47 protein-coding genes (2 of these 47 only partly in view) are annotated in these 57671 nt (G+C 53.7%); 16 read left to right on the forward strand and 31 right to left on the reverse strand.

Going from position 1 to position 57671, the window contains the following annotated elements; translation table 11 throughout:
• From NHM04_RS04530 to lpxL, 4 genes are all read right to left on the reverse strand, one after another.
• Nucleotides 1–534, reverse strand: partial view of a phosphoribosylaminoimidazolesuccinocarboxamide synthase gene (locus NHM04_RS04530; RefSeq protein WP_254265855.1) — the beginning only. The gene continues 573 nt to the left of window position 1, outside the view; only the first 534 of its 1107 coding nucleotides appear in the window; its start codon is at nt 532–534; the stop codon falls past the left edge of the window.
• A 70-nt stretch (nt 535–604) separates the two neighbouring features.
• Complete coding sequence (locus NHM04_RS04535) at nt 605–1312, reverse strand: SDR family NAD(P)-dependent oxidoreductase (protein ID WP_254265856.1); 708 nt, start codon at nt 1310–1312, stop codon at nt 605–607.
• A 54-nt stretch (nt 1313–1366) separates the two neighbouring features.
• Nucleotides 1367–2320, reverse strand: a complete 954-nt coding sequence (gene corA, locus NHM04_RS04540; RefSeq protein WP_254265857.1) for a magnesium/cobalt transporter CorA — start codon at nt 2318–2320, stop codon at nt 1367–1369.
• A 56-nt stretch (nt 2321–2376) separates the two neighbouring features.
• The gene (gene lpxL / locus NHM04_RS04545; RefSeq protein WP_254265858.1) at nt 2377–3324 is read right to left on the reverse strand and encodes an LpxL/LpxP family Kdo(2)-lipid IV(A) lauroyl/palmitoleoyl acyltransferase; all 948 of its coding nucleotides are present in this window, start codon (nt 3322–3324) and stop codon (nt 2377–2379) included.
• Between the two features lie 114 nt (nt 3325–3438).
• On the opposite strand from lpxL, the gene NHM04_RS04550 reads away from it, so the two are divergent.
• Nucleotides 3439–3783 (forward strand): hypothetical protein, encoded by a 345-nt coding sequence (locus tag NHM04_RS04550; protein ID WP_254265859.1) that lies wholly within the window; start codon nt 3439–3441, stop codon nt 3781–3783.
• 91 nt (nt 3784–3874) lie between these two features.
• Here NHM04_RS04550 and grxD read toward each other — a convergent pair whose 3' ends face one another.
• The 4 genes from grxD to NHM04_RS04570 form a co-directional block, all read right to left on the reverse strand.
• Entirely contained in the window at nt 3875–4204 is a 330-nt protein-coding gene (grxD, locus tag NHM04_RS04555; protein ID WP_254265860.1) for a Grx4 family monothiol glutaredoxin, read from the reverse strand.
• A gap of 349 nt (nt 4205–4553) precedes the next feature.
• Complete coding sequence (locus tag NHM04_RS04560) at nt 4554–6590, reverse strand: TonB-dependent receptor domain-containing protein (protein WP_254265861.1); 2037 nt, start codon at nt 6588–6590, stop codon at nt 4554–4556.
• Entirely contained in the window at nt 6590–9043 is a 2454-nt protein-coding gene (gene hrpB, locus NHM04_RS04565) for an ATP-dependent helicase HrpB (protein ID WP_254265862.1), read from the reverse strand. The genes NHM04_RS04560 and hrpB overlap by 1 nt, the downstream gene beginning before the upstream one ends.
• 2 nt (nt 9044–9045) lie before the next feature.
• Nucleotides 9046–10626, reverse strand: coding sequence for a hydantoinase B/oxoprolinase family protein (locus tag NHM04_RS04570; RefSeq protein WP_254265863.1), 1581 nt, complete (start codon nt 10624–10626; stop codon nt 9046–9048).
• Between the two features lie 399 nt (nt 10627–11025).
• On the opposite strand from NHM04_RS04570, the gene NHM04_RS04575 reads away from it, so the two are divergent.
• The 4 genes from NHM04_RS04575 to NHM04_RS04590 all read left to right on the forward strand — a co-directional run bounded on the left by NHM04_RS04575 (nt 11026) and on the right by NHM04_RS04590 (nt 15100).
• Nucleotides 11026–12201 carry an aspartate aminotransferase family protein gene (locus NHM04_RS04575; protein ID WP_254265864.1) on the forward strand — a complete coding sequence of 392 codons (1176 nt, stop codon included), beginning with the start codon at nt 11026–11028 and terminating at the stop codon, nt 12199–12201.
• An 18-nt stretch (nt 12202–12219) separates the two neighbouring features.
• Nucleotides 12220–13155 carry an ornithine carbamoyltransferase gene (gene argF, locus NHM04_RS04580; protein ID WP_254265865.1) on the forward strand — a complete coding sequence of 312 codons (936 nt, stop codon included), beginning with the start codon at nt 12220–12222 and terminating at the stop codon, nt 13153–13155.
• 70 nt (nt 13156–13225) lie between these two features.
• A complete protein-coding gene (locus tag NHM04_RS04585; protein ID WP_254265866.1) occupies nt 13226–14242 on the forward strand; it encodes a folate-binding protein YgfZ in 1017 nt (338 codons plus the stop codon).
• Nucleotides 14243–14263: 21 nt separating this feature from the next.
• Nucleotides 14264–15100, forward strand: coding sequence for an HDOD domain-containing protein (locus NHM04_RS04590; protein ID WP_254265867.1), 837 nt, complete (start codon nt 14264–14266; stop codon nt 15098–15100).
• 66 nt (nt 15101–15166) lie between these two features.
• On the opposite strand, the gene ung is transcribed toward NHM04_RS04590, so the two are convergent.
• The 3 genes from ung to NHM04_RS04605 all read right to left on the reverse strand — a co-directional run bounded on the left by ung (nt 15167) and on the right by NHM04_RS04605 (nt 17957).
• Nucleotides 15167–15850 carry a uracil-DNA glycosylase gene (gene ung / locus NHM04_RS04595; RefSeq protein ID WP_254265868.1) on the reverse strand — a complete coding sequence of 228 codons (684 nt, stop codon included), beginning with the start codon at nt 15848–15850 and terminating at the stop codon, nt 15167–15169.
• 38 nt (nt 15851–15888) lie between these two features.
• A complete protein-coding gene (locus tag NHM04_RS04600; RefSeq protein WP_254265869.1) occupies nt 15889–17073 on the reverse strand; it encodes a type III PLP-dependent enzyme in 1185 nt (394 codons plus the stop codon).
• Nucleotides 17074–17354: 281 nt separating this feature from the next.
• Entirely contained in the window at nt 17355–17957 is a 603-nt protein-coding gene (locus NHM04_RS04605; RefSeq protein WP_254265870.1) for a peroxiredoxin, read from the reverse strand.
• A 409-nt stretch (nt 17958–18366) separates the two neighbouring features.
• On the opposite strand from NHM04_RS04605, the gene NHM04_RS04610 reads away from it, so the two are divergent.
• Nucleotides 18367–18576, forward strand: a complete 210-nt coding sequence (locus tag NHM04_RS04610; RefSeq protein ID WP_254265871.1) for a bacterioferritin-associated ferredoxin — start codon at nt 18367–18369, stop codon at nt 18574–18576.
• A 154-nt stretch (nt 18577–18730) separates the two neighbouring features.
• Nucleotides 18731–19207: a bacterioferritin gene (gene bfr / locus NHM04_RS04615; protein WP_254265872.1), complete on the forward strand. Its 477-nt coding sequence runs from the start codon at nt 18731–18733 to the stop codon at nt 19205–19207.
• Between the two features lie 118 nt (nt 19208–19325).
• Here bfr and NHM04_RS04620 read toward each other — a convergent pair whose 3' ends face one another.
• Nucleotides 19326–20093, reverse strand: coding sequence for a hypothetical protein (locus NHM04_RS04620; protein WP_254265873.1), 768 nt, complete (start codon nt 20091–20093; stop codon nt 19326–19328).
• Between the two features lie 36 nt (nt 20094–20129).
• Entirely contained in the window at nt 20130–22412 is a 2283-nt protein-coding gene (locus tag NHM04_RS04625) for a protein kinase (RefSeq protein WP_254265874.1), read from the reverse strand.
• A 238-nt stretch (nt 22413–22650) separates the two neighbouring features.
• On the opposite strand from NHM04_RS04625, the gene gcvP reads away from it, so the two are divergent.
• The gene (gene gcvP / locus NHM04_RS04630; RefSeq protein ID WP_254265875.1) at nt 22651–25551 is read left to right on the forward strand and encodes an aminomethyl-transferring glycine dehydrogenase; all 2901 of its coding nucleotides are present in this window, start codon (nt 22651–22653) and stop codon (nt 25549–25551) included.
• A gap of 26 nt (nt 25552–25577) precedes the next feature.
• Here gcvP and yghU read toward each other — a convergent pair whose 3' ends face one another.
• The 12 genes from yghU to NHM04_RS04690 form a co-directional block, all read right to left on the reverse strand.
• Nucleotides 25578–26435, reverse strand: a complete 858-nt coding sequence (gene yghU, locus NHM04_RS04635) for a glutathione-dependent disulfide-bond oxidoreductase (protein ID WP_254265876.1) — start codon at nt 26433–26435, stop codon at nt 25578–25580.
• Nucleotides 26436–26526: 91 nt separating this feature from the next.
• Complete coding sequence (locus NHM04_RS04640) at nt 26527–27228, reverse strand: hypothetical protein (protein ID WP_254265877.1); 702 nt, start codon at nt 27226–27228, stop codon at nt 26527–26529.
• A 103-nt stretch (nt 27229–27331) separates the two neighbouring features.
• Nucleotides 27332–29434 carry a glycoside hydrolase family 9 protein gene (locus NHM04_RS04645; protein ID WP_254265878.1) on the reverse strand — a complete coding sequence of 701 codons (2103 nt, stop codon included), beginning with the start codon at nt 29432–29434 and terminating at the stop codon, nt 27332–27334.
• 164 nt (nt 29435–29598) lie between these two features.
• Complete coding sequence (locus NHM04_RS04650; RefSeq protein WP_254265879.1) at nt 29599–30795, reverse strand: multidrug effflux MFS transporter; 1197 nt, start codon at nt 30793–30795, stop codon at nt 29599–29601.
• A 145-nt stretch (nt 30796–30940) separates the two neighbouring features.
• Nucleotides 30941–31804, reverse strand: coding sequence for an SDR family oxidoreductase (locus NHM04_RS04655; protein ID WP_254265880.1), 864 nt, complete (start codon nt 31802–31804; stop codon nt 30941–30943).
• Between the two features lie 12 nt (nt 31805–31816).
• Nucleotides 31817–32287 (reverse strand): hemerythrin domain-containing protein, encoded by a 471-nt coding sequence (locus NHM04_RS04660; RefSeq protein WP_254265881.1) that lies wholly within the window; start codon nt 32285–32287, stop codon nt 31817–31819.
• Nucleotides 32288–32491: 204 nt separating this feature from the next.
• Nucleotides 32492–33484 carry a cupin-like domain-containing protein gene (locus NHM04_RS04665; protein WP_254265882.1) on the reverse strand — a complete coding sequence of 331 codons (993 nt, stop codon included), beginning with the start codon at nt 33482–33484 and terminating at the stop codon, nt 32492–32494.
• Between the two features lie 168 nt (nt 33485–33652).
• A complete protein-coding gene (locus NHM04_RS04670; RefSeq protein WP_254265883.1) occupies nt 33653–36478 on the reverse strand; it encodes a TonB-dependent receptor in 2826 nt (941 codons plus the stop codon).
• Nucleotides 36479–37000: 522 nt separating this feature from the next.
• Entirely contained in the window at nt 37001–38134 is a 1134-nt protein-coding gene (locus NHM04_RS04675) for a Wadjet anti-phage system protein JetD domain-containing protein (RefSeq protein ID WP_254265884.1), read from the reverse strand.
• Nucleotides 38135–38139: 5 nt separating this feature from the next.
• Nucleotides 38140–41787 carry an ATP-binding protein gene (locus NHM04_RS04680; RefSeq protein WP_254265885.1) on the reverse strand — a complete coding sequence of 1216 codons (3648 nt, stop codon included), beginning with the start codon at nt 41785–41787 and terminating at the stop codon, nt 38140–38142.
• Nucleotides 41787–42488, reverse strand: a complete 702-nt coding sequence (locus tag NHM04_RS04685; protein ID WP_254265886.1) for a DUF4194 domain-containing protein — start codon at nt 42486–42488, stop codon at nt 41787–41789. The genes NHM04_RS04680 and NHM04_RS04685 overlap by 1 nt, the downstream gene beginning before the upstream one ends.
• On the reverse strand, nt 42485–43927 hold the full coding sequence (locus NHM04_RS04690; RefSeq protein ID WP_254265887.1) for a Wadjet anti-phage system protein JetA family protein: 1443 nt from the start codon (nt 43925–43927) through the stop codon (nt 42485–42487). The genes NHM04_RS04685 and NHM04_RS04690 overlap by 4 nt, the downstream gene beginning before the upstream one ends.
• 179 nt (nt 43928–44106) lie before the next feature.
• Here NHM04_RS04690 and NHM04_RS04695 point away from each other — a divergent pair, with 179 nt between their 5' ends.
• The 5 genes from NHM04_RS04695 to NHM04_RS04715 all read left to right on the forward strand — a co-directional run bounded on the left by NHM04_RS04695 (nt 44107) and on the right by NHM04_RS04715 (nt 47283).
• Nucleotides 44107–44640 carry a phosphate-starvation-inducible PsiE family protein gene (locus NHM04_RS04695; protein WP_254265888.1) on the forward strand — a complete coding sequence of 178 codons (534 nt, stop codon included), beginning with the start codon at nt 44107–44109 and terminating at the stop codon, nt 44638–44640.
• Nucleotides 44641–44659: 19 nt separating this feature from the next.
• Nucleotides 44660–44848: a ParD-like family protein gene (locus tag NHM04_RS04700; RefSeq protein WP_254265889.1), complete on the forward strand. Its 189-nt coding sequence runs from the start codon at nt 44660–44662 to the stop codon at nt 44846–44848.
• Nucleotides 44841–45629, forward strand: coding sequence for a type I methionyl aminopeptidase (gene map / locus NHM04_RS04705; RefSeq protein WP_254265890.1), 789 nt, complete (start codon nt 44841–44843; stop codon nt 45627–45629). Before NHM04_RS04700 ends, map begins: the two co-directional genes overlap by 8 nt.
• Nucleotides 45626–46501 carry a hypothetical protein gene (locus NHM04_RS04710; RefSeq protein ID WP_254265891.1) on the forward strand — a complete coding sequence of 292 codons (876 nt, stop codon included), beginning with the start codon at nt 45626–45628 and terminating at the stop codon, nt 46499–46501. Before map ends, NHM04_RS04710 begins: the two co-directional genes overlap by 4 nt.
• Nucleotides 46502–46794: 293 nt before the next feature.
• Complete coding sequence (locus NHM04_RS04715) at nt 46795–47283, forward strand: hypothetical protein (RefSeq protein WP_254265892.1); 489 nt, start codon at nt 46795–46797, stop codon at nt 47281–47283.
• A 76-nt stretch (nt 47284–47359) separates the two neighbouring features.
• Here the strand turns inward: NHM04_RS04715 and NHM04_RS04720 are convergent, their stop codons facing one another.
• On the reverse strand, nt 47360–49375 hold the full coding sequence (locus NHM04_RS04720) for a S9 family peptidase (protein WP_254265893.1): 2016 nt from the start codon (nt 49373–49375) through the stop codon (nt 47360–47362).
• Nucleotides 49376–49497: 122 nt separating this feature from the next.
• Here NHM04_RS04720 and NHM04_RS04725 point away from each other — a divergent pair, with 122 nt between their 5' ends.
• Both NHM04_RS04725 and NHM04_RS04730 read left to right on the forward strand, forming a co-directional pair.
• Nucleotides 49498–50754, forward strand: coding sequence for a DUF2254 domain-containing protein (locus NHM04_RS04725; RefSeq protein WP_254265894.1), 1257 nt, complete (start codon nt 49498–49500; stop codon nt 50752–50754).
• Between the two features lie 433 nt (nt 50755–51187).
• Entirely contained in the window at nt 51188–52291 is a 1104-nt protein-coding gene (locus NHM04_RS04730; RefSeq protein ID WP_254265895.1) for an alginate lyase family protein, read from the forward strand.
• A 20-nt stretch (nt 52292–52311) separates the two neighbouring features.
• Here NHM04_RS04730 and NHM04_RS04735 read toward each other — a convergent pair whose 3' ends face one another.
• A complete protein-coding gene (locus NHM04_RS04735) occupies nt 52312–53331 on the reverse strand; it encodes a LacI family DNA-binding transcriptional regulator (RefSeq protein ID WP_254265896.1) in 1020 nt (339 codons plus the stop codon).
• Between the two features lie 213 nt (nt 53332–53544).
• Here NHM04_RS04735 and fucP point away from each other — a divergent pair, with 213 nt between their 5' ends.
• Complete coding sequence (fucP, locus tag NHM04_RS04740; RefSeq protein WP_254265897.1) at nt 53545–54858, forward strand: L-fucose:H+ symporter permease; 1314 nt, start codon at nt 53545–53547, stop codon at nt 54856–54858.
• 5 nt (nt 54859–54863) lie between these two features.
• Here fucP and NHM04_RS04745 read toward each other — a convergent pair whose 3' ends face one another.
• The 4 genes in view from NHM04_RS04745 to lysS are tightly spaced (at most 28 nt apart) and all read right to left on the reverse strand, a layout consistent with a single transcriptional unit that may run on beyond the window.
• A complete protein-coding gene (locus tag NHM04_RS04745) occupies nt 54864–55808 on the reverse strand; it encodes a DUF4380 domain-containing protein (protein ID WP_254265898.1) in 945 nt (314 codons plus the stop codon).
• Nucleotides 55809–55829: 21 nt separating this feature from the next.
• Nucleotides 55830–56678: a co-chaperone YbbN gene (locus tag NHM04_RS04750; protein WP_254265899.1), complete on the reverse strand. Its 849-nt coding sequence runs from the start codon at nt 56676–56678 to the stop codon at nt 55830–55832.
• Nucleotides 56679–56706: 28 nt separating this feature from the next.
• The gene (locus NHM04_RS04755) at nt 56707–57240 is read right to left on the reverse strand and encodes a YaeQ family protein (protein WP_254265900.1); all 534 of its coding nucleotides are present in this window, start codon (nt 57238–57240) and stop codon (nt 56707–56709) included.
• Nucleotides 57241–57244: 4 nt separating this feature from the next.
• Nucleotides 57245–57671, reverse strand: the end of a protein-coding gene (gene lysS, locus NHM04_RS04760; RefSeq protein WP_254265901.1) for a lysine--tRNA ligase. Its footprint extends 1058 nt past the window's final position; only the last 427 of its 1485 coding nucleotides appear in the window; the start codon falls outside the window, past its right edge — the gene reads right to left on this strand; its stop codon occupies nt 57245–57247.

The raw sequence follows: 57671 nt of genomic DNA on the forward strand, positions 1-57671 counted from the left end.
CAACACACCTTTGGTGGAGGGAGTAATCAACAGTTCGGGTAGCTTCTGATCTTTCTGCAGACCATCGGGCAACTTTATACCGCAAAACTCGCGCTCACCCCCGGCATAAGCTCGCCACATTGAGCCGGTAATATACTGGCGGCAAATCGCTTCGATCATCACCGGCCGCGCTTTTTGCACGATCCAGACCAGTGGGTGGGGAATATCCAGAATGTGGCTGTCTGCCAGGCCCTGCTCACGAAACAGGCGAAACCAGTGATTGGAAATCGCATTGAGCGCAGCGCCTTTGCCCGGCACACCATTCATTCCGCCTTCACCGTGCCAAATACAGTCAAAAGCAGAAATACGGTCGCTAATGACCATTATGGCCAGGCTGGTATTCTCGCTGACATCATAGCCTTTCTCTGTTATCAGGCGCTTGCTGTCAGCATCGCTCAACCAGTACACCGAGCGGACCTTACCGCTGTGCACAGGCAGCTCGGTGCGAATCGGAAGATCGTTGTTTACAGCCAGAACTCTGTCGGCAAGCCCCATAGAACCACCCTATCGGCAAAGGTCGAAAAACCGGCGATATTAACACATTTAGGCCCTGCACCAAGATTATTTACCAGGGCAAACGCTCGCCGCTCCAGTGCAAAAACTCGCCATTACTCTCGGCGCCACTACTGCACAACACGGTGAACAATCGCTCTGCGGACACTTCGGGGCTGTAGAGCCGCTGGGTCGGAACTCTTTCGGTAAAAGGCGCCGAGAGAGGAGAGCGGGTGGTGCCTGGGTGCAACGCGAGAACGCAGATACCCTTGTGGCGCCGAGCCAGCTCAATCGCCGCGGTTTTCACAAGCATATTCAAAGCCGCTTTGCTGGCGCGGTAGCCGTACCAACCACCCAGATGATTATCGCCAATACTGCCCACCTGCGCACTCAAAAACGCCACTTTGGGACTATCGACACCACTTAAAATAGCGCTAAGTTGCTTGAGTAACAGCGCGGGAATTATGCTGTTGACGAAAAAGTAATGCCCCAGTGAATCGGCGCTTAGGGCTTCCAAACGCTTTTCCGGGGCCAGTTCATCCCCGTGCAAGGTTCCAATACAGGAGACCACCACCTGAGGCTTAACCTCACCCAGGCGCAGCTGATTGACGACATCAGCCAACGCAGCCTCTGTGTAATCGCACGTATAATATTGATCGTAGGCCGCTGGCGCATCACTGGCTCGCCCCACCCCCACTGTGCGGTAACCCTCCCTTGCGTAACGCTCGGCCAAAGCACAGGCGATGGCGCTATTCGCGCCAAAAATCAGCACATCAGACATAAAACCTCCGGTTGCCAGGCCTCAGCCTTGTTTCATCCGGCGGCTGCCGGACATCTACAACCAGTCTTTACGTTTGAAATACCAAAGTGGTGCAATCGCCGAGGCCAGCATAATCAAAATACCGGTGATGTAACCCCACTCCCAATGCAGGCCGGGGATAAACTCAAAGTTCATTCCGTAGAAGCTGGCCACCACGGTGGGCGGCAGGAAGATCACCGCAGCGATGGAAAAAGTCTTGATGATTTGGTTCTGTTCGATATTGATAAAGCCCTGCGTAGAGTCCATTAAAAAGTTAATCTTATCGAACAAGAACGCGGTGTGAGACATCAGGGTGTCCACGTCGCGTTTGATCTCGCGGGCGGTCTCTTGCAACTCGAAATGCTCGCGCAAATGCCGCTGCAAAAATGAAATAGAGCGCTGGGTATCCATCAGGCACAGGCGTATCTTACCGTTACTGTCTTCAAGCTTGGCGAGCCGATCTATGGCATCCTCCAAATCCGCATCGTCATCTTCCAGCACGGTATGACTAACATCTTCGAGCTTGCGGTGAATATCCTCCAGCACGTCTGCCAGATTTTCCACTTTTTGTTCGAACATGGTAATCAGCAGGTCCTGCGGGGAGTGCGCCTGCACCTGCCCACGGCGAGCACGCATACGCAACAGGCGAAAATCGGCCAGCTCGCCATCGCGCAGGGTGATTAATCGCTTGTCCTGCAAGATAAAGGCGACCGTGGTGGTACTGTGCCGCCCTTCGGTGGGCGCCAAAAACAGGGAGTGAACATGAATACCGGCCGAGTCGAGAAAGTAGCGGGCCGAGAACTCAATTTCTTCCACGTCGTCCGACTCGGGCAGCTCGGCGCGCAAAAAGGTATTAAGCTGATCGCGCTCTTCGTCGGTTGGCTCGTGGGCATCGATCCAGACGGCCTGATTCATGGCCTCGCGCACGCCCTCTGGATCAACATTTTGATCCCGCAATTTCGCGCCCTGAATTTCAAACATTCTCAGCATGCGTCACTCCCCTACTGCCAACTGTATCGTTACATAAGTGTACTGCGTTATACGTTTTATTTCTTACGTCTGGGTGAATAAGGTGAGGCCTCCCCCTCTGGACGGGTTTTGAAACGCCGATGCACCCAAAGATACTGGGTGGGATACCGTCGTACCACAGACTCGACAACCCCATTAGCCGCCGTCGCATCAGCGATGTCATCACCACTGGGAAAGTCTGCCAGCGGCTCTTTAATCTCTACATGATAAATACCTTTGTCATCGCGATAGTGCTCAAAAGGCACAACCGCCGCACGCCCCATTTGCGCCATCCTGGCCGTTGCGGTCACCGTTGCCGCCTGAACACCAAAAAAGGGGGCAAACACTGTGTTTTGCACGCCGTAGTCCTGATCAGGGGCATACCAGATACGGTGCCCCTTGCGCAGGTTTTTGACCAAAAGGCGCACATCATCGCGTGGAATGGTACTGCCGGAATAACCCTCGCGGGCACGCGCCATGGCTGCCGCCAATAGCGGGTTGCGATCAACCCGGTAGATCATGTCGCACTCAATATTGAGCCCCATAATGCGCCCGGCCACATCCAAGGTAGTGTAGTGACCTCCCAACAAGAGCACCCCTTTACCCTCGTTTTCCAGGCGATGCAGCACATCAAGCCCCTTCAGGGTATAACGATTGGCAAATTTACTGTCCGGCCCCCATAGCGCAATGGCAGTTTCCACAAAGCTTAAGCCCACATTGCGCAAAACCTCTCGCACGCGCTGTTCGACCTGCTCCTGATTTAACTCGGGAAAACACAGCTTGACGTTCACCCGGGTAATATCCCGCCGGGATTTTGCATAGCGGTAAAACAGCGCCCCCAACCACTCACCTAATTTGCGCGAGACACACCAGGGCAGATGCGCCACCAACCAAAACACCCCCAAAGCCATCCAAGTAGTCCAGTAGCGGGGATGTACGTAACCCTGAAGGCTGGTGCGCTGATCGTGTTTAACCGGGGATACCATGTGAGCTTCCGTAAATTCGCGGTGGAAAAATCCGCGAGATTATAGCAGGCGCACACTTGCGTTGTGACGAATCTGGTATGGTTGCAACTCTCAGATCGCAGATGAGGCCACACCTTGCAATCAGATACAGACCAGAGACTCGCCGAGCTGAGCGCTCGCATCGATAAAAATCACCTCGCGCTGAACAAAAAACTCGACGAACTCTACCGCCTGCGCGAAGCGTCAAGTGGCGAGCAATGGCGCCACTATGAAGAGCAAATACGGGCACTGAAAGAACAAGAAATACGTCTTTTAAAGTCAAAAAATACAGCCTGGATGGCACACTGGCTGCGCCGCGACGGCGAAGTGGAGGTTGTCGAAAGACCACACCGGAAACTGGGATTAAGCTTAATCGGCATCAGCCTGGCCGGCCTGGCAATACTGGCTTATCTGGCTTGGAAACTAAACGCGGGTACCTAACCTGTAAGGCGGCAGAGAGAGGGAAGCGAGAAGCTAGGAAAAAGAAACGGGCAGCGCCCGGAGCCGGGAGCTGCCCCAACAGGAGCATGAATCAATCAGAAGAATCTTCTGAGACGGCGGACTCAATCAACGTCTTGAGCTCACCGCTTTCGTACATCTCGGTCACGATATCGCAACCGCCTACCAACTCGCCGTTTACCCACAACTGCGGGTAAGTCGGCCAATTAGCGTACTGCTTCAATCCTTCGCGAAGATCTGGATTGGACAAGACATCCACGTAAGCGAATCTTTGTCCACACGCCATCACAGCCTGTGATGTGCGTTGCGAAAACCCGCATTGAGGGGCGTTTGGAGAGCCCTTCATGTACAAAATAACCGGATTTTCAGAAAGCTGTTGTTTGATGGTTTCCATCACGTCCATAGACAATGTATACCTCTGTGGCTTTGGAAAACCCGCCGGGATACCCCTTTAGGCTCAGATGATTCAAAGAATAAAAACCGGATAACCTAGCGGCTTACTCAGGTATTTCATTCTACCGTAACAGTGACACCTGTTCCAAATAACCTTTTTCATGTCCTCTATGGACCTCCCCACCCCCAGCCGATTACTCAAACTGTGTTACAGGGAGTTGACCCATCATACCTGATAATGTTGGACAATGGGACTCCAAATCGGCAGCAATTTGCCACTTTCGGCTAATTTTTGCGCTTTTTTACCTACAAAAATGACACTTTTATGAATACCGCACTGCTTTTTTCAAATGTCAGCGCTACCAGGTGCGGGTTAGCTCCATGCCAATATTCAACTGCCGCGGCGGTGCGGGCTCAAGGGTGCGACCACGACTCTGATTCACAATAACAGCGCCGACATATTCCTCGTCCAATAGATTATCCACCTTGACCCAGGCAGAAGCCTTAATCTGAGTAAACTGTTTCTCGCTCTGCGCGGCGATATCCCACACCAGCGAATCCGGCGCCCATTCTGTATTGTCATCACCCGTCGCAACCTTACTGCGGTAGCGGGCGGTAGCACTAAGAGTCAGCCATTGCGGTATTACTCGCCAGTCGAGCTGAGCATATAAGTTTTGCTCGGCCACCCCGGGTAAGTTGTTGCCGTCATCCGGCCCTGCCGTGTATTGCGCATCGAGCCAGGTCGCCCCCAAACGCCCCGATAACTTTTCACTCAGCGCCCACTGCCCCTGCGCCTCTAGCCCAAGACGTTCGGTATCGGCACCATTGCGGTAGGTGGTACGCCCTCCTTCTGAGCTATCCACCACCAGTTCGTCGCGACTTCGCATAGCAAAACCCACCAAGCTCGCCTCTAGCGTGGCCTCACTGTAGCGCCAACCCAACTCCACCTGCCGGTTGCGCGCACTGCGCAAATCCAGGTTTAAACCCGTGCCCTCGTTGCGATAGGCCATCTCCGTCAATGTCGGCGTTTCAAAGCCTTCGCCTGCACTGGCGAACAGCCGCCAGTCACCCTCGCCGTAGCTCAGCCCAGCACCATAAGAGGGTTCTTGATAATCCAGAGCTCCCGAATCGTCGGGGTTGCTACCCTGTACATAGTAATCGCTGACTTTAAAATCGATGTGGTTATAGCGGGCGCCGGCCTGTATGCGCCAATGCTCATTCGGCGTCCAAGTCAGGCCGGTATAAAAGTCGCGGTTTTGTACCTCGCCAAGCTCTGAGCGCTTCAACTCACCCTGCTCCCCCCGATCATTCACAAAGCCTTTACGTCTGTCGCGCATCTGTCCGAACTCCGCCCCCAGTGACCATTCCAGCGAGCCAAACTGCCGGGCGAAGCGAAGATTACTGCCGGCAAAGTCTCGCATCAGATCAATCACCGCGCCATTGTCGTTCTCACCGTCGCCGGGGAAACTCAGAAACTGCTTGATCTCGCGCTCACCCGCCCAGCCAGCCCACTGCCAACTGCCCCACTCGGCACGCTGCTTTAATGACAACGACGCCTGCCGGTGCTGGATGGTTTTGCGCGGATCAAAAATAAGCGCCACCGGGTGCACCTGGGTGGGATCTTCCTGCCACTGCTCATAAGTCAATCCCTGAGGATCCTCGGTGTCGGGGTCTTGACTGATATCCACCCGAGCCACGACCTCGATACCCGACTGACTGCGGTAAAACCACTGCCCGGTAAACTGATTTCGTTCGGCGCTGGAGTGCTCGCGAAAGCCATCGGTACTGAACTGGCTGACTTGTACCCGTGCGCTCGCGCGCTCGCCGGCCCACTCACCGCGCAGCCGATAGCGTCTTTGCCGCGCATCCCCAGCCGCGCCCAGCAAGGCGACCGAGCTCGTCTCGGGAGCACTGGTGTGAAATAAGATCGTCCCCCCCGCCGCATTGCCGTAAAGAGTCGCCAGAGGCCCCCGCATGACCTCCACTCGATCAAAGGTATCCAGCGCGATACTGGAAGTCTGGCTTTGGCCGTCGGGCATAGTGAGGGGAATATCGTCCACACGCATATTAATGCCCCTGACGCCAAAGGCCGAGCGGGCGCCGAAACCGCGCAGGCTGATGCGAGTATCCTGAGCAAAATTGGAGCGACTGTCCGCCTGCACCCCCGGCAAGCCCGCCAGCAGTTCGGCGCTGTCAAAGCGAAATCCCGGCAGCTGTTGCTCAACCCTCAATGCGTCTACCGTGGCGGCGCTATTGAGCCAGGGCTCGGCGCTGCGATTGGCGGTGACAATGACGGTTTCTTGCAACCCCCAGGGCTCTGAGTTCTCTTGGGTATTCTCGGCTTGCACGGCAGCGCTCAAGGCTGCAAACAACCAGCTCAAGTGAAAGGTACGCATTAAGACTCCAAACGCTTTTTAGTGAATCCGGTAGCGACATGCTCCAGAGGGTTTTCCGGCCAGGGATGCTTGGCATAGCGCCCGCGCATTTCTTTGCGAACTTGCGGATAAACTTCCGCCCAGAAGTAGGCCAGATCGCGGGTGATCGCCAGGGGCCTTGCGGCCGGGGAGAGCAGCTCGATGGTGAGGGGTACGGTGCATGACGGCAGAGTGAAGGTGGCGGCGCCAAAAAACTCTTGTAGCTTGCCGCTAATCACAGGCTCGGGAAGCTCTGCCCCACTCACCAAGGCTGCAGTCTCGACCTCCCCGCGATAATTAACGGCGACTTTGCGGCCGCTGGGTAGCGTCATAACCTCAGGCAAAAGTGTATCCAGCTGCGCTACCGACTCGAACCCCAGGTAAAAAGTTAACGCTTCAGCCAAAGGCAAAGCTTCAAGCTGGCTGGCGCCATCGAGAAAGGCTTGCAGCCATTGCTCCAATCGCTCGGTTAGAGCGCTCTCACTCAGGTCAGGCAGATCCAACAGACCAAAGCTCTGCGCCAACCGCGCCCGCAACAATAAAGTCAAGGCCGCTGCAGGCCAGGGAATCGACGGTAAACCCCGTTGACGCACGAATTCTACAATAGCGTAGGGCACCTGCTCGGGCGACAAAGTCTGGCGCACCTCATCCACCACCTGACCGCCCATGCGATAGCGACGCGTTTCCACCCAGCGGCGCCTGGTACCGGCGCCGGCCGGCTCAATCGCGGTTTCGATCTCAGCCAGCGAGTGTATCTGACTGTCATCGAGCGCAATATCAAGCCCCACTCCCAACAAGGTTTTGCCACGACTGCTTAGGTGCAGCACCATTGCCCAGTCAGCGCTACAGGCAAGCGATACCGTGACACCAGTGTTGAGCCGATACTGGCCGGGCGAAGTCGCACGGCCAATACGATCGGCAAATACCCTGGCCATAGTTGCCAGCAAAGCCGCCGGCAAACGGCTTACCTGCGCCTCGGGTTTGAGCTTTAAACCGAGCACTCGATTCCAACGAGCCAGCAACAGTTGCCAGCGCTTCTCCCGAGTCAGTTGGCGCTGCGCCTCTTGCAGCCACACCGACAAATCACTGCCCGGGGGCAGATCAAAATGCAGCGCCAAAGCCAGCAGCGCTAGCCAGGATTGCTCCGGCAAGTTCTGCTGCGCGTGCAATAAAATAGCGGCAATTCGAGGGTGAGTGCCAAGCTCGGCCACCCGCCGCCCCGCCGCGGTAATGTTGTTATCCTTATTCAGTAACTCCCAGCGCCGCAGTTGAGCTTGCGCGTGCTGCATAGCCAGCGGGCCCGGCGCTTCCAGCCAGGGCAATTGCGCCACCGGGGTGCCCCAGTGAGCCAGGCGCAGTGCCAGGGGTACATAATCCGTGCGGCGAATCTCCGGCAGGGTTTGCGGCGCCAGCGGCTCCGACTCGGCCCACAGGCGAATACACTGTCCTGCCTGCACCCGGCCGGCCCGACCGCGTCTTTGCTCGGCGCTGGCAGCGGAAATTCGCCGGGTTTTGAGGCGGGTAACGCCAGTGCGCTGCTCGTAATCCGGTTCCCGCGCGAGGCCAGAGTCCACCACCAAAGTGACATCGACAATAGTCAGAGAGGTTTCGGCAATATTGGTCGCCAGAATAACCCGGGGGCCGCTCGTCGGATCCAGCGCGGCCACCTGCTCGGCGCGCGCTACCCGGCTGTGCAAACTGAACACTCTCGCCGCCTTGCCCTGCTGCTCCAGCGCCTGTTGGCATCGCTCTATCTCCCGCCAGCCGGGCAAAAATACCAAGACGGTTTGAGTGTGCCAGTCGGCAATATTGGCCAGCGCACGCAGCACCTGTTGTTCCAACGACTCGGTTTGACCGCGCACTTGCTGCGCCGGGCAATAGCCGACATTTACCGGAAAGCAGCGGCCGGGACTGTAGAGTGAATGATCGACCTGGGTGCGCAGGCCTTTATCCGCGGTGGCGGACATCAGCACCAGCTTTAAGTCCTCCCGCAGCATTGCGGTTTCCTGCACCATTGCCCAGGCTGTGTCTTGATTCACCGAGCGCTCGTGAATCTCATCCAGCATCACCACCGCGACGGACTCTAACTCCGGGTCTGCCAACAGGCGCTGCAAAAATACCCCCGGCGTCATCAGTAGCAGTTGTGTACTCTCTGACTCGGCGCGATCAAAAGGCACCTGGTAGCCCACTCGCGCTCCGACTTCAGAGTCGTCAAGTTCAGCCAAACGCCCGGCCAACGCCACCGCTGACAGTACCCGGGGCTGGATTAGCCACACTTGCTGCCCGGGCGCCACCCACTCTAAAGCCCACAGAGGGGCCAAGGTTGATTTGCCCGCGCCCGGCTCGGCCTCCAGCAACAGGCTGACACCGGCGCTCAAAGCATCGATAAACTCACCGCGTAGCGGTGTTAACGGCAAATTGGGAAGCTCGGGCATGATTAATCCTGGCTGACTTCGCCGCCGCGTAAGGCAAGATCGCCCCAGCCGCCCCCACCGGCGGTGGCCAAACTCAGACAATCACCTCGGGAAACCTTTAACGCCACTTTCGCGGGCAGCGGTTTGCCGTTAAGACAGTTCTCTCCCGCCGCGCCCGGCTCGCCGCCCGCCAAGCCCCAGGGCTGATGCACGCGACGCTCGGTCAACAAAGTTACCTGCGCGGGGGCGAGGAACTCATATTCACGCAGCAGGCCATCACCACCCGGACGAGCACCGGCCCCGCCACTGCCGCGACGTATCTGATAGCGACGAATGCGCAGCGGATAATGAGTTTCCAGGCTTTCGATGGGGGTGTTCAATGTATTGGTCATATGTGTCTGCACCGCCGACCAACCGCCACCGCTCTTGCCCGCCCCCATACCGCCGCCATTAGTCTCGTAATAGTCCCAACGCGGCTGATGGGCGCTGGCCTCGGCGCCCATGGCGACATTGTTCATTGAGCCTGAGCTGGCGGCAGGAATTGTCTCCGGCAGCGCCTGTGCCAACGCGCCCAGAACAGCGTCCACCATGCGGGTCGAGGTTTCCACATTGCCCGCCGCCACAGCGGCCGGACGACGGGCATTCACCAAGCTGCCCTGGCGGGCCTTAAGCCGAATGGGACGGAAGGTTCCGGCACAGGCCGGGGTCTGCTCGGGCATCAAACAGCGCAGCGCGTAAAATACTGCCGCAGCAGCCACTGCGAGCGGGCAGTTGATATTGCCTGCAACCTGCTCGCTGGTGCCGTTAAAATCCGCTTCCAGCTGTCCATTGGCCACGGTCAAGACCACATTGATGGCAATGTCCTGATGGCCCAGACCGTCATCATCCATGTAATCGCAGAACTTATAGCAACCGGCGGGAATTACACGCAGCGCCTCGCGCGCCAGGCGCTCAGCGTAATCGTTCAACTCGGCAAGTGCGGCTCGGTATTCCTCTAACCCCATCGCCGCAACCTGATCGGCGAGACGTTCGCATCCCAGGCGGCAGGCGCTGATCTGCGCGGCAAAATCACCGCGCGCCTGAATGGTATGAGTGGATTGGGTATCGGTACCACAGAGTCTGGCCAGCACCGGCTCGACGACTTTACCGGCGCGCACGATATGCGTCGGGGCGATTACCTCTCCCTCTTCCTCGAGCCTGCGAGAGATAGGCATGGACCCCGGAGAAGTCGCGCCAATGTTGGCGTGGTGAGCGCGGTTTGCGGCAAAACCGATTAGGTGTCCGGCATGCCAAACGGGTGCTATCACCGTCACATCCGGTAGATGAGTCCCCCCTAAATACGGGTCGTTCACCACCAGCATATCGCCCTCGCGCCACTCGATGCCGCTCACAATATCCGCCATGGCGTAAGCCATACTGCCCAAGTGGACAGGAATATGAGCGGCCTGGGCAGCGAGCTGGCCGTCGGCGTCAAACAGGGCGCAGGAAAAGTCCAGCCGATCTTTGATATTGGGAGAGAAAGCCGAGCACTTCAGCACTGCGCCCATCTCATCGCATACCGCAGCCATGCGACTGGCAAACACACTCAGTTCTATCGCGTTCATTACGCCCCCACACTTTAACGGCAACCGGATCAAAGGCGGCATCTTACCAGCCAGCGAATGGGCCGTCAGGCGGCTATTTGCCAAGCCTCAGGATTCCATATACTATCGGTTGTTTGGTGTTCGGTCTGTTGACGGCCATTGGAACACGCCGTACTAAACGCGGCGAGACAAGCGCAGACAAGCGAGCTATCGCTAACAAAGCTGCCATAAACGCCTTCGGCGCTGTGGCGGCTTTTTCGTTTGCGCTTTTGGTTAATACGACAGACTCACACTCCCGTCCGGGATCGGCAAGCGATTAGGTTCGCCAACCCAGCAAGACGCGAGAACCAGATTCCCTAAAATTGATGACGGCCAGAGCCCCTGCAAGGGTTCGGGTTTTATTTTTGTTGGAGAAAGCTCATGTCAACGTTAATGAACACATACGGCGCCAGAACCCTTACCCTCACCAAGGGCTTGGGCAGCCGAGTGTGGGACGATGCGGGCAACAGCTACCTTGATGGCATTAGCGGTATCGCCGTGTGCGGCCTGGGCCACTCCCATGCGGCCGTAACCCGTGCCATTAACGAGCAGGCAGATACTCTTTTACACGTCTCTAATCTATACAACATCCCCGCGCAAATGGCGCTGGGCGACAAGCTGTGCCGCGCCGCGCAGATGGACAAAGCGTTTTTCTCCAACTCCGGCGCTGAAGCAAACGAGGCGGCGATCAAGCTGGCCCGAAAATATGGCAACGATAAAGGCATAGAAAACCCCACTATTGTGGTGATGAACAGCGCTTTTCACGGCCGCACCATGGCTACCTTAACCGCCACTGGCAACGCGAAAATTCAGCAGGGCTTTGAACCGCTGCTGTCCGGTTTTGTGCGCGCACCATTTAACGATATTGCCGCTATTGAGGTATTGGCCGCCGAGCACAAGAACATTGTCGCGGTGCTAGTCGAGCCCGTTCAAGGCGAAGGCGGCGTGCGCATTCCCGATGCGGATTACCTGCCCAAGCTGCGGGAGCTGTGCGATCGCCACCAATGGCTGATGATGCTGGACGAAATTCAAACCGGTAACGGCCGCACCGGTAAATACTTTGCCTACCAACACACCAACACTCTGCCCGATGTGGTCACCACCGCCAAGGGTCTGGGCAACGGCGTGCCTATCGGCGCCTGCCTGGCACGCGGGGCAGCGGCAGAAGTATTCGGCCCCGGCAACCACGGCTCTACCTTCGGCGGCAACCCTCTGGCCTGCCACGCGGCTGAAGCGGTAGTCGACACTCTGACTGGCGGCGACTTAATCGAGCGCGTGGCCGCACGAGGCGCGCAAATGCTGCAGAGTTTTAAGACCAAGCTTGCTGGCAACGACAAGGTGGCAGACATTCGCGGTCACGGCTTGATGCTGGGCATCGAACTGGAAGCCCCTTGCCTTGAGCTGGTAGCGAAAGCGCGCGATCTCGGCCTGCTTATTAACGTCACAGCGGGCAATACAATTCGCCTGTTGCCAACTTTCATCATGACTGATGAAGAAACCGATGAACTGATCAACGGCGTTGTGCAGCTCATCGAGCAATTTGAACCAACCGAATAAAACAGTAAAGGCATTACTATGGTTGCAATTAAAGCACCACAGACAGCAAACAAAGTGCGGCACTTTCTTACCCTTAACGACATCAGCAAAGACGAGCTGAAGTCAATCATCGACCGTGCCATTGAAATGAAACAGGCACTGTACGAGGGCCGTGCCCAACCTTTACTGGAGCGCAAGGTGATGGGGATGATTTTTGAAAAATCCTCCACCCGTACCCGTGTATCGTTTGAAACCGGCATGGCGCAGCTGGGCGGCCACGCGCTGTTTTTATCACCGCGCGACACCCAACTTGGCCGCGGTGAGCCGATTGAAGACTCGGCCCGGGTGCTGTCGCGTATGGTCGACATCGTGATGATTCGCACCTTTGGTCACGACAAAATTGAGCGTTTCGCCGAGTTCTCTCGCGTACCGGTAATCAACGCCCTGACCGATGACTTTCACCCTTGTCAGCTGCTGGCCGACATTCAAACCTTTGTCGAGCTGCGTGGCTCCATGGCGGGCAAGTCAGTCGCCTGGGTGGGCGACGGCAACAATATGTGCAACTCGTACATAAACGCCGCCGCCATGTGCGACTTTGAGCTGCGCATCGCCTGCCCCGAGGGTTTTAACCCTTCCAGCGACTTGATAAATACACACAGCGACAGAGTTAAACTGTGCGCAACGCCGCAAGAAGCGGTGCAAGGAACCGACTTAGTGGTCACAGATACCTGGGCCTCCATGGGTCAGGAAGAAGAAAAAAGCGAACGTGAACGCGCTTTTGCCGATTACCAGGTTAACGCCGAGCTAATGAGTCACGCCGCCAGCGACGCGCTGTTTATGCACTGCCTGCCCGCTTACCGCGGCAAAGAAGTGAGCGCTGAGCTATTGGACGCTCCGGATTCAGCCGTATGGCAAGAAGCAGAAAACCGGCTGCACGCGCAAAAAGCTCTGATAGAATTTTTGCTGACGCAGTAACCCTGCCAGCAAGCAATATCTCGGACCCAACTACTCGCCAAACAACAGCGTATTGAGTTAAGGAGTGAGTATGAGCCATTGGCAGGAATTTCTCGAAAGCCAGGGCGCCCGGCGCCGCGACAATGGCGGCTATGCCTTTGCCGGTGACACACAGCCACTTTGCAGCACCAGCACCTGGCTCAGCCCCCTGGGTCATCAAGGATTTATCAGCCTAACCGGCCCTGATGCGACTAAATTTTTGCAGGGTCAGGTGACCTGCGATGTACGTGAACTGGAAAAACAGCAGTGGCTACAGGGTGCCCAGTGCAATTTAAAAGGCCGCATTGTTGCAAGCTTTAAGCTTGCCGCTCTGGACAGTGAAAACTTACTCCTAAAAACCAGCGCCGATCTTCTGCAGACTCTTTTAACCAGCCTGCAAAAGTACGCGGTTTTCTCCAAGGTAACCCTTGCGGCCGACTCCCAATGGCTGGCCTTTGGCCTCTGCGGCCCCAGTGCCGCTGCACTGGTTGAGCAGCAAACTGGCCTTGCGCCAGACATCCACGGTTTTCAGGCATCCGACACAGTGATCGCCCTGCAACACGAGCCCGACCGTTACGAACTTTGGGTAAAAGTCGAAAATGCGCAAAAGCTCTGGTTGAGCCTGGCCGAGCACTGCCAACTGGCTGGCACTGAGCACTGGCAGCTGAGCGATATAGGCGCCGGCATCGCCGAGGTCGACGCCGCCACCAGCGAACGCTTCACTCCACAGGACTTAAACTATCAATTGATTGGCGCCGTCAGCTTTAAAAAAGGCTGCTACACCGGTCAAGAGGTGGTAGCCAGGCTACACTACAAGGCCACATTGAAAAAACACCTCTACCGCATTGCCGGTGCAGGCGAGCCTCCGGCAGCTGGCACCAGCATTTGTGACGCGCAAGGTAAAAATCGCGGCGAAGTAGTCCAGGCAATCGCCACAGACCAGGGCTTTGAAGCTCTGGCCGTGCTACCTAGCGCTGACGAAAATACACTGCAGCTGAGTGACTCTGGCGAGCCGGTTACCCGATTAAGCTTGCCCTATAGCATTCCCTCGGCAGACAATAGCGACTGAATACAAAAAACGGGACAACCGATGAGTCAAGTAGTAGACACTGTCCGCCAGGACATTATCGCCGCCATTAAATCTGACCGCCTGGTACTGCCCACCCTGCCCGAAGCGGCCCTGCGGGTGCGTGAAGTAGCCGAAGATCCAGATGCGAATATGGATCAATTAACCAACGTTATCGGCAACGATGCGGCCCTCTCAGCTCGCATTGTGCGCGTGGCAAATAGCCCTTTGATGCGTTCCAGCAAAGCCATTGAAGATTTAAAGTCCGCCGTAATGCGGCTGGGCATTCAATACACTTGCAACATTGCCACCGGCCTTGCCATGCAGCAGATGTTTCAGGCTACGTCGGATTTAGTCGACTCACGCCTGCGCGACACCTGGAATCGCTCCAGCGAAATCGCCGGCATTTGTCATGTGCTGTGCCGCCACTACACCAAGCTGCGTCCCGACCAGGCTACCCTGGCCGGGTTGATTCACCGTATCGGTGTGCTGCCCATTCTTACCTATGCCGAAGAGCACCCCTCTTTGCTCAAAGACAGCCTGACTCTGGACCGAGTGATCTTCCAGTTGCAGGGGGCCATTGGCGATCTCATTTTAAAAACCTGGGATTTTCCCGCCGAAATTGCCAATGTGCCTTCACAACACATGAAATTTAACCGCGAAGCCGACAAGGCCGATTACGCCGACATAGTTACCGTGGCGATGCTGCAAAGCTACCTGGGTACAGACACAGCCCTGGGCCGCGTGGACTATCACAAAGTCACAGCGTTCGGCCGCCTGGGCATGGACCCGGACATGCAAATGGCTGAAGCCGAAGACCTATCGGCGGAAATGGAAGCGGCAATGACGTTGTTGCAATAGAAAGCCCGACGTCTGAAGTCGGATGTCTGATGCGTCCGACTTCAGACGTCCGACCTTGGACACACTTCACAGCCGCCAATCAATCGGCTCTACCCCTCTGGCCTGTAAATACTCATTCGCTTTAGCAAAATGCCCGTTACCTATAAACCCGCGATGGGCGGACAGCGGCGAGGGGTGAGGCGAGGTTAGCACCAGATGTTTGCGAGTATCGATCAACCGCCCTTTTTTCTGTGCGTAGCTGCCCCACAGCAAAAACACTAGCCCTTCGCGGTCTCGGTTGAGTGCATCGATGGCCGCATCTGTGAATTGCTCCCACCCCTGATTTTGATGCGACCCAGCTCTGCCTTGCTCGACACTGAGCGTGGCGTTTAACAGTAGTACGCCTTGGTCAGCCCAGTTTTGCAGGCAGCCGTGATCTGGCCTCGGAATACCCAGGTCACGCTCTATCTCTTTAAACATGTTTTGCAGCGAGGGGGGCGGGCGCACCCCAATGGGCACGGAGAAGCTTAAGCCGTGGGCCTGCCCTGGGCCGTGATAGGGGTCCTGCCCCAAAATCACCACTTTGACCTGCTTAAACGGGGTGGAATTGAACGCGTTAAACATTAACGGCGACGGCGGATAGATAGTTTTACCCGCTTGCTTTTCGCGCTGCAGAAAAGCTTTTAACGCCTGCATATGGGGCTTTTCAAATTCGCCCTCAAGCTCGGCCAGCCAGCCGGGCTCCAGTTGAATGGGTTTTGCCTCACTCACAATCTAACTCCTTTGCAAGCGAGGCAATGTATCACTGTTTACTCGTCGATGCAGTATTCGGCGAGGGGCGGAAAGCCGTTAAACTCAACCGCGCTGTAGCTGGTGGTGTAAGCGCCGGTAGAGAGCCAGTACAAGCGGTCTCCCGAGGCCAAATCCAGCGGCAGCGGATACTTGAAGTTTTCGTACATAATGTCGGCACTGTCGCAGGTAGGTCCGGCCAGCACAGCGCCCTCTAATTCGCCGCTTTTTTCTGTATAAACCGGATACTTGATCGACTCATCCAGGGTTTCAATCAAACCCGAAAATTTACCCACATCGGTAAACACCCAGCGATGCAAGGCGGTGCGCGATTTGCGTGAAATCAGCACCACCTCACTGACCAGCACACCCGCATTGGCAATCAGTGAGCGGCCGGGCTCGAGAATAATGCGCGGAAACTCATCGCCAAAATCCTCGTGTAAAAAGCGCGTGATCTCTTCGGCGTAAGTCGCTAGATCGTTAGTGCGGCTAATATAATTGGCCGGAAAGCCACCGCCCATATTGATCATTTTCAGGGTGATCCCCTGCTCTTCAAACAAACGCTCAAAAATAACCTTAACTTTTGCCAGTGCCGCATCCCAGCTGCCAATCTCACGCTGTTGTGAACCCACATGGAAAGACACACCGTAGGGTTCCAGCTCCAGCTCGCGCGCCAGTGTCAGCAGCTCTACCGCCATCTCAGTTTCACAGCCAAACTTGCGTGACAGAGGCCAGTCGGCGGTTTGCGAACCGTCAGTCAAAACGCGAACGTAAACCTGCGCGCCGGGCGCCTCGCGGGCAATAGTGTGCAAGTCAGCTTCAGAGTCGGTAGCGAACAGGCGCACACCACGCTCGTAAAAATAGCGAATATCTGCAGCCTTTTTAATGGTGTTGCCATAGCTGATGCGCACAGGCTCAACCCCCAGGCCCATGACTTTGTCCAACTCGTAGCGCGAGGCGATATCAAAATTGGCGCCGCGATCACGCAACAGCTTTAAAATAGCTTCGGCAGGATTGGCTTTGACCGCGTAGTAGATATCCGCATAGGAAAAGCTGTTCACCAGCTCATCATACGCTCGGGCAATGGTCGGCAAGTCGATAACCACAAAGGGCGTTTCGCGCTGATCGGCGAATGCTTTTATCCGTGCAAAGGTCTCCGCACGGTAGTAATCAGCAACGTCGGTTACACCATTAAATTCGTTCATTACTTGCCTCCTGGGCTTTTTTGTTGCGGCAAAAAAGAAGGGGCAACCCGCCGCAACGAATCACCCCAAAACCGTTGGAGCCTAAAGAGTAGCAGCTCCGAAAACGCGCGCATTAAAAGACCAAACCCAGCGCTTGGCAATCAATTTATTAGGTTAATTTCTTCTAGGCGCTGGCAAGAAAAGCTTCAAAGACGAAACTTTAGTTATAAGCAAAACCAACAGACACAAAAAACCCGGCTTGCGCCGGGTTTTTGCGGAATAAACCGAGGTAGAACCTGAGCTTACAGCTTGCCAGAGTTCTCAGACAGGTAAGAAGCAACGCCCTGGGCAGATGCGTCCATACCTTTGTCGCCTTCCTGCCAGCCTGCGGGACATACTTCGCCGTGCTCTTGGTGGAACGCCAGAGCGTCAACCATGCGCAGCATTTCGTCAACGTTACGCCCCAGAGGCAGGTCGTTAACTACTTGGTGGCGAACCACACCGTCTTCGTCGATCAGGAAAGAGCCGCGGAAAGCAACACCGGCGTCAGCTTCTACGTCGAAAGCCTGACAAATTTCGTGTTTAACGTCGGCAACCATGGTGTATTTAACTTGGCCGATGCCACCTTCGTTCACGGGGGTGTTACGCCATGCGCTGTGGGTGAACTGAGAATCGATAGATACCGCAATCACTTCAACGCCGCGATCCTGGAACGCCTGGAAGCGGTTGTCGAAAGCAATCAGTTCAGAGGGGCATACGAAAGTAAAATCCAGAGGGTAAAAGAATACCACTGCTTTTTTGCCTTTAATGGCTTCAGACAGCTTGTACTCATCAACGATTTCGCCGTTGCCCAGAACAGCTGCTGCAGTAAAATCCGGTACTTGTTTTCCTACTAATACGCCCATGTCTTAATCTCCTAAGTTAACGGACTGAGAAATAAACTCCCTGCAAAGGTGGGGCTTGTTTAAACAAAAACAACCCCGCTTCGCAAAGAGAGTGACAAACTTGTGTGACAATGCTGCGGACAGCTCCAGAGTTGAGCTGCCTTGGCAATCAACAATCAATTGCCCGATATTGCGGAGTTATCTTACACCCTCTATTTCCGCGGTCACATTGATTTTCTATATGGCTGCTATTGCATTTTTTTGCCTGCAGCGCGATTGATCGCCAATTTGCCCACAATAGCGCCAAAAATCGTTATAACCAGAAGCGCAAAGCCAAACAACAATTATTCTCAGAAATTATTGACATAAATTCTCATTAGCAATACTATCGCGATATGACAATGCTGTGAATAATAGGCTTTTATCTCTCATGTACGTTTGTCTTTGCCAGGGTATTACCGATCGCCAAATACAGGCCGCCGTCCACGACGGTGCCCACAGTCTAGGTAAGTTACGCAAAAGCCTGGGCGTAGCAAGCCAATGTGGCAAATGCGCATCGCTCACCCGTGAGATTCTTGACGATACCTTGCAGGAAATACCGGAAATAGGTGGATTACCACAGTTTTTCGCAGTCGCCTGATGCTGTTTGTCAGGCGCAAACGAGAATAAGAACACCTCTCCCAATCATTCAAAAATCCCTTTCATTTCAAAGACTTACGCTTGACAAGGGCGCATTTCGAGCCCACACTTACGCGTGTTTTCCACTGTGCCACTGCACCGGTAAGGAGTCGATCATGAAAGGCGATCCCAAAGTAATTGCATATTTAAATAAAGTACTGGGTAACGAGCTGGTTGCCATTAACCAGTACTTCCTTCACGCCCGTATGTACAAAGACTGGGGCCTGAAAGAGCTGGCTGACCACGAATACCACGAGTCCATCGATGAGATGAAGCACGCCGACATGCTGGTTGAGCGCATTCTGTTTTTAGAAGGCTTGCCCAACCTGCAAGACCTGGGCAAGCTGCTGATCGGCGAAAATACGCAGGAAATGCTGGAATCGGACCTGAAAGTAGAGCTGAAAGCCATACCCGATTTACGAGAAGGCATGGCCTATTGTGAAGAGGTTCAGGATTACGTCAGTCGCGATCTGCTGAAAAACATTCTGGAATCGGAAGAAGAACACGTCGATTGGCTGGAAACCCAGCTGTCATTGATCGAGAAAGTGGGTATTCAAAACTATCTGCAGTCGAAAATGGCCGGAGATGAATAACGTCTGACGCCAGATGTCGGAAGTCAGATGCAAGAGCGTTCAAAGGCAGGATACCAAAACCAGCTTTTTGCGCTCTTGATCGGCGTCTGACATCAGACCTCCGACGTCAGACATTGGATCAATTCAACAAGCCATATACACCCACTGAATAAGCCCGTTTGTCGCCGCTGCCATCCAGCGATCTGAGTTTGATACTCTGGCCCAGGCTGGGGTCTTCATCGGTGTAAAGAGTGCTTCCAGTACCTTCGTCGAAGCTGACAACACCCGGCTGGTGAAACATATAGCCAATTACATCGCCCTGCTCCACCCCTACACTGAGCGGAAAGTTAATACGAGCAACGCCCGATTGCGGCGCGGTTAGCTGGCCACTTTTCCATATAACCAGTAACTGGTCCTGCACCGGACGCATAACCTGAACGGTAAAAGTGCCGGGCTTAATAAAATGCGCACTCACACCAGTGAGCGTACCCGACGCAGGCATAGGGTTGGCCAAATCCACCAACAACATCGGGTGGTTGTCCACTTTGCTGCGCTGCACCAGCTCGCCACCTACATAGTCGAGCAAATCACTCTGGACCATAAAGTCCTTCAACTCGTCGATTTCATTTTGCACAAAGCGGCGCACCTGCCCGCGCAACTCAGACGACTCTTGTACGCGCACGGTTTTCTCGGTATCCAGCACCGCCATAACGCGATTTAACTCATTGATTTGCGCCTGCAACTGCCTCTCTTGCTGCTGCAGATTGGCTATTTTGGCATTGGCCTGATTTAGCTCGCTCTGCAACTGAGCGTTTTCATCCTGCATCTGTTTGATGTTAGGAGGGGTCTGGCAACCAGCGGTCAGCCCTGTCGCCAGCACCGCTAACGCTAAAGAAACTTTATTCATGGATTTCCTCGCACTTAACTTCGGTTAAGTATACCGCTATTGCCCCACCTTAAAAGACGCACTCGCCAAACGCATATCATCAAGCAGCAAGTCCACGTGATACCCGCCCTCACTAAAGCCTGCGACAGGGCGCTCGATGCGGAAAAAATTAGTGCCATTACCGCCGCTCACAATGACCGGGACCTGGGCAATTTGTACGCTGCGCGAGCCATCCATCAGCACAGCTTGAACCACACTGGCCTCGTCGCTGCCGAAATTGGCGTAAGAAAAACCTAGGTAGATCACGCGGTCGGGGGCCAATACCTCCGGCTGCGGTAAATCCAGTCTCGACAGTGGCTCGGCCGATACTACCAGGTTAGAGATTTTCGGCATTTGCGATTCCACCAGTTGGTCCAGCTCCAGCCGACGAGTTAGTAGAGCTTGACTCTGTGGGTAGTGGTCCCGCGCACTGGCCAGCTGTAAGGATGCCTCCTCCAGAGCCCCACCCCGAATCATGCTGTCGATGCGCCCGATCAGCCCCTGCTCGACCTTGGCCAAGCCCTCGCGGGCCTCTGTATTATCGGGGCTTTGCGCCAATATACTTTGGTAGGTATCAAAAGCATTACCGTCTGGCGGAGCAATTAGCTTATCCGCCGCCATCAGCGCAGTAGCACGATCCAATAAAGGCTGAACCTGCAGGGCAAGATTTTGCTGCGCGGCGCCGAGCTGCGCCGCCAATACTTGTAGGCTCTCACTCTCAGGAGCAATAGCCAGCGCCCGCTCTAGCGCCCTGGTCGCCTGCGCCAGATCGCCTGCGTCCAAGGCCGATTGCGCACGGCGTTGGTAGCGCGCCGCAATCGAGCTCACCCCCTCAAGCGCGATCGGGCTATTCGGGTCGGCCTGCAAGATATCGCGATATATCTCGAGAGCATTAGCCCCGGCGGGCGCATCTAAAGCGCCCTCGTCCAAATAGAGTTGAGCCTGTAACAGCTGATTCGCCAGCGGGGCGTCCATCTCAGGCTCGCTCGTTGCGCTGGTATCACTATTAGCGCCAGTGTCGGCTAGCGAGGACGCCCCCTGTTCAGCCACTTCCGGTTCAACCATCTGCTTTTCAACCACCTCCGTTTTAACCTCCTCGGCCTCAGTCGAAACAACAGACGACACCGCAGAGGATTGCGGCGCACTGCTTATGCTGCCCGCACCGAGATCGGGTGCGGGCAAGGAGATACTCGGAAGGTGTAAATTCTGCCAGTAGTAATAACCCCCGCCCGCCAATAGCAGCACAATAAACACAAGGGTAAGCAAACCGCCCCGCCGCGCGGGCTCGGGCTGGTCGGTAATGGTATGAGCGCGGCTAATGCTGTCCTCGCTGCTCACGCTAAAGCTACCGTGGCTGGCCAGGTAATCGTCGTCCTGTTCCGCTGCCCGGGCCACAGCTTTGGTATCCAGGCGCGCGGTCTGAAACTGCGCCGAGGCCAAGGTGGGCGCCCCCTGGTCAACGTCTTCCAGTCTGGGGAGAGTCGCCATTACCTCGGCGATACGCTCAATATCCTGCGCATCTATCGCTTCCAGATCGACAATTAGTTCACTGCCGTTTTGATATCGATCTGCCGGCTTTTTCGCCAATGCCTTATCAATAACGGCCTGAAATGGCCGCAGGTGCTCCGGCAGGCGTGGCACAGGTTCGGAGACATGCATAATCCCTACGGCCACTGGCGAGTCGGCATCATAGGGTACATGGCCACATAAGAGTTGGAAGAGCACCACGCCCAGGCTGTAAATATCACTACACGGATATAGCTGGGCTCCCTTCGCTTGCTCGGGGCTCATATAATGGGGCGTGCCCATGGTGGTGCCGGTTTGGGTCATACCCGATGCCACGTCCGAGGCGCGGGCAATTCCGAAGTCCATCAACACCGCGCGGCCATCATCCGCGTGCAGCATGATGTTTTCGGGTTTTACATCGCGATGGATGTAGCCTTTGCGACCGGCATAATCCAGTGCGCGGGCCACATCTTTGACAACCCCGAGCGCTTTTGCCAGAGGTAAATCATAGCGCTGGGCTTTGAGATCTTCCCCCGGAATATACTCCATGGACAAATAGTGATTGCCATCGTGTACGCCCACGTCGTACACGGTGACGATATTCGGGTGCATCAAGCGCGACACAATGCGGGCTTCGCGGATAAACCGCTCACCAAAGCTCGGGTCTTTACTGAGCTGGGGCGACATTACCTTCAGTGCCACCTCGCGCTCAAAGCTCTCCTGAATGGCGAGGTACACCGTCGCCATGCCACCTTCGCCGAGAGTATCAATAATTTTATAGCCAGGTATTTCCATTTACGTGCCCGAGGGTGTGAGTTGCGGTGCATTATACGTGCTTCACGCCACTGCTTATTGTGCTGCTTAACCTCAACAAGCAGCACAATATAGGCCAATTCTAAGATTGGCAATACACACCGGGACGTGGCTAATCTCAATTGCTCAAAAGGCCACCAATTGCTACCATTGCGCCCCTTTACAGGGCTTGCTTTTGCGCCCGGTGCCCGCAACCTACTCCAGATACAAGAGAATCTCTATGACCCAGGACTTTCGCCGTGCCCCCCTGGCAGAACTTGCTCATCACCAAGCCTTTATCGGCCGCCACATTGGGCCGGACAGCGCCCAGACTGAGGCAATGTTAAAGGCGCTGGGGCTCGACTCCATCGATAACCTGATAGAGAAAACCGTGCCGGCTAAAATTCGCCTGAACGAGGCACTAGAGCTGGAAGCAGCAAAATCCGAAGTTGAAGCCCTGGCCGAATTAAAATCCATTGCGGGCAAAAACAAGCTGTTTAAAAACTTTATCGGCATGGGTTATTACGACAACCATGTCCCCAATGTAATTTTGCGCAATGTGCTGGAAAACCCAGGCTGGTACACCGCCTATACCCCCTACCAGCCCGAAATCGCCCAGGGGCGCCTAGAAGGCCTGCTGAACTTTCAGCAAATGATTATCGACCTGACCGGCATGGACCTGGCTAACGCTTCCATGCTAGATGAGGGCACAGCGGCGGCCGAGGCCATGGCCATGCTCAAGCGCCAGAACAAAAAAAACCGCTCCGAGGTTTTCTTTGTCGCCGCCGACACTCACCCACAAACCATCGCCGTGGTAAAAACCCGCGCCGAACACTTTGGTTTTGAGGTAGTGGTGGACGAGCCCGAAAAGCTGGCCGAAATCGACTGCTTTGGCGCACTGCTGCAATACCCGGGCACCACCGGCCAGGTGCGCGATTTAACCGAGATTATCAGCGCGGCCCATGAGCAAAATAAACTGGTGACCGTCGCCTCCGACTTGCTCGCTTTGGTGTTGTTAAAATCACCCGGCGAGATGGGCGCGGACGTGGTTATTGGTACCAACCAGCGCTTCGGCGTACCCATGGGTTTCGGTGGTCCCCACGCCGCCTTTTTTGCCTTTCGCGATGCCTACAAGCGCAGTGCCCCCGGTCGCATTATTGGTGTGTCAGTAGATAGCCGCGGCAAAACCGCGCTGCGCATGGCCATGCAAACCCGCGAGCAACACATCCGCCGCGAAAAAGCCAACTCCAACATATGTACCTCTCAGGTACTACTGGCGGTCATGAGCGTGTTTTACGCTATTTATCACGGCCCCCAAGGCCTGGCTCGTATTGCCGAGCGAGTGGCTCGTTTAACCGATCTGTTGGCCCGTGGCCTGAGCACTCACGGCTTTAACCTGCTGCACGATGACTACTTCGACACCCTGTGCATCAAAGTAGGCGATGCCCAGCGCGCGATCTATCAAACGGCACTAGCCAACCAAATCAATCTACGCCTAATCGGTGACGAGTGTATTGGCATCAGCCTGGACGAAACCACCACGCTAAACGATGTCAGTCAGTTGCTGAACGTATTTTGCGCGGGCGATCACGGCCTGGACCTGCAAGCGTTGGACGCTGAATTAAGTGGCGCCTCTGACGCCGGCCTACCAAGCACTCAACGCCGCAGCGATGCTGTTCTGACTCACCCGGTGTTTAATACCCACCAGTCGGAAACCGAAATGCTGCGTTATCTAAAGCAGCTTGAAAGCAAAGACATCGCTCTGAATCATTCCATGATTCCGCTTGGCTCTTGCACCATGAAGCTCAACGCCACCGCCGAGATGATCCCCGTCACCTGGCCGGAATTTGGCAAGCTGCACCCCTTTGCCCCCATTGAACAGGCGCAGGGTTATGCGCAAATGTTTGAGCAATTACAGCAAATGCTGGAAGCCTGCACCGGCTATGACGCTGTGAGTTTACAACCCAACGCCGGCAGCCAAGGTGAATATGCGGGCCTGGTAGCGATCAAGAAATACTTCGAAAGCAAAGGCGAATTCGAACGTGATATTTGTTTAATTCCCGCCTCGGCCCATGGCACCAACCCCGCCTCGGCGCAGATGGTAGGCATGAAAGTTGTGGTCGTAAACTGCGACAACAAAGGCAATGTTGACCTAGACGATCTGAATGCAAAAATCACCGAATACACCAGTCGCATCGCCTGCATTATGGTCACCTACCCCTCCACCCACGGCGTATTTGAAGAAGGTATTACCGAACTGTGCGCCGCGGTGCACAACGTGGGCGGCCAGGTGTATATCGACGGCGCCAACATGAACGCACTGGTGGGTGTAGCCGCGCCGGGCAAGTTTGGCGGCGATGTTTCGCACCTGAACTTGCACAAAACCTTTTGTATTCCCCACGGTGGCGGCGGCCCCGGCATGGGCCCTATCGGCGTGGCAGAACACCTAAAACCTTTTTTACCCGCCCACCCGGTTCAGCCTGTGCCAGACACCGATGAAGCCAACGGCACTATCTCAGCCGCCCCCTGGGGCTCGGCTAGCATTCTGCCGATTAGCTGGATGTACATTAAAATGATGGGCCGCGAAGGCATGACCCAGGCCACCAAAGTCGCCATTCTGAACGCCAATTATGTGGCGAGAAAGCTGGGTGACCACTACCCCATTTTGTACAAAGGCACTGAAGGTTTTGTCGCCCACGAATGTCTGCTGGATTTGCGTCCGCTCAAAGACGCCAGCGGGGTTACCGAAGAAGACATTGCCAAGCGCTTAATGGACTTTGGCTTTCACGCCCCGACGATGTCCTTTCCGGTGCCCGGCACTTTGATGATTGAGCCCACCGAGTCCGAAAGCCAAGAAGAGCTGGATCGTTTCGTTGAGGCGATGATCAGCATACGCAAAGAAATCGCACAAATCGAAAGCGGCGAAATGGACTATAACCACAGCGCCTTGCACAACGCACCGCACACCCAGGACGATGTGCTGGAGGGCGACTGGCAGCGCCCCTATTCACGCGAGCAGGCTTCGCGCCCAGCCGCCTGGTTAAAAGCTCATAAGGTATGGCCCAGCGTTAATCGCATCGACAATGTCTATGGCGATCGCAATTTAGTGTGTAGCTGCCCGACGATTGAAGAGTACCGTTAGCCATAAAGTTCGCCAGGTACTCGAACTTACCGTCGCTTTAACTGTGCATCAATATCGGCGCTGCTGTGGCGTTCGGGCAACTGCTCCCAGTCTTCGCCCCAGGTGCGGTTAACAATTCGGCCGCGTTGCACCGCCGGGCGGGCTAGAATATTTTTGGCCCAGCGCTGCACTTGGGGGTAGCTGTCCACATCGAGAAATACGGCGGCGTCATCATACAGCTCGCCCAAAACCAAATTGCCGTACCAAGGCCAGGTGGCCATATCGGCAATGGTGTACTCGTCTCCGGCCAAGTACGCATGCTCGCCCAAACGCTGGTTTAACAAATCCAATTGGCGCTTGGTTTCCATGGTAAAGCGGTTAATCGGATACTCAAATTTCTCGGGCGCATAGGCGTAAAAGTGGCCAAAGCCACCGCCAAGATAAGGCGCCGCGCCCTGTAGCCAGAACAACCAATTAAGCGTCTCTGTGCGACTTACTGGGGAGCGCGGCAAAAAGCGGTCAAATTTTTCGGCCAAATAAAGCAAAATAGCGCCGGACTCAAACACCCGTACAGGCTCGGCGGCGGAATAGTCCAGCAAGGCGGGAATTTTGGAGTTGGGGTTTACTGAGACGAAACCCGAGGAAAATTGATCGCCCTCGCCAATGTTAATGAGATGAGCATCGTACTCAGCGCCTGCTTCGCCTGCCGCCAACAACTCCTCCAACAGTATTGTCACTTTCTGGCCGTTCGGTGTTGCCAGCGAATACAGCTGTAAAGGATGCTCGCCTTGCGGCAGCTCTGCATCGTGTGTGGCACCTGCCACCGGACGGTTTAATTTCGCCCAGGTGCCGCCATTTTCGCCGTCCTGACGCCAGACTTTGGGGGGAATGTAAGTATCAGACATTGGAACCTCTCGCTTTTGCGCTAAATCAGTAGTGATTAGGTTGGGATGCGAGAGGTGACTTCAAGCGCGCTCGGATTTAGAAATGTTAACCTTAGCGATACAAGTCCATGTACGCCTTATGCCGCTTTTTTATCTCGTCGTAGTCTTCAATTAAACCAAGTGACTCGGTCATCTGAAGCAGCTCGTGGACGCTTCGGCTATACACCTTGTCCATCTGGAAAAGGTCCATCTTGTACTTGCCTTTGCGAGCCTGACTCAACCTCAACTCTCTGTGGTTTCTCGCCTGTTCAAAAGCGTAGATAGGATCTTCAACAAACTTATGAATCAGCTGGTACTCTTGCTGGGCAAACAGCTCTTCTCTTACAGCGAAAAACAGGCTCCGGGATTGCTCTGGGTAAGCTTGATCAACGGCACGGAAGACTTCGATTGTCGCACGGGGATCACCGATGTATTCGTTGATCGAGGCAAACTCCATCATCATGTCAAAATCGCCCCTACCGTCAAGCAGCTGCTCTTTGTGCTCGGCGGCAATGTTCTGCAGCGCGGTCATGGCCGGAGGGTAGAGTTCGCCAAGTTTGGCCCAGTCGGCTAACGCAAAGGAAAGCCTGACACCAAACTGTCCCTCGGCATCGCGCGACTCGGCAAAATAAACTTGATGCATCGACAGTGCTTCAGCGTATTTTTCCTGTTCGACCAGGCTGTGGATCTTTTGCATGTCGTAATCGACCTTATCGGCATAAACCGGTGCCGAGCAACATAATCCTAACAACAATAAATAAGACGTGAGCTTCATAATCCCTCCAGAAGGTTTCTTTCCTTACAGCGCGATTAAGACAGTCACTATCCTCGTCGCGCCGGCTTGATCATCAGTCAACAACTTTTGCTTCTCTCGCCCTTCAGTCAACAAATTTAGACAACAGGCGAATGTAAGCCACCTGATAGCCATTGGAGTTTTCCGTTACCTCCCAAGAGTTTAACGGCCAGCTGGTATTAAAATCGGTGTAAGACTTCATCGGCGGCTGATTGTGCGGCGGCGATGGCGGCGCCATGCCACAGCGATTGTTGTTATCGGCGCCGCCACAGCTGTCCGGACAACAGGCGTCCCAGTTGTACTGTGGGTTGGGCCCGCCCACGACAAACCCTGGCGCCGGCCCATAATTTGAACCACTAACAGAATCCCAGTCGGGGCTGCCATCGCTAAACCAGCTGTGATAGAAACTGTCCACCGAATCCTCTGCACCGAATTCGCTCATATTGGAAAGGTAAACCTTACCCATAGGGTTGGTACCGTGCAGATAATTCAGGTAGCCAAGCGCTGCGCTATCGATAGCCGCAGTGTTTTTATCACCCAAACCATAGGTTTTCTGATGATAAAAAGTGGCGGCTTTTACTGCCATGGTTCTACTGCTGCCCCAGGTGAAATTACTGTCACCAAGGTACGCCCGGTAAGCGTCAGTTTTATTACTAACGGCGGCCCAGTTTTCCACGCTTTGCATAGACTGAACATAGCCACTGTTAATAGCCTCAGCCGTGGACTCTGTCGCCCCCGGCAGACTGGCATAGTAGAGTAAAGTGTTGAGCAGCTCTTCATTCCACGGGCTCACCCAACCTATATTCGGTGACTGACTGTCAACGTAGTTGCGAAATTCTTCCTCGCCCGTCAGGGCAAACAAATACACAGCGGCGATTAGCTTTTTATTGGCGCGGCCAGTGTCGTCCACTTCCTGCTCACCGGCGGCAACACCATTAGCGGCATTGTAAAAGGTTACCGAAGGGTTGGCGTTGGCCCAATCCCAGGCGGCCAGAGCTTTCTGGCGTAGGCTTTGCGCATAGGCTTTTAACGTTTCATCGCCAAACTGAGAAAAGAAGTCGGCGCCAAATGCAAAAGCGGCCGCTGAGGACAAGGTAGCGCTGGTTGAAGCCGGGCCGTAAACACTGGCGCCAGCGGCGGACGAGGGGGGACTGGCGTGGTCCAACCCCATAACAGACAGCACAGAGCCGTCAGACTCCTGCATTTTAACCAGCCAGTCCATGCCCCACTTAATTTCATCCACCAAATCGGGAATGCCGTTACCCGACTCGGGCAAATTAAAATCATCTCCCCAGATAGTCGGGCGCTCCTTGTAGATATGCATCAAACTCAACAAATAACCGGCGTGCCAATTGCTGTATTTGTTGTAGTCACCCGCATCAAACCAGCCGCCGCTTAAGTCCCGCTCGCTGCTGGCATCGTCAAGGGCGCTGAACAAACGCGCCTCGGTATCTTGCCCCGGACCAATGTGGCTCGCACCATCCACCCAGCCGCTATCGGCATAGGGAGCCTGTTTAGCAAAGCCCGCGCGCTGATAGTAAAAAGCGCGCACGGCTTCAACCAGCACAGGGCGATATAAATTATTGGCTATCTCAAAAACCGGCGAGCGCACTTGGTTAGACTTATCTACCAGGGCGTAGCGGCCAGGCTCGTTCAGTTCGGTAAAATCCACCCACCAGACCCTGTCGCCACTGGTAGTATTTACCTCGCCCTGCTGCCAGGCAGCGGGCTCCACACTAAGCGCCACCTCGCCACTAGTAAGGTTCACAACCTCATAGGTATCGCCCGGAGTAAAACCCAAGCTGGCATCAAAGCCTTCTATAGGATCGCGCAGCACCGCAATTTTGGTAGCGCTGGGCAGGTAGCCGAACTGATCTACCGCAATGCATTTTACCTCGGGCATCTGCTCAACTTCTAAAGTTTCGGAGGCTTGCACAGCCACGCCACATTGGCTTGCAGCCGCTGAGCTGGAAAGACTGCTGGCAGAGGAAGACGATAAACTACTGGAATGTTCGACACTGCTACTCGACAGGCTTGAGCTGCTTAGCGCCGACGAACTGGATTGGCTACTGATACTGACGGCACTGGAGCTGGAAACCACCGGAGCGCTGCTACCACCACCTGAACCTCCACCACAACCGCTAACAGCGAGTACGACTGCAAGAGGCAAAAGATGCTGCGTATTCATTGGGCTACCTTATTGTTATTTATATTTGACCAGCATCCTAGCTGAAACCGGTTTCAGCGTAAAGCAGCGCCGCTTGCAAACCTACTCAGGTAAACGCCTTATGATTCAAAGAGGCTTTTTAACTGGCCGCCGCTAATTCGCTGCTGGGGGGCCTGAAAGGTGCTTTATACCGCTCGCTGCGAAAATACCGAGCGCCACATAAAAAACTGCGCCACTACCCCACAACCCAGCATAGCCAGAATTACCGCAGGCAAAGTATGAGGCAAGAAACCCGATAATGCGCTCAGCACCCCGGCCCCACCAAACTGGCAGGCCCCCAAGAGCGCGGCAGCGGTACCGCTGTTATGCGGAAAGTGCTCCATATAACAGGCTTGAATATTGGGAGAAAGGGCGCCGTGTGCGCCTATTGCCAGCATCATCGCCGGCAAAAATGCCCACAGCGGCCACTTGAGAAGTGTCGCCAAGAGCAACAACACCAGCCCTACCCCCTGCAGACCAGTCGCCAGGCGAAGTATGTGTAGCGAGCTAAAGCAGCGCGCTAGCAGAGCACGGTTAATCAGATTACAGCAGAACATAGCGACAATATTGGCCGCGAACAAAAAGCCAAACGCATCGGCCGATTGCCCGAAGTGTTCCTGGTAGATAAACGAGCTATGGGTGATAAACAGCATCATTACCGAAAAGGCGCCCACCTGCCAAAAGATATAAGGCATGGCCTGACGTGTCGCAAATACGGCTAAATAAGGTCTAAGCAAGCTGCCGTCGGGTTTATCAACGGTGACCGAGCCTGGCATTTGGCTGAAGACTACCCGGTACAAGATGGGAATTAACAGCACGGCATAAAGAGCCATAAAGATAAAAATGCCCATCCAGGGGCCAACTTTCAGCAACAAGCTGCCAATGGTTGGCGCCACGCCGGGTGCCACCACCATCACAAGCCCCATCAGTGAAAAGAGTTTGGCAGCCTCTTGCCCGCTGATGCGGTCGCGCACCATCGCCGGCACGGACACAAGCACCCACCCAGCGCCCACAGCCTGTAGCGCCCTGCCGACCAAAAAATGGGACAGCGTATGCAAAGTAGCAAGCAGCACGCTGGCCAGCCCAAAGATAATCAAGCCTGCCACCAGTACTCGCTTGCGCCCCAGACGGTCCGATAGCGGCCCGCCAATAAGCTGCCCCGCCGCAAGCGCAAAAATATACACAGAAACGCTGATGGCGACGGCCTGCGATGAAACACCCAAATCTGCAGCGATGGCTGGAAACGCGGGTAAGTAGGTATCCAGCGAGAAAGGACCGAGCATCATGGTGGCGGCAAAAGTGAGCACCAAGGCTCGGGTAATAGCGGTGGACGGCTGATTCACGAGTTAACACATCAATGGGCAAACAAACAGTTTAGCCTTTGCGCCAGAGCTCCCGCAAAAAAATTCACCCAAATTAACACCAGTACCAGCGCTGCTCCCCATACAAGTATAAAGAACTGGCCTGCGCTGGCAGGCAGCATGTTACTTACCCTCCAATTACCGTACCGCCGTTGGGGTGAAGCACCTGACCGGTCATATAACTGGAGTCATTACAGGCCAGGAAAATATAACTGGGCGCCACCTCGTCGGGCTGCCCAGGGCGCCCCATGGGCGAGCCCTGGCCGAAATCTTCAACGTCGTCGGCGCTAAAGGATGCGGGTATCAGAGGTGTCCATATAGGACCCGGTGCCACGGCATTCACCCGAATTTTCCGATCCGTTAAGTTACCCGCCAAAGAGCGCGTCAGGGCGACAATGGCGCCCTTAGTCGCGGCATAGTCCAGCAACACAGGCTTGCCACGATAGGCCACCACGGATGCTGAGTTGATGATGGCATCACCTTCGTGCAGGTGTTCAACCGCGCTCTGAGTCAAGAAAAACGTTCCTATAATATTGGTATCAAAGGTTCGCCGCAGCTGAGCTTCACTGATGTCTTCAATCCTGTCACAGACGTGCTGCTCTGCGGCGTTATTAACCAAAATGTTTAATCGACCAAAGGTCTCTATGACTGTTTTTACCGCCTCTTTGCAAAACTCCGCGTCCGCAATATCGCCCTTTATCGCAATTGCTTTGCGACCTTGGGCGCGAATGTGTTGCAGAGTCTCCTCGGCATCGCGGTCTTCGTCCAAATAAATAAAGGCAACATCGGCGCCCTCCTTGGCGTAGCCGATACAAACCGCCCGGCCAATGCCGCTGTCGCCGCCGCTCACTAGGGCCACCTTGCCATTGAGCTTACCGGCGGCCCTGTAATCTTGCATAAGCGATTGCGGCTCAGGGTTCATGCGCGCCTCTTCACCGGGCTGATGAGTTTGATGCTGGGGCGGTAACGAGCTGGCGTTTGTATCAGACATTTCAATCTCCTATTAAGCGTACTTGCGCTTTTCGATGGATTGCTCTGCCACCTGGTAAAGTTTCTCCTGGCGCATATTGTCTTCCATTTTTTCCGCTACTGCGCGTTCTACCACTTCGTGGGCATCGGCAAAGACCTCTTGCTCTTCCTCCTCGATGTGATGTTCCAACGCCTCTTTCAACGTTTGGAATTTCTGGAACCAAGCAGCCCCGGCCAGCTGGTGATCCGTCAACTCCTCTAACAAAGCTTCAGCTTCTTGGTGTTCCTGCTCGCCGTGCTCAACTTCGTCGTGGGTTTTAGCCGCAGTTTTTAGCGGATCGTAAAACGCTTTTTCCTCGGCTTTACTATGCACCACTACAGTGGCTTTTAGCCGGTTAAACAGCTCACTACGCTCGGGAGTTTCTTCAGGCCCCAGAGCGTCAATTTCGTTTAACAGCTGTTTAATTTTCTCGTGGTCCTGCTTTAAATAAGAGTAAATAGACATAACAAGCCTCCAGTAATTCATCGCAAGATGACAATGTACTGGTGAAAATGCAGAGGCCGTGCCAAACAGTAATCTAGGAGAAAGGAACACAGAGACGAGCTTGTAGACGACCAAAAGCATACCACTGGCACTGTATGCAGCATTCGCGGCGGCGGGAGTTGCAAAATTCACCATGCACTGCCGCTTGGGTGTAGCAATTACATTCTAGCGTCTGCTAAGTGCACGGATAAGCGACTGCTTTAAACGGGGCAAAATTGTAGGAGAAAAACTCTCCATAATACCGCGACGCTCTGCGGGCAAATGACGCCCCGGCTTGCCATCGCGCTCGAATACATAATACTCAAATTGCGAGCGCCAGGCCTCCCGCTGGGCTTCGGGAAGCGTTCTCAACGCCATCATGGAGTAAAACAACGCATTGCGCGGATCACCATAGGCGGGGTCAGGTTCACCCCACCAATAATTTATCAACACATTTAAATCATCCAGCGCTCGCACATGGTGCCACCACAAATAGGGAATATAGAGCGCGTCGCCTGGCTCTAAATCGGCCACCAAGGCGTTCTCTTCGGCCTGGCGAAAATTGGGGTAACGCTGATAGTCCGGGTTGTCGAAATCAACCATACTGATCACAGCGCCTGCGGGCGTCATTTCAAAGGGCCCAGGGTACAAATTAGCCACTTGATCTGGCGCGAACAAGGTAAATCGCCGTCGCCCCGCCACACAGCAAGCAATATTCTCAGAGCCGTCATAATGCGCGGCTACCGTTGCTCTCCCACCGATCCAAATACGCGGAGCGATCTCAGGCGATAACAGCGACATCACATTTTCACGCTCAAGGCCCGGCAATTGATCGGCCACCGATGAAGATTGAATCGCTAAGGTGGGCGCCGGGTCTTGCCCTGCGTGACTGAGAATGTAGTCCAGCGCGCTCGCCAATTGCATTCTCGCTGGGCGACAGTTAAGACCAGACATATCGGCGGAATAAAAAATGCGGCCGTGATTCGATGCAGGGCCCTGCACGGCCGTTACCGGCTCGCCGCGATCAAATCGCAGCAAATATTCACAGAAACTACGATCTCCATCTCGATAGGCCTGTACCAGCGGCCACTGCTTTACAAGCTGGCGCATGACGACGGGCTCGTTTAGATCGCGCAGTGTTTCTGCATTGATATTATTGACTTCCCGGATTGTTTGCATTGGCTCAAAGCTTTATATAAGTATGGGACGAGCCAGTATAGGTAGCTTAAATTACACTTGCAACGCTGCTGCGCGGAAGAAAAAAGACCCCATTAGGTAATGGGGTCAAGAGGATGCTGCCATGAAATGAGCAAAGGACAGCTGTGGTACAAGATACTAATATTTGAGTTAAAACCGCGCGCGAACTCCGGCCGCCCAGCGACTCTCGAATACGTTCTGGGTAATCACATAATCGTCCCATTGGGCGTACTGACTTTCGTATTCATCAGTGATATTACTGCCTTGCACATAAACGCTGACGAAATCATTGATGTCGTAGCTTGCAGACACATCCAGGTATATGGTTGAATCCGTCCAGATAGGAATTACACCCTCTCCAACTCCCATACCCAAACGATCTAAACGGTCACTGCGATAATTGGCCGCGACACGAAATTGCCAACCGTAATCATCGTACCAAAGTACCGCGTTACCAGACTTCTCTGAGTTATCCTGAATAGGCAGAGTTTCGCCATACACATCGACGTTCGAGCTGTCGCTAGGAGCGTAAGTAAAGTTCAAGCTAGCACCTAGGCCGCCCCAGATACCCGGTAAAAAATCAAAGGCCTGCTGATAAGCCAGTTCGACCCCTTTAATGCTGCCGCCCTCGCCATTAATGTTTGTGGTAACCGGAAGGTCTCGGCGTATCACACCATCTTCATCAGGTAACCCCATGGTAATTTCGCCTTGCTCGATAAAAGATTCTATATCCATATAAAAGCCCGAGACACTAAGCAGACCTGTTGAGTTGAAGTACCACTCAAGAGACAAATCATAGTTATCCGAACGCCACGGTTCCAGCTGTGGGTTACCATTTTGCGTACCATTAATAGCTACCATAAGGTCGGGGCTTACCCCCAGCTGTTCGCCCAAAACTTCCCCTGCACGCGAGCGACCGATACTTAAACCACCCGCCAAGTCATCGATATCCAAACTGGTCATATTCTTAGAATATGCAGCGCGCAACACCAGATCGTCGGTCAAGTCCAAAGCAAAATTGGCTGACGGTAAAAAGTCGTCATATTTGCGTGAGATAGTCTCTTCGCCAATTTTATCGGCAGCAGTACACAGCGAGCACGGGCGCTCATTGCCGATAATGTTCTGCAAAATATCGAACTCAGTTTCGATATAACGCGCTCCGACATTCCCTGTATAAGTCATGTTCCCCAGGTCACCTTCAAAATTAACCTGGACATATGCGGTGTTAGTTTGTTCTTCAACCGTATAAGAGCGTGAGGGCATAGTCAGCTGTTTGTTGCCAGGATAGAGCGCCTCTTGAAAACCAAAGTTATCGTCCATCACCTCAGGGTTAACAAAGAAGAAAGATCCAGCAATACTTCCGGGCCCAAAATCACTGACTTCATTTACCCAGCCAGAAGGCATATCGGCGTAGTAATTAAGATTGCCGATAGTCATATCTCCATCGGCCACACTGTTTACACCATCTGAGTTGGTATCGCCCAAGGAAGCACCAGAATCTTTCCACATTACATCGGCGCTGTAATCTCCTGTGGTAAAGGGTGCTACCAGAATATAGGTGTCACGGGTTACATCGCGGTTGCCAGAGCGCACCCCGAGCTCTACCGAACGCACGTCCGAACTTGAAAACTGATACTCACCGTCCAGACGCAAAACATCCAAAGTCGCCTCTTCGGTAAAGTTATTCTCAGAGTAAGTCGAGACCAAATTGTAGCGATTAATATCTGAACCAAAGCCCTCATCAAAACCGAGGGAAATATAGTCCCCCGTGCGGTCAAAGGCGACGTCAATCGGATCAGGGCCGTAACCATTGGGGTTAACTGGTTCAGCGCCAGAACCATCATTACGCATCAAGCCGTGCTGGGCACCGCTGGTAACATACCCATGGGCAACATTCTCGGTATGACCGCGCTCGGCGTCACCGTGGAGATACCGAACAGCCCCCTTCCAGGGACCTCCGTTGTAATAGTTTAATTCGATATTGGCGTTAGTTGACTGACGATTATTCGTCAAAGACTCACTGTAAGAACTAACACGGTTGACCAGAAGCGAGCCTTGATTGATAGTATAAATTGAGCCCCCGAGCGGTGAGTCGAGACGCTGTTGGAAGTTATCGGAATATGCCCAGTTATTACCACGGGTGCTGTCAATCATCATCCCTTGTTTGCGATCAGCGTCGTCCATATCGGTATAGAAAATATCGCCAACGAGCTCCAAACTATTGGTTAAGTTCGCTTGTAAACTCGCGGATAAGCCATAGCGATCTCGCTCTGTTTCTCGATCCATGACACCGTAAAAACGCTGCCCCAGAAAAGTGTCATTATTATCGCCGTCATTGTTGAAATCTCGGCGATCGCGAATGTCTTCGCCAATCAGCTCCATGCCATCTAAAATTGTTCCGTTGCGATAGTTAGCCAGTGTTTTCTGATCATAGGTCGCCGTAACAACCACGCCAAAATCCTCGCCATTAAACCCGGCAAACCCTGAAACTTTGCCGTCATCGCCTTTAGATTCAGAGCCCTGCGCCAGCTCTGCGTTACCTGAAAAAGTCCAGCCGGCATCCAAATCAAGGGGGCGCACAGTTGTCAGGTCCAAGGTGCCGGAAATCCCCCCTGCCAGAAGGGATGCCGTTTGAGACTTGTGTACTGTAATACCTGAGATAAGTGGCGAAGGTACATCGGTAAAATCCGGCTGTACCGTAGTAATGGAGCCGGCGCTTAAAAACTGCTCACCGTTGAGCAAGGCCGTAACTTGGGGCATGCCCCGCACGTTAATGGTTGAACCCTCGCCTGCGCTACGGCGGATTTGCACACCGGGAATACGCTGCAAAGTATCGGCGATGGTCGTGTCTGGTAGCTTACCGATGTCTTCAGCTGTGATCGTGTCACTCACGCCGACATTCATTCGCTTTTCATCAAGGTTACGCGCCTGACTTGCCGCTAAACCAACCACTCGCACCTCTTCTAGAGGTTCCATTGTCTGTTCCTGAGCTAAGGCCGATACTGCAGCAGTCATAATAATGGCCGATGCCAAAGCATGTCTTTTAAAGCTAATGCGGTTCACTAAGGAGTCCTCCCACTTCTTGTCGTTAAAACGTCTGGGCGGGTCATTAACCCAAACATCAATATTGTGTTACTTATTTTCTATATATTAATTTTTAAATGTTATTTTTTATCAGGCTAACCGGAAACGAACAGAAACACAACTTTCACATTCGAAGTCTGTGTAAATTTGCGCCCCTAAAAATAGAGCGCATTTTGACCGCATCGATTATTTTTCAGACAAAAAGGATGTGGGACGAGAAAGGCTTTGAAGCCAAAAACCAGGCGCGTGAAATTTACGCACCAGTGTATGGCAAAGAAATTGGTGGGAATAACAAGTTAGTGCACGCTCAATGGGGAAGGCCTAACAAACTATAAACCTACACTTACAAAACTTTATTTTGATTAAGGCGAGATGTGATTATTGAAGATGAGCGCCACGGGCTGAAGTAAAAACCTATTGGAAAACCAAATCAAGCATGACAACTTCCTGATCCACAAAGGCTTCAGCACGGCGTATGGCTGGCAATAAACTGTAGTCGGCAAAGTCGCAACCTGTATTTTGCGGGTCCTGCTGAATCCCAAAGCGTCCCGTGTACCCCTCGCCCTTAAGTAGCTGCTCCAGCATCGGCTGATACCCCCTTTGCCATGCGGATGCCGCAGAGAACGAGCCGCGAACGGCTTTTAAGATTGCCATTCCCGCATAATCTAGATCGCCCCAGAAAAACACAGGTATATCTTGCCGCTGACTAAACCAAAACTCCTCAAACACCTGCCGAGCTTGATTGTGCGGTTGCGGGTTGCCGTTTTCAAGGTAGCTAAACAACACATTACCCGGCTCGCGCATGCGCATGCTACTGCCACGAAATCCGGCGCTGTAAATAATGGCGGTATTGTTAGGCTGACGCTGGGCCAAACTAACAAAAGTATCCTGATTTTCGACTAACAAAATACTATTGAAATCAGTAGGTACATACACCGTTAGCAGCAATGGGCGCGGTTCGATATTGTGCGCGAGTTGCGGGTAGATCTCGGCCACCAAATTTTCATGGCGATCCAGTATTTTCGAATTGCCATTAAAACAGCGTGCCGATAAGGCTCTTAAGGTCACAGGCTTTTGTAAGTGCGACTGCATTGTTACCAAACCACGCAGAGTCTGCTCAGCGCCCAGCTCGGGAATGCGTATGATGTTTTGCGCCAGCCGCTCGGTTTCAATACCTTTTTCTGCCAACTTTTCCAGCTCGTGCTGCCACACCAAGGTGTAGGGGTCCAGGGCGGGCCGATTAAGCCACTGGCGCACCTGCTCTTCACGTTCGGGGATAAAAACCAGCTGAGCCCCTTCATACAGTTCTTGGTGGGGCTTTACCCGCGCTTTTTTCACCGTAATCAAGTGGTAGTCTTTATCCAGACTTTCCACCAATGCCCACAGGTAGTTCACATCGTCTTCAAAGTCGTAGAGCTCGGGTGCCGTTTTACGGTCTATTTTCAGGGCTGGCCTTACCCCGCGCTCAAGCTTATCGATCAGGCGGTGCAACAGTTTTTGCAGCAACGGTTCTTCATCTAGCCACTTAGGCGCAGGGATAGCTTTCATAGTCCTTACCCTTCAAACTCTTCCATAAAATCCAACATTGCCTGATGCCGCACCGTTTTGCGGTGATTTTTCCAAAGCTCGCGAATTTTATCCTGATTACAGGCTTTACGATCCACCAGCACTCGGGTTTTTAGCTCGCCGATGGGCTGAGATGTAGGACATTTACTGAAGACAAACTGATTGGATATTAAATCCATAAACGGGCCCGACTTACTGCTGGGCATAATAAAGAGCAATTGTAAGCCGAGGGTTTCGGTTAAATAATGAATGACCTCGCGGGAGCGATTTTCATCCATTTTCGAGAAAGCTTCATCCACCAGCACCATACGCAAGTGGTTGTCTCCCTCATTAAAACGAAACGCCGATGTTACCGCCGCCGAACGAATAATATAGGCCGGCGTTTCCAACTGTCCGCCTGAGCCCGTGCCATATTGGCTCAGCGCGATCGCGGCCTTGCCTTCTGGCTCTTTGTAAATTTCGTAGTAACGATAGTTACGGTAATCACTGATGCGTGCCAGCTCGCGCATGGCCAGCTGCTCATCTTTATCCAGCAGCATATTCAACAGGGTGTCACGCACTTGGCAAGCCTTGGGTGACAGCTCGGCATCGAACAGGCTGGTGCCATCGCCCAAATTGGGCACGGCGATCACTTCATTAAAGAAGCGCCAGTAGTCTTTAAATTCGGGCACCCAGTCATAGCCGAAGCGAAAACGCTCTCGGTCAGCGCCAAAACGATGGTGTTCAAGCTCTTTGTTCAGGTCTTTCAGCGTTCGCTCGCCATCTTTAATGGCTTGGTAAATCGAGTGACATAAGTTAGTGACAAACGCGGTGTTAAAGCTGTCTTTTAGCTCTGAGAGCTGCTCGTGCTTATCCACCAGCACATTGTTTTTCAGGCGATTGTGCAAACTGCTGATTTCTTTAGCCATGGCGAGAACACGGCGAAAACACTCAATCCCGTGGGCTTCGCCAATGCCCGTGTCGTACACGATGGCGTCTTGTTTATGGCAGTGTTGATTATGCTGTAAAACTGCGGTGTGCAATTGTCGCTCGCTACTCTCAAGTTGCTGCTTCAGGCTTTCGATATCTTCGGCAAAGGTAAAACTCTCGGCCGCTTGCTCGGCCCGCATCGCAGCCTGCTCAATGGCGTGATCCACGTCCAGCTCGGGGTAGTGGTCCGCCATCAAATACACCGCCTGTTCCGCGTCGTCCTGCGCTTCGGCCAGGGCATCCTGCGCATCGGCAAGCTGCGTTACCTGGCGGCTTATGGTGCGCTCACGTTCTTTCAGTTTACCCGCGCCCTCGACCAGCTCGCGGTGGCGGCTTTCTTCGTCGGCGTAAACTTGTTTTAGCTCGGCCAGTTGCGCTTCCAACTCGTTAAAATCGCTTAAATCTAGTTGCGCCAAGGCTCTTTCTGCTTTTTGAATCGCGCGATGACATTCCATCATCGACGCAATTGCCGCGCCACAGGCAACGGGCTGAATACTTTCCACCAACTCTTGGATACGCGCCAGCTGTTGATACTCCTGCTCGCACTCGTTCGCCTCTTGCAGCAGCTGCTCGCACTCACGCTCTTTCGCTTTTAGGGCCCGCTCGCGCGCCCCCTGGCCAAATACCAATTCGCTATCGTCGAGATCGCAACGCCACATGCTGTAGTTGCCGCTGCCCAAACCCTCGGGCGTAATACCGCGTGCAGTAGTACGCAGTTGCTCGGCATCCTCCACCCGTAAAACATTACCGTATGAAGCTTTAACATAGTACTCGGCGGTTTTGTGGCTGAAGGCCATCACCTCGGTGATAGAGCCCGGCGGCGAGCTCAAGCGCTCCGCGTCGCGGCGCGCTTTCTCGCCCTGAATCACCCGCGCTTTATTGCGTCGCCCGCCTGGCATGGCGCGCACAATACGCATGGCTTCGGCTTCACTTTGCGGCTCTACCAGTATCGAAAAACGCGCTCCGCCCAAGTAACCTTCAATGGCCATTTGCCAGTGGGCATCCTGCACATCCACAAAATCGCATAACACGCAGGGCTGCGCCGCTGGCAATGCTTGCGCAATGGCCTGCAGCGCGGCGCTGACATAGGGCGGGTAATTTACCTTTTGGCCCTGCAGCAACTGAATGTCTTTCTGCTTTTGCTTGAGCTTGGCATTTAGCTCCTGACGTTTGCGATCCGCTGCCGCCAAATACTGCGCAATTTGGTCACGCAAACTTATACCTACCTGGGAGTACTCTTTGCTATGCAACTGCTCAGCCCACTGCAGGTGCGCTGATTCGGCCGCTTTTATTTGTGCGACGTCGTTTTCCAGCCGTTCAATACCCACCCAGTCTTTATTCACCAGCTGCCCCAGGTCGACTTCTACCTGATCGGCCGTGGCTACCACTTTTTGCCCCAGCTGGCGCAAAGCTTTGCTGTCTAATTCGGAGATGCTGGCGCCCAGGGAACATTGGTTGAGCTGTTGTAGCAGCTCACCTGTAGCGCGCACATTGCGCTGCAGCTGTAGGCTTTGCTCGTGCACTGGGCGCGCGCGTCCGGCCAACTCACGCGTATTGTCGGCGATATTCTGTTCCAGTTCGTCTTTGGTTTTAAGCGCATCAATGCCCTGACGTTTGGCTTCAAGCGCTACTTGGGCCTCGTGGGTTTGACGCCGGCGCTCTTCGCTCTCGCTTTGGGCCAGTTCGTTGTCTTGCAACTGCTCTTGCACCGACTTTTGCTCGGCTTTGGCCGCCAAATAACCCCGCTGGTTTACCTTTGCCAGGCGCGTCGCCTCACTGTACTCACTCAACTGCCGCTCGGCCCAGGTATGCACATAGCGATCGGCGTGTTCGTGCGCACCTTCCAAGGTGGTAATCGCATCGCGCAGGGCGCGGGTATCCGATTCCATCTGGTGGATGGTTTTCATTAAATCCGACACATTGCGGATAGCATCGCCCAGATCGCGTGGCTCAAGAATTTCACGAGCAACAAAATCGGTAATACTTTTAACCGGCTTGTAGGCCATAAAATTGGCAAAAGTACGCGCGGCATGTTTGGCTTCACGGTCAGACACCGCATCTTTGCGGCCGCGCAATGCACCGTACAAACGTCGCAGGTAGGCGCCTTTTTTATCGTATTGCTCTACCCCGCCACTACCATATTGCTTTTTCAGCAAAGTAACAATGTCGGTAATCGGCACCACGTGCTTGCCGTCTTGATACGTTTTTACAAAGTGCGAAAGACTTAATTGTTCCCCTGGAAGAATTAAAAATAGCAGCTCATCCTGGCGCGCCTGCTTTTGGCTCCCCGCGCTGTCCAGGTGCGCACGTACACACATTACGGCGGTAAAAGGCTCGCCACTTTCGCCCTGGGTGGGATGAAAAATACCGGCCACATAGCCGTCGACAGTGTAGGGCCGCGCGTAGCTGCCGTCATCGCAACCAAGCACATAGGAGGCGAGTGTGCGCACCTGTTTGCCGCCGCGCCCACGCTGGGTTGTTTCATCTTGGCCCGGGTTGTAGTTGAACAGGTTTTCGTGGGCCGCGGTCATTAGGGTTTGAATCGCATCGGCCGCGGTGGTTTTACCCGAACCATTACCGCCAGAGAATAAATTGATGGGGCCAAAATCAAATTCCAATTGAGGTATATTGCCCCAGTTGACGAAAATGCCACGCTTTAAAAACATCAGGCACCCTCCTCCGGCTGACGAGCCGTAGCTTCCACCTCAGAACTAACGTCGCTAGAAGAACTGACATCGGCAGATACCAAACTTTGCAAGACTTCATCACTGACAAAACTGGTAATAGCTGGTTGAATACTGAGCCAACTCTCGTCGTTGTCCAGCTCATCTTCTAGGTGATACTGAATTAAGCGCAGCTGCTTTAAACGGCGAAACAGTTGTTTGCGCTCACCCAGGGCCTCGGGCAAGCTGCGTTTAAGCAAGTTATTCATGGCTATCGCCAAGCCTTCCAGCGAGAGCATCGCGCGGCCTTTCTCATCTACCTGCCCTTCGCGCAGGCTCTTTTGATATTCGGCGCGCAAAACTAAAATGACCGCCACTTCCTGCTGACTGGGGCGCACCCGAAAACCAGAGTTAAATGGACTGCTATCGTCATCGGCCACTCCAGGAATTTCGGCGCCCGGCGGGTAAATGCGCACAAAAGCGAACTGACGATCGTGCTGAATACGAACGCCTATAAGCGCCAAATAATCTTCCACCAGGCTCTGACATTGCAGATAGCGATCGTACAGCTGCGCCTCGGTTTGACTCTCGTCGCGACTGAGAACACCATAATCCAAAAGGCGAATTAACAGCTCGGAAAATTCGTGTTTGCTTACCTGGCTCGAAGCTAAAACTTCATTAATAGTTTCGTCAAATTGACTCATTCAGATTCTTCGCAAAGAGAAATTAAAAATTCGTCGGCCGCGCTGAAATATTCGGTGCGCAACTGCTGCCCTGTGGGCTCGACGCGAAAGCGCTGTGAGCTTGAGAGGTTATTGTGCGATGCCACTTCAATAGCATGTGCCATGGCGAGCAAATCGCGCGCACTGTCAATGGGCAGGTGTCGGGTAGACACCTGCCGGCCGCTGCGCAGCGCTTTTTCGACGTAATCGCGCAGGCCGGTATTATCGACGGCAAAGGCCTGGTCCAGCACCTGCTGAATCAACAGCTCGCGCTCGGCTTGCGGGTCCAACGGTGGTTGCTCGGTGACGGCAGTGGTTACCAAGGCCGCCCGTTTACGCTCTTGCAGGCGCACCTGGCCGGGGTCAACCAACTGCAATCGCATGCTTGCCATGGCGTCGGCCGCGCGAGCGAGGCGAACATTTTGCTCGGCACCGGACATTTGTGTGAGTTGCTGGCAGACATCCAGTAAATCGTTATTGCTCTGGCTGTTTAAATAGGTGAGCTGGCGAATAATAATGTCGGCACGTTTGGTAAAACTGTGCAGGGCGCGGCGCAGTGCCGGCAACATAATATCCGCGGCGTTGCCCATACGCCGCTCGATGGTATCGAGTATGGTCCACAACACCGACTGCCCGGGACGCGCCAGCTCGGGAATAAAACGACGCAGCTCGCGTTCAATGGCGGCTTTATCTTGCTTGCTTTTGCGGCGTATTTTGCTGATGGCTTTGCCAATTTGATCGCGATGCTTTTCCACGCTGTCGGCCGATAAACGCACGGCTACGTCGGGCTGGAAGCGCTGCTCCATAAATTCAAAAAACTGATCTGTGGCCTGCTGTACCAGCTGCTGTGACTCCACCTCGCGCACCAGTTCACGCTTGCGCTCTTCCAGCTCAGAGATCACATCGGTAAAGTCGGTGACAATGCGCTCGGAATATTCAAAGGCATCAAGCAAATCGTGCACCTCGCCGCGACTGTTGAACGCCTCCAGTGCATTGAGGGTGTTGCGGGTGTTGCGGTGGCGGGTGCGAATGCGCGCGGTGTCGGACTCTACCAAAGGCTGGGTAAACAGACGCCCCAGGCGGGTAAACGGATAAGTGGACTGCAAAGTGGCTGTGTCGACCTGTTTTTCCAGCCAACCGGCCTCCAGTAACTGCTTCATTACCCACAAAGCCTGTTCGCGCAGCGATTTAAAGCGCTGGGGTGATTCGTCATCGGGGCTGGTGTCGTCCGCCAGAGCGGGAGCGCGGGTCAAGGCTTCTTCCAGAACTTCCACTAACTGCTCGCGCGACAGCGAGTGACCATAGTCGGCGTTTGAACCGTATAACCGGGTGTAGAGCAGGCTCAGGCACTGGGCCACCTGCTCGCGGTATTTGCTGGTTAAGGGCTTAAAAAAGTCCTGGCGCTCTGGGGTGAAAAACATCGGTTTCTTGTGGTTGATTTTTGATCGCCTACCGATACCCGGCAGGCGCCTATTGTGCTACCGGCGACGGGGCTATGCAAACAAAACCGCGCGAGTTTCCGCACCCGTGCCATATATACGATGTATATATGGTGTGTATAATACAGAACTGCGCTAATCTGCGTGATGAGGACCTCACCATGAGCGACAACAAGGAACCAGTCACTCCACCAAACTCCGCCGAGAAGCATCGACACCATGAGCTACACCAGGAACTGCCGGTGGACTTTCCCGATGCCTATTTTCGCGGCCTGCACCGGATCATTCGTTTCGCTATACGCGTGCTGGCCCTGCTTATGGTGTTTGTCATCTTGTGGGGTGTGGTAGATGTCGTGTACATCATTTACGAAAGGCTGATCACGGCGCCCGTGCTACTGCTGAATATCAACGATATCTTTTACACCTTTGGCGCCTTTATGGCGGTATTAATCGCGGTAGAGATTTTTATCAATATCCGCCTTTATTTGGGCACCAATGTTTTCCCGGTGCAACTGGTGGTGGCGACTGCGCTGATGGCTATCGCCCGTAAGGTGATTGTGCTGGATTTCGATGCCTTCACCCCTATGTATTTGCTCGGCATAGCGGCCACGACACTGGCCTTAGGTATCACCTATTGGTTATTGAACGACCGGACCAGAAACGTCAGCGATGACAATAGCGTCGCGCCTCGCTAGCCGATTAAAGGAAACGTCCATGGGTATTGTAAAAATCTCTGACGAACTGCACGACGAATTGCGCCGCACCAGCCGGGTAATGGAGCGCTCCATTAACGCTCAGGCCGAGTTTTGGCTGAAAATCGGCCGTCTGGCGGAGCAGCACCAACATCTGAGCTTTGCCGAGCTTATCCAGCAGAGTCTAAAAGAGGCCAGAGCTCGTGAATAACGTAGTGATTAAATCACCAGAGGCGATTGAGAAAATGCGCCGCGCCGGGCGCTTGCTGGCACAGGTTTTTACCGAACTGGATAAACAGGTGAAACCCGGGGTAACCACCATGGCCCTCAATCATTGGGTAGAGACCTATATACGCGAAGAACTTGACGCCCGCCCCGCCAGTCTCGGGCAGTACGATTACCCCTACTGCCTGAACGCCTCGCCAGACATTGTAATCTGCCACGGTTTTCCAACGGATAAACCGCTAAAAGAAGGCACTATTGTCAATCTGGACATCACTCTGGGAAAGGACGGCTACATCGCCGACTCAAGCAAAATGTATACGATTGGCGAAGTCACGCCACTGGCCCAAAAGCTGGTGGATGAGACTTACACCGCCATGTGGAGCGGTATCAATGCGGTAAAGCCAGGTAACACCCTGGGCGACATTGGCTATGCCATTGCCAGTCATGCGCGCAATAACGGTTTTAGCGTAGTGCGGGAGTTCTGTGGCCACGGCATTGGCCAGCAAATGCACGAGGCACCGCAAGTGCTGCATTATGGCGCCCCCGGCGCGGGCCTGGAGCTTCGCGAGGGCATGACTTTTACCATTGAGCCTATGATTAACCAGGGCAACGCCAAAACCCGCACCCTGAAAGACGGCTGGACGGTGGTCACCCGCGACAAAAAACTCTCAGCCCAGTGGGAGCACACCGTGCTGGTAACCGCCACCGGGGCTGAGGTACTGACCCTGCGCCCGGAAGAACACGCCCACGAAATGCCAAGCCCGTGAAGTTGATACTGAGCCGCAAAGGTTTTGACTCCTCCGCCGGAGGCTTTCCCAGCCCGATATTTCCCGACGGCCAATTGCTGTCTCTGCCCATTCCCGACCGGCAGGGGCCGACAAGCTACGCCGATATTCACACCGACTGGGGACCGATGGCCGACATCTTGGCCCAGCTAAGCGGTAAAACCCACTGGCACGAAACCGCCGCGCACATTGATCCGGACTTGCGCCGCAATAGTCTTGCACGCCGGCGCGGCTGGCAAGCCACGTTGGGGCAAACCGGCACCGCACAGAGTCACTTGCGCAACCAGAATGTAGCCGAGGGCGACATATTCATATTTTTTGGCTTATTCAAGCCGGTGGAAAAAACCGCCCAGGGCTGGCGCTTTGTCCAAGCGACAATGGCGCGCCATGTGATTTGGGGCTGGCTGCAAATAGGCAAAATTCACCCGGTGGATCAGCTCAACCCCAGCGACCTTCCCTGGTGCCGCTACCACCCCCACATGCACTTGGGAGAAGACGCCAATAACACTCTTTACCAGGCGGCCCGGGCATTGACCCTTAATAATGTGGCCACGCCGCTGCCAGGTGCTGGGGTGTGCCAAGGCTACCGGCCCGAGCTGTCACTCACCGCGCCAGATGCCACAACCCCAAGTCAGTGGGAACTACCCGCACATTTCTTCCCCCACCGGGGCAAACCGGCCCTCAGTTATCACCGCAAACCCGAGCGCTGGCACAAATGCGGTAATCGGCTAAAACTTCAAGCGGCGGCCCGAGGCCAAGAATTCGTATTGGATACCGATTTCTACCCCGAAGCTCAAAACTGGCTCAGCGCTCTACTGCTGCCAGAATCTGCCCCGAAGAGCCAGGCACAATAAAAGAGCAACCTAACAGAGTGTCGCACCACATAAGTGTTACCTGGCGTGACGATGTGCGCACCAAAACAATCACATTTTTGTCACAACTCACCATTATTGAGCGTTTTTATTTCCATATAGAATTAAAATCGATTCACATAGATTTAAATAATTAAAAAATATAGAAAAACGTAACTCTAAGTAACACAGATGTAACCTAAATCCGTAGAATAGACCTCAAGCAAGTCAACCACTTGCTGTTCAGGCAGGGGATCTCCCCCACTTTGTTTTATGGCTTATTTGAGGTTTTAACCATGTTTACTTTATCTGCACGTACCAAACTTTCATCTGCTCTGGCTGTACTGGCATTGGCTGCTGCTGGCAATGTTGCCGCCGCCGACAAAACCATCTCTGGCGTGGTTGAGTCAGTCGACTACGAAACCAACAGTGTTACCGTTGTTGAAGAAGGCACTGGCGAAGTTTTCACCTATGCTTTCACCGACGCTCCGAAAGTTCGTGTTAACGGCGTACGTGGTAGCGATATGGGTAAGGTTCTGCCCGGTCAGCGTGTGGCGCTGAAACTGAACCGCATCGAAGAAGAAAAAGAGCAGGATTTCAACCTGGTTAAAGGTGAGATTCTGGAAATCAACCGCGAACAAAATCTGGCTTTGATTCGCCCTGCCGACGGCAGCGCTCCACGCGTGATTGAGCTGCCTGAAACTCTGGCGGTATCAGGCCTTGGCAACAGCGTAAATGACCTGCAAGAAGGTCACTTTGTGACTCTGAAGTACACCGCTCGCTAATGCCTAAACGAGCAAAAAATAGCCATAAGTAAAAATGCCCGAAGAGATGCCCGGCCACAAGCCGGGCATTTTTTTATCAACTATCAGAAAGATAGGGGTCAACAAACTCCAATATCGCTTTTAGGGTTTGCTGGCGGGTTTTGGAATACTGCAGATAGTGGCTTTCATTATCAAGCTCGATAAACGTCGACTCTTTCCCGGCGTCTTTCAATTCATCGTGCATATCTTCCGACTGCTCAATAGGCACCACTTTATCGTTCTCGCCGTGAATTAAGAGCACTGGCGCTTTTACCTTATCGGCAGCAAACAAGGGCGATATGGCTTTCAGGTCATCCTCCGTGTATTCACCCTTCACCATAGACCGTTCGAAATACTCCACCACCCAGTGATCATCCCCGCCACTGGAGCGGCGATCATCCAGCAGGCCTTCCAAGTCCGTTACGCCGTTGATTGATACAGCGCAGCTATACAACTCGGGCGTGTAAGCGGCGCCGGCCAATGCCGCGTAACCACCGTAACTAGCGCCGACAATACACACATGCTCGGGATCAAGCAGGCCTCCATTACCGAAATACTCTACCGCATCGGTAATATCATCTTGCATTTTTCGTCCCCACTCGCCTTGTCCGGCCATATAGTGATCCAAGCCGAACCCGACCGAGCCGCGAAATTGGGGCTGGACAACCAGATAACCGCGAGCGGCCAATGCCTGCGCCATCCAATCAAACGAAAGGCTGTCGTACGCCGCTGGACCACCGTGGGGCATGATAACCGCGGGCATTTTGCGTGGGTTTTCGGCACGGCTAGACGGCAGGGTTAAAATCGTCGGTATACTCAAGCCATCGCGGGCTTTATAAGTATGAAGCACCGTCGGATTGACCATTGCATCACTAATCTCCCCATAGGCCGAGGACAGGTAGCGCAGCTTTTTACCTTCCGAGGACAGATAATAAGTACCAGCGCTCGCGCCACCTTGAACCATAAACACTAGGCGCTTCCAGTCGGGTGACCAATCGGTCAGGGTAAGGTGCTGATCGGGAAACTGTTCGGTAATCGAATCAACCCGGGCCTGATGAGCCGGGTCAAACATTTGGTAGGAGGGCTTAAAGCCCGAGTAGATCACCCCGTAGGCAATCCGGTTAATATCGGTAAGCAAGCCGGCTACATCGGCGTCGCTGCGCCCGATGGGCTCTTGGGAAATGCTGCCGTCAGCCAGCGACATCGTAAAATATCCTTCACGACCAGTACTCTCATCAGTATCCAAGAACACCAGTGATTTCAAATCGGCGGTGACCGCCATCATTGAATAATCGTACAGAGCCGTCTCGCGGGAAAAAATTGTCTTCCAGCCGCCATCGCCATCGGGAACATCTATCTCGTGGAGGTTAGTGCCGTTATCGTATATCTCTTCCGCCAAAAGATTACCCTGACCGTCCATAAAGTAATCACGGGTATCCGGCTCACCTTTAACGATCTGACGGGGACGTCTTGGAGACTCTAGGTTAACCCGCATCAGGGAATAATCGGGACTGCGATCGGCCTTTGACTCGGCAACATAGGCAGGCATATACAGGTATTTATTATTGTCCGAGGTGCCGACAATACTGCCCAGTCCGGTCTGCCCTTTGGCGATAACATCGCCGGGCCGCAAAAGCTGGTCCAGCTCGCCATTACTGACATTTAATACAAATGCCGAGCTAATATCGTGACGTCCGCGATACCCCGCTAAGCGCATATTCTCGCTGGCCACCAATACTAGGTGCTCATCATCAAGAAAATAGAGATAACCCGGGTCAATATCGCCCACGTTAACACCTGTAACCAGCTTGTTCTCTTTTAACGAGTAAACAACGACCAAGTCCTTTTCCGCCGTGACTTTGCGAAATGCCAATAAAGAACCGTCTGGAGAAACACGCATTTGCTGGGTTTGCGGCAGAACACCATAAGCGGATACGACTTGCTCGATAGACATTACCTCATTGGAAGAAGCCGCGTCTTGCACGGCGCCGTCGGCCGCATTGGCCGTATGCGTCAAAGCCGTAACGGTTAAAATTTGAACACACCTGGTCAGCGTTTTTATATAGTTTTCCATAAACATCATCCATTTATGCTGTTATTGTTAGCAGGCGCAACCTTAGCAAAAACTATTAATTAATCATACAAATATGGGCGCCGTTTTAAACTCGCTTTTAGCGCTACCCACAGGACCTCGCTATGCTTACCAAACTCGGCTGGAAGTTGTTAATGCTAAGCCGCGCACTGTGGATGCGAACCCTCGCCTTTGCCATTCTCGCGGTGGCCACCGCTTTGATCGCTATCGCCTTTAAAGGCTTTATTCCCGAATCAGTTTCCGGGCTTATCGGCTCTGAGGCCGTGGATAAAGTATTATCGATTCTCGCCTCCAGCATGCTGGCAGTAACCACCTTTTCTCTGAGCGTGATGGTTTCGGCCCACAGCGCTGCGGCCAACAACCTCACGCCTCGCGCCACACGGCTGTTACTGGAAGATTCCACCACGCAAAACGCTCTAGCCACTTTTGTCGGCTCGTTTGTCTATTCACTCGTGGGCATTATTGCCTTAAGTACCGGCATTTACGGCGACCAGGGGCGGGTTATTTTATTTGTCGTAACCATTGCCGTGGTGGTTCTCATTGTCGGTACTATATTGCTGTGGATTAATCACCTGGCCCGTCTGGGCCGGGTGAGCGAAATTGCCGAGCGGGTGGAAAAAGCCGCGGGCGCCGCCATCGCAAGGCGCGGTGATCACCCCTGGTTGGATGGCAAAAGACTGGACAGCCTGGAGGATATTCCCAGCGACTGCCGCGCCATTTACCCGGATGACACTGGCTATATTCAGCACATCGACATGCAGGCGTTGCACCAATGGGCAACTGAAAAAGACGCTGAGATTTATATCACCAGCCTGCCGGGAAAATTCGTCCACCCTAATCATCCGGTGCTATACACGTCGCACAAAAATGACAATACCGAGGACAACACCTTAGCTGCGGCGATTACCATTGGCGATACGCGCTCGTTTGATCAAGACCCACGTTTCGGCTTGCTGGTAATGGCTGAAATTGCCTCGCGCGCACTTTCGCCCGGTATCAACGACCCGGGCACGGCAATCGAAGTGTTAGGGCGTGGTGTGAGACTCATCAGTCAGTGGCGGATTACCCCGGACGATGTCAGCGAATTTGAGGTGCCCTACCCCCGGGTGTTTGTGCCACGTATCGAATTGGATGAATTGTTTATCGATTTTTTCAGCCCCATTGCACGCGACGGCGCGGGTCTGATTGAAGTACAGATTCGCCTGCAAAAATCTCTCGCCGCACTTGCGGCAATCGATGCGGACTTTTATAAGGTAGCCGAACACACCGCTAAAAAATCGCTACTGCGGGCTCAGCAGTCATTCAACTTTGCCCCAGATGCAGAAACTCTACAAGAAGTATTCGACAGACTTTTCTCTTAAAATTGTGATTTCAGTTATAAACCGACTACCAACACCCGCAACACTTAGCGCCGTTTTGGTGCAAAAAAATCAAATTGCTGGCGCATAGTTATATCGGCTTAGCGCTATTTTTTTGCCTGGATTTCTTTGCAGTTATAAGTGGTATCGCAGATTTTTTTGTTGCGTCAACGAATGGAAACTTTAAGCGACAAACTTTCACTCTGAACATTTTTCACACAAATAATGTGCTGTAGATCAAAGAAGCAAGTTGCCTAATTCTCATACACTGCCGCCCGTCTAACGCCAGGAAGTATTTACCTCACAATTTTAAAAAAATTATTTTACAACCGAGACAGCGATTTCGGGGGGATTTTTAAAATGATAATTGAGGTGTCTCGGCGACATGATTTTAACCACCCAAGGATGCCCTTTAACTATGATTTGAGAATTAAAAATGCGATTTTCCGTACTGATGTTTATGGCGTTACTTTCGCCCCTGGCTTTTACCCAGACCCTAACCAATCCCTACCACTATAACGAAGATACCAGCGCTGATTACCGCAACTTATTAGCGTCTAATTACCGCTGCGATCAATCACTGATACCCGCTTACAAAGGGGACCTGGTGATCGACAGCAAGTATGATCAGTCAGACTCTTCCAAGTCTTCGGTAACCTCAAGCTACGATAGCGACTCGGCCCAAAAGGCTGAGCATATTCGCGCGCTGATGAGTTTTATAGCACAGCAAAGCCACTCCGCCATCTATCAAACTTCTGCCAGCACTCGCGCCCGCGCTGCACAGTGCATCTCGGATAACCTGAACCTTTGGGCGGCAGCAGATTCTCTGCTGGGGGTAAAAACATCGCCCACGGGCGTCGCCCAGCGCAAATGGTTTTTGGCCGCCATCGCATCGGTACTGATGCAATTGGATAGCCGCTACACTGACTTTTATCTAGATAGTCGGATCAATAACTGGCTGGATGATTTGGCTTACCAAGTGGTGGATGATTACAACTACCGTCTGGAAGCTGAGAGCGACCGAATCAACAATCACGATTATTGGGCGGCTTGGTCAGTTGCCGCACGCGCACTGCTGAGCGATGACACTCGCCTGTTGCAGTGGAGCGAAGATGTATTTGATTTTGCCATGAGTCAAATCGTGCTGCACAAGTCCACCGGCCTTGGGTATCTGCCTCGCGAGCTCGACCGTGGCTCACTGGCGGCAAACTATCACAACTACGCCATGGTGCCACTTATGTACTTGGCCGATGCACTGGTCTTAAACGGTAAAGATATTACGCCTTATCGCGATCAGCTGGGCGCGTTAGCCTCTCTGACCACACGCTTTGTGGTAGACACCAACAGCTTGGATTCCTACATCGGAGCAAAACAAAAAAGCGTAAGCCCGGGAAAAAGCGTTTGGATTTTGCCTTACGCGGTATTGTTTGGCATCGACGAGAATGTAAATTCAATTCTTAAGGCCAATAAACTCACTACCGAATATTCGCAAATGGGTGGTGATTTATGGTCTTTTTACCAGTCTCGAGTTAGTCAATAATCTAATCTTGGCGGGCGGCACTAATCGTTTTGCCGCTCGCCAGTACTTTCTCGTACCAGCACCCGGCAGCTCATAATCGCTGCCGGCATCTGTACCGCCTTACCTTGCAACTGTTTGATCAGCAGTTCCGCGGCTTTACAGGACATTTCTTCGATCGGCTGGCTAACCGTAGTAAGGGAGGGAAAAATTTGATGTGCTACCGGAGTATCATCAAAACCTGCGACCGATAACTGACCTGGGATTCGCAACTGCCGATGGTGAGCCTCTTTAATAACCCCCGCAGCCATATCGTCGTTACTGGCAAATATTGCGCTGGGAGGCGCAGACAAATCCAGCAGTAATTTGGCGCACTCGCGGCCGGAATCAAACGAGTTGTACCCCTGCACAACCAACTCGGGGGCAAGCTTAATCCGACTTTCCTTCAGTGCCGCCAAATAACCCTGGTAGCGATCGGCGACCGCCTTATGATCTGGATGGCCGGCAATAAAACCAATGCGCTCATGCCCCAGCTCTAGCAAACGACAGGTCATATCATAGGCCGCTTCCTGATCGTTGGTTTGCACATAGGGGCAAGCGCTTTTGTTTTCTGTAGGCGACAAACGCACAAATGGCACACCGGCGTTTACCAAGCCATTCACCAAGTCCGTCATGTCTGATACCGGCGGCGTAAGTATCAAGCCGTCTACCCGCCCCTGTCGCACCAATGCCAGAACTTCGTCCACTAATTCAGGCTCGGTATGGCGGCAGGGATGGATTAACAAATCGTAGCCGGCGCGGCGGCACGTCTGCAGTGCTCCCTCCTGCACATCAATCACATAGTTGGCGCTGGGGTTGTCATACAACAGCCCGAGTACGTAAGAACGATTGGCCGCCAGCGAGCGCGCCGACTGGCTGGGGCGATAGTCCAGCTCATCTATCGCGGCCTGGACTTTGTCCCGGGTGCTGGCACGTACATTGGGCTCTTTATTGACCACCCGCGAAACGGTTTTCATGGACACCCCCGCAAGGGCGGCGACATCATCAATGGTTGCCTTGGCCAAGTGTCTGCTCCTGCAAAGAAAAGCGCATTCTACCCTAAGCCGCTGTCGCTGCATAAACACTACTGACAGCGCTGTCAGTTTGCTTTATAGTAGCGCCCCATAAAAAGCGGATTAAAACCGTAGGCCGCTACGCGAGGCCAAGCCTGACACAACCAACACAGACAGCACCCCGCCCTGGGTGTTATTCCTATAACGATGTTACTGAGGTGAACTATGGCTACTGCTCCTGCAGGCACCAGTGCCAAAGCGGTCGCGGATACCGACCACGCAAATCAAAACTACACGGGCCCCCTGGTCATTATTACCATTCTATTTTTTATGTGGGGCCTGTTAACAGCCATGAACGATGTGCTGATCCCCCACTTAAAAAATGTATACACCCTTAGCTACACCCAGGCGATGATGGTGCAGTTCTGCTTTTTCTTTGCCTATGCGGTGGTGTCTCTGCCGGCGGGCGCGTTGATTCGTAAAATTGGCTATCAGAATGGCGCTGTTACGGGCCTTGTGATTGCGGGCTTTGGCTGCTTTTTGTTTTATCCGGCCTCGATGAGCACCTATACCCTGTTTTTGATCGCGTTTTTTATTCTCGCGGCGGGCATTACCGTTTTACAGGTTGCGGCCAATCCCTATGTGACGGTACTTGGTCCTGCGCGCACCGCCTCCAGCCGCTTGAATTTAACCCAGGCTTTTAACTCCCTGGGTACCACCATCGCCCCGGCACTGGGGGGGCTGTTGATTCTCGCCGCCGCCGGTGAAGCTATTGATCCTGCCGTTATGAGTGAGGCCGATACCGCAGCGGCCAAAGCCAAAGAAGCGGCTGCCGTACAAATGCCCTATTTGGTTTTGGCGGGCTCTCTGATCGCGTTGGCCGTATTTTTTAAGCTGGCCAAGCTTCCTAAGATCACTCACGACAACGAACCAGCCACTGCCAGCGACATGGCGCAAGCCTCCGCAAAAACCTCGATCTTCCAGCAGCCCCATTTGATTCTGGGAGCATTGGGAATTTTTATGTACGTGGGCGGAGAGGTAGCCATTGGCAGCTTCCTGGTAAACTTTTTTGGCGAGGACAATATTGCCGGGATGAAAGAACACCAGGCCGCCGCTTACGTAAGTTTTTACTGGGGCGGCGCCATGATCGGCCGTTTTATCGGCTTTGTGGTAATGCGCTATGTGCAACCGGGTAAAGTGCTTGCCTTTAATTGTCTGGCTGCGATTGCGTTGATTTTGTGCGCCGTATTTTTCGACGGTAAGGTGGCCATGTGGTCCATTATTGCGGTGGGCCTGTGCAACTCCGTCATGTTCCCAACCATATTCAGCATGGCGCTGCACAAGCTGGGCGCTTTAACCAGCCAGGGGTCGGGCTTGCTGTGTGTTGCTATTGTGGGCGGTGCGATTGTTCCCTTGTTGCAAGGCGTACTAGCCGACACCATTGGCATTCAGCTATCGTTTTTGCTGCCTGCTGTGTGCTATGCCTATATTCTGTTTTACGGCATTAAATACGCGAACTTGTACCGCGGCGCTGCCTAACAAGATTAGCGACTACCAGACAGCACAAGCCCTGCCAATTGGCGGGCTTGTGCTGTCAGCTCATCGAGCGTCGCATCGGCTTCCACTTCTGTAAATACCCACAACACTTGCCAATTCAGGGTTTCACCCACCTGCAAAGTTGCTAAATAGCCCTGCTGCTCCAGCTCAATATAAGTCGCCGTGGGGTCAGCATAAATTTCGATCTCGCCCTCGTTTGGCGCTATCAGCTCGGCGGGCACATTGGCAAACACTTTAACCAGCAAAAAATCGCCGTTGTGATAGGCAAGCCACCCTTCTTCACCATCGGTCATGACTTTGTGATGCTCGGGGCCAATATCGTCCGCGTTGTAGCGGTAATAGCTGATGCCTTGGCGCTCCTGAAACGGCAAGCCTGAAAAATCACCGGTGAAGTATTCGGTCTCACCTTGGGGGAAAAAGATATGCCCCTGCGCCGGCAAACGGGTAATTTCCCAAGGAGCGAAGGTAATCTCTTTTGTGCCGCGGTTATGCAGTTGATAGTCGATTTGCAAGGTGTTTTCAACGCTGGCCACACGGTAGCTTTTACTGAACGCCAACCCCAGCCCAGGCTGAGTATCACTGTGCAGAGTCACACCGGTATCGGTCAAACTCACCCGGTAGGGCGCGCTGTCTAACACCTCGGGGGGCGGCCAACCCCAGCGGCTTTGCGGGCTGGGCCAAAGTACATTGCCCCAGTTATTGCCGTCAGTACCGGCGCGGGTAAACAATCGCTCTTTACCGTTAAACTCAACCGAGGCTATTCGCCCACCCACTGCTGGCGCCAGGGTAACTTTTAAGTCGTCCCGCTCCAGAACAATTGATTTCTCCCCCATACGTAAGTAATCGGGCGGCGTCACTTGCGCTTGTGTTGGCGCCTGTTTTTCGCAGGCGCTCAGGCAGAGCAGACTGGCAAGCAGCAAAGTTCGGCGCATATTGTTTTCGCCTACCCGGCTTCAGTACAGCAGAGTAAATAGTTTGCGCTGATATTCCACCGCCAATGGGTCACCCTTACCTAATGCGGCGAGAATATCGGTGATGGCTTTGCGCGGGGCGCCGTCTTTAAAGGTTCGGTCGCGCTTAAAAATATCGAGCAATAACTCCAGTGCATTTTTGTGCTGACCTTCTTCGTTCATTTGCACGGCCAAAGCGTAGGCAGCCTCAAGGTTATCAGGGTTAGCATCGTATTCGGCCTGCAGCTTTTCCAGCTCGGGGGAGTTAGCCGCCTGTTTTTTCAACTCCAGTACTGCCATCGCCTGCTGGTAAGTGGCGTCCTGATCGGCCATTTTTACCTGCGCCAACACTGCTTCAGCTTCTTCTACACGGTTCATTTCGCCGTAGCAAAGCCCGAGCAGGTTAGCCACAAACGGCAATTGGTTCGACTCTTCCAGTGCCTGACGCAGCAGAGGCAATGCCTCGGCGTAGTTAGCTTCGTCGATAAACGCTTTCGCCTGGGCAACATCCGCCTCCCAGGCTTTGGGTAAGTACTTATCCAACAGCTCGCGAATTTGTGGCTCAGGCTGTTCTCCAGCAAAGCCATCCACCGGCTGGCCGTCTTTGATAAACATGACCGTGGGCAGGCTTTGAATACCAAACTGTGATACCAGCATTTGCTGATCATCCACGTTGATTTTTGCAAGAAGCAAATCATTGGGGTATTCGCCAGCAATTTTTTCCAGGATTGGCATCAGGTTCTGACACGCTGGACTGCGCGAAGACCAGAACTGAACAACGACCAAACGCTTGAAAGACTCGTCTATTACAGTTTGCTGGGCATTTTCTGCGGTTACATCAAAAATGTTCATAGCTGTGTCTCGCTTTAGAGATTCTCGCTTAAAGATCGATTAGCGGTGTGATGCTAACATTCTGAGCATCACTGCTAACAAAGGCACTGCCTTCGCTGATACACACACTCAAGGTCATATTCTTAGCCGCCAATGTCGCAAGCTCACTCACTTCATCGGCGTTTAAATGGTACACGGATAAATCGGAGAATTTAGTCAATTCGTTTGCAACCGTGGGCCACCACTGATCCCGGCCGCGACCTGCGGTGTAAATGATTTGCTGCTCCGAGCGAGAGCGCCCTTTTTTCATTTTATCGACGCTCGGCTGGCCCACTTCAATCCACTTTTCAATCACACCCGAGGGTGCCACCTGCCACAAGTCGGGCTCATCGGCGGTGGATAGGCCTTTGCCAAAGGTCAGATCATCGTGGGCGTTAAAGCACCAGGCGAGCAAGCGCACCATCATGCGCTCTTCGGTTTCGGAGGGGTGACAGGCGAGCGTTAGCTTAGTATCCAGATAAACCTGCCGGTCTGTATCCGACAGGTTTAACGTTACTTTATAGACACTCGCACTCAGCGCCACGGTCTTATTCCGGACGCATGTGCGGAAAGAGCAGCACGTCGCGAATGGTAGAGGCGTTAGCGAACAGCATTACCAAACGGTCAATACCAATACCTTCACCGGCGGTGGGGGGCAGGCCGTATTCGAGCGCGCGTACATAGTCGGCATCGTAATGCATGGCTTCGTCATCGCCGGCGTCTTTTTCAGCCACCTGTTCGCGGAAACGTTCGGCCTGATCTTCGGCATCGTTAAGCTCCGAGAAGCCGTTAGCGACTTCGCGACCGCCGACAAAAAACTCAAACCGTTCAGTCACACACGGGTTGTCATCTTTACGCCGCGCCAGCGGTGATACTTCCGTCGGGTATTCGGTAATAAAAGTGGGTTGATCCAACTTTTCTTCTACCGTCGCCTCGAAGATTTCAATTTGCACCTTGCCCAAACCGTAACTGTCT

This window comes from Gilvimarinus sp. DA14 (assembly GCF_024204685.1).
In the GTDB taxonomy this organism is placed as follows: Bacteria; Pseudomonadota; Gammaproteobacteria; order Pseudomonadales; family Cellvibrionaceae; genus Gilvimarinus.

Coding starts and splice junctions, on each gene's coding strand:
- NHM04_RS04670 (WP_254265883.1), bottom strand. CDS start 36,478: ATGGAACCTCTAGAAGAGGTGCGAGTGGTTGGTTTAGCGGCAAGTCAG.
- NHM04_RS04600 (WP_254265869.1), bottom strand. CDS start 17,073: ATGAACGAATTTAATGGTGTAACCGACGTTGCTGATTACTACCGTGCG.
- bfr (WP_254265872.1), top strand. CDS start 18,731: ATGAAAGGCGATCCCAAAGTAATTGCATATTTAAATAAAGTACTGGGT.
- NHM04_RS04645 (WP_254265878.1), bottom strand. CDS start 29,434: ATGAATACGCAGCATCTTTTGCCTCTTGCAGTCGTACTCGCTGTTAGC.
- NHM04_RS04685 (WP_254265886.1), bottom strand. CDS start 42,488: ATGAGTCAATTTGACGAAACTATTAATGAAGTTTTAGCTTCGAGCCAG.
- NHM04_RS04575 (WP_254265864.1), top strand. CDS start 11,026: ATGTCAACGTTAATGAACACATACGGCGCCAGAACCCTTACCCTCACC.
- yghU (WP_254265876.1), bottom strand. CDS start 26,435: ATGTCTGATACTTACATTCCCCCCAAAGTCTGGCGTCAGGACGGCGAA.
- NHM04_RS04640 (WP_254265877.1), bottom strand. CDS start 27,228: ATGAAGCTCACGTCTTATTTATTGTTGTTAGGATTATGTTGCTCGGCA.
- NHM04_RS04560 (WP_254265861.1), bottom strand. CDS start 6,590: ATGCGTACCTTTCACTTGAGCTGGTTGTTTGCAGCCTTGAGCGCTGCC.
- NHM04_RS04675 (WP_254265884.1), bottom strand. CDS start 38,134: ATGAAAGCTATCCCTGCGCCTAAGTGGCTAGATGAAGAACCGTTGCTG.
- NHM04_RS04660 (WP_254265881.1), bottom strand. CDS start 32,287: ATGTCTATTTACTCTTATTTAAAGCAGGACCACGAGAAAATTAAACAG.
- grxD (WP_254265860.1), bottom strand. CDS start 4,204: ATGGACGTGATGGAAACCATCAAACAACAGCTTTCTGAAAATCCGGTT.
- NHM04_RS04605 (WP_254265870.1), bottom strand. CDS start 17,957: ATGGGCGTATTAGTAGGAAAACAAGTACCGGATTTTACTGCAGCAGCT.
- NHM04_RS04590 (WP_254265867.1), top strand. CDS start 14,264: ATGAGTCAAGTAGTAGACACTGTCCGCCAGGACATTATCGCCGCCATT.
- corA (WP_254265857.1), bottom strand. CDS start 2,320: ATGCTGAGAATGTTTGAAATTCAGGGCGCGAAATTGCGGGATCAAAAT.
- argF (WP_254265865.1), top strand. CDS start 12,220: ATGGTTGCAATTAAAGCACCACAGACAGCAAACAAAGTGCGGCACTTT.
- NHM04_RS04535 (WP_254265856.1), bottom strand. CDS start 1,312: ATGTCTGATGTGCTGATTTTTGGCGCGAATAGCGCCATCGCCTGTGCT.
- hrpB (WP_254265862.1), bottom strand. CDS start 9,043: ATGCCCGAGCTTCCCAATTTGCCGTTAACACCGCTACGCGGTGAGTTT.
- NHM04_RS04680 (WP_254265885.1), bottom strand. CDS start 41,787: ATGTTTTTAAAGCGTGGCATTTTCGTCAACTGGGGCAATATACCTCAA.
- NHM04_RS04725 (WP_254265894.1), top strand. CDS start 49,498: ATGCTTACCAAACTCGGCTGGAAGTTGTTAATGCTAAGCCGCGCACTG.
- NHM04_RS04745 (WP_254265898.1), bottom strand. CDS start 55,808: ATGCGCCGAACTTTGCTGCTTGCCAGTCTGCTCTGCCTGAGCGCCTGC.
- NHM04_RS04690 (WP_254265887.1), bottom strand. CDS start 43,927: ATGTTTTTCACCCCAGAGCGCCAGGACTTTTTTAAGCCCTTAACCAGC.
- NHM04_RS04620 (WP_254265873.1), bottom strand. CDS start 20,093: ATGAATAAAGTTTCTTTAGCGTTAGCGGTGCTGGCGACAGGGCTGACC.
- NHM04_RS04730 (WP_254265895.1), top strand. CDS start 51,188: ATGCGATTTTCCGTACTGATGTTTATGGCGTTACTTTCGCCCCTGGCT.
- NHM04_RS04715 (WP_254265892.1), top strand. CDS start 46,795: ATGTTTACTTTATCTGCACGTACCAAACTTTCATCTGCTCTGGCTGTA.
- fucP (WP_254265897.1), top strand. CDS start 53,545: ATGGCTACTGCTCCTGCAGGCACCAGTGCCAAAGCGGTCGCGGATACC.
- NHM04_RS04665 (WP_254265882.1), bottom strand. CDS start 33,484: ATGCAAACAATCCGGGAAGTCAATAATATCAATGCAGAAACACTGCGC.
- NHM04_RS04610 (WP_254265871.1), top strand. CDS start 18,367: ATGTACGTTTGTCTTTGCCAGGGTATTACCGATCGCCAAATACAGGCC.
- NHM04_RS04695 (WP_254265888.1), top strand. CDS start 44,107: ATGAGCGACAACAAGGAACCAGTCACTCCACCAAACTCCGCCGAGAAG.
- NHM04_RS04570 (WP_254265863.1), bottom strand. CDS start 10,626: ATGAACGCGATAGAACTGAGTGTGTTTGCCAGTCGCATGGCTGCGGTA.
- NHM04_RS04750 (WP_254265899.1), bottom strand. CDS start 56,678: ATGAACATTTTTGATGTAACCGCAGAAAATGCCCAGCAAACTGTAATA.
- NHM04_RS04655 (WP_254265880.1), bottom strand. CDS start 31,804: ATGTCTGATACAAACGCCAGCTCGTTACCGCCCCAGCATCAAACTCAT.
- NHM04_RS04585 (WP_254265866.1), top strand. CDS start 13,226: ATGAGCCATTGGCAGGAATTTCTCGAAAGCCAGGGCGCCCGGCGCCGC.
- NHM04_RS04720 (WP_254265893.1), bottom strand. CDS start 49,375: ATGGAAAACTATATAAAAACGCTGACCAGGTGTGTTCAAATTTTAACC.
- lpxL (WP_254265858.1), bottom strand. CDS start 3,324: ATGGTATCCCCGGTTAAACACGATCAGCGCACCAGCCTTCAGGGTTAC.
- gcvP (WP_254265875.1), top strand. CDS start 22,651: ATGACCCAGGACTTTCGCCGTGCCCCCCTGGCAGAACTTGCTCATCAC.
- NHM04_RS04625 (WP_254265874.1), bottom strand. CDS start 22,412: ATGGAAATACCTGGCTATAAAATTATTGATACTCTCGGCGAAGGTGGC.
- NHM04_RS04700 (WP_254265889.1), top strand. CDS start 44,660: ATGGGTATTGTAAAAATCTCTGACGAACTGCACGACGAATTGCGCCGC.